This is a genomic window from Microvirga zambiensis WSM3693, assembly GCF_016735695.1.
GTDB lineage: Bacteria > Pseudomonadota > Alphaproteobacteria > Rhizobiales > Beijerinckiaceae > Microvirga > Microvirga zambiensis.
The window spans coordinates 1-54,704 of sequence record NZ_JAERQD010000044.1; the positions used below are offsets into that span (position 1 = coordinate 1).

The 54,704-nt window shown below is 60.7% G+C and carries 54 protein-coding genes and 4 pseudogenes; 29 read left to right on the top strand and 29 right to left on the bottom strand.

Features of this window, described 5'->3' with window-relative positions; all coding sequences use genetic code 11:
* Positions 1 to 27: 27 nt before the first annotated feature.
* The 3 genes from JKL46_RS25170 to JKL46_RS25180 all read left to right on the top strand — a co-directional run bounded on the left by JKL46_RS25170 (position 28) and on the right by JKL46_RS25180 (position 2,923).
* Entirely contained in the window at positions 28 to 1,026 is a 999-nt protein-coding gene (locus JKL46_RS25170; protein WP_201838512.1) for an extracellular solute-binding protein, read from the top strand.
* 95 nt (positions 1,027 to 1,121) lie between these two features.
* Positions 1,122 to 2,054 (top strand): carbohydrate ABC transporter permease, encoded by a 933-nt coding sequence (locus tag JKL46_RS25175; RefSeq protein WP_201838513.1) that lies wholly within the window; start codon positions 1,122 to 1,124, stop codon positions 2,052 to 2,054.
* Positions 2,051 to 2,923 carry a carbohydrate ABC transporter permease gene (locus JKL46_RS25180; RefSeq protein ID WP_201838514.1) on the top strand — a complete coding sequence of 291 codons (873 nt, stop codon included), beginning with the start codon at positions 2,051 to 2,053 and terminating at the stop codon, positions 2,921 to 2,923. The genes JKL46_RS25175 and JKL46_RS25180 overlap by 4 nt, the downstream gene beginning before the upstream one ends.
* A 10-nt stretch (positions 2,924 to 2,933) precedes the next feature.
* Here JKL46_RS25180 and JKL46_RS25185 read toward each other — a convergent pair whose 3' ends face one another.
* The 3 genes from JKL46_RS25185 to JKL46_RS25195 form a co-directional block, all read right to left on the bottom strand.
* Positions 2,934 to 3,953: a LacI family DNA-binding transcriptional regulator gene (locus JKL46_RS25185; protein WP_201838516.1), complete on the bottom strand. Its 1,020-nt coding sequence runs from the start codon at positions 3,951 to 3,953 to the stop codon at positions 2,934 to 2,936.
* A 559-nt stretch (positions 3,954 to 4,512) separates the two neighbouring features.
* Positions 4,513 to 6,408 carry a molecular chaperone HtpG gene (htpG, locus tag JKL46_RS25190; protein WP_201838518.1) on the bottom strand — a complete coding sequence of 632 codons (1,896 nt, stop codon included), beginning with the start codon at positions 6,406 to 6,408 and terminating at the stop codon, positions 4,513 to 4,515.
* Between the two features lie 118 nt (positions 6,409 to 6,526).
* Positions 6,527 to 7,525 (bottom strand): 3'-5' exonuclease, encoded by a 999-nt coding sequence (locus tag JKL46_RS25195; RefSeq protein ID WP_201838520.1) that lies wholly within the window; start codon positions 7,523 to 7,525, stop codon positions 6,527 to 6,529.
* A 273-nt stretch (positions 7,526 to 7,798) separates the two neighbouring features.
* Between JKL46_RS25195 and JKL46_RS25200 the strand changes: the two genes are divergently transcribed.
* Positions 7,799 to 9,277 carry a protein adenylyltransferase SelO gene (locus tag JKL46_RS25200; RefSeq protein ID WP_201838522.1) on the top strand — a complete coding sequence of 493 codons (1,479 nt, stop codon included), beginning with the start codon at positions 7,799 to 7,801 and terminating at the stop codon, positions 9,275 to 9,277.
* A 55-nt stretch (positions 9,278 to 9,332) separates the two neighbouring features.
* Here JKL46_RS25200 and JKL46_RS25205 read toward each other — a convergent pair whose 3' ends face one another.
* The 3 genes from JKL46_RS25205 to JKL46_RS25215 all read right to left on the bottom strand — a co-directional run bounded on the left by JKL46_RS25205 (position 9,333) and on the right by JKL46_RS25215 (position 12,248).
* Entirely contained in the window at positions 9,333 to 10,121 is a 789-nt protein-coding gene (locus JKL46_RS25205; protein ID WP_201838525.1) for a phosphodiester glycosidase family protein, read from the bottom strand.
* Positions 10,122 to 10,138: 17 nt separating this feature from the next.
* Entirely contained in the window at positions 10,139 to 11,632 is a 1,494-nt protein-coding gene (locus JKL46_RS25210; protein WP_201838527.1) for a carboxypeptidase M32, read from the bottom strand.
* 124 nt (positions 11,633 to 11,756) lie between these two features.
* Positions 11,757 to 12,248: a cupin domain-containing protein gene (locus JKL46_RS25215; RefSeq protein WP_201838529.1), complete on the bottom strand. Its 492-nt coding sequence runs from the start codon at positions 12,246 to 12,248 to the stop codon at positions 11,757 to 11,759.
* Positions 12,249 to 12,526: 278 nt separating this feature from the next.
* Here JKL46_RS25215 and JKL46_RS36380 point away from each other — a divergent pair, with 278 nt between their 5' ends.
* From JKL46_RS36380 to JKL46_RS25230, 4 genes are all read left to right on the top strand, one after another.
* Complete coding sequence (locus tag JKL46_RS36380; protein WP_281400054.1) at positions 12,527 to 12,658, top strand: hypothetical protein; 132 nt, start codon at positions 12,527 to 12,529, stop codon at positions 12,656 to 12,658.
* 15 nt (positions 12,659 to 12,673) lie between these two features.
* Positions 12,674 to 13,054 carry a DUF1016 N-terminal domain-containing protein gene (locus tag JKL46_RS35720; protein ID WP_425493298.1) on the top strand — a complete coding sequence of 127 codons (381 nt, stop codon included), beginning with the start codon at positions 12,674 to 12,676 and terminating at the stop codon, positions 13,052 to 13,054.
* A 126-nt stretch (positions 13,055 to 13,180) separates the two neighbouring features.
* On the top strand, positions 13,181 to 14,434 hold the full coding sequence (gene istA, locus JKL46_RS25225; protein WP_201838531.1) for an IS21 family transposase: 1,254 nt from the start codon (positions 13,181 to 13,183) through the stop codon (positions 14,432 to 14,434).
* On the top strand, positions 14,431 to 15,225 hold the full coding sequence (locus JKL46_RS25230) for an ATP-binding protein (RefSeq protein WP_201838533.1): 795 nt from the start codon (positions 14,431 to 14,433) through the stop codon (positions 15,223 to 15,225). Before istA ends, JKL46_RS25230 begins: the two co-directional genes overlap by 4 nt.
* 19 nt (positions 15,226 to 15,244) lie before the next feature.
* Here the strand turns inward: JKL46_RS25230 and JKL46_RS25235 are convergent, their stop codons facing one another.
* Positions 15,245 to 15,817, bottom strand: a complete 573-nt coding sequence (locus JKL46_RS25235) for a transposase (protein WP_201838535.1) — start codon at positions 15,815 to 15,817, stop codon at positions 15,245 to 15,247.
* Positions 15,818 to 15,879: 62 nt separating this feature from the next.
* Here JKL46_RS25235 and JKL46_RS25240 point away from each other — a divergent pair, with 62 nt between their 5' ends.
* From JKL46_RS25240 to istB, 3 genes and pseudogenes are all read left to right on the top strand, one after another.
* Positions 15,880 to 16,158, top strand: a complete 279-nt coding sequence (locus JKL46_RS25240; RefSeq protein ID WP_246529514.1) for a hypothetical protein — start codon at positions 15,880 to 15,882, stop codon at positions 16,156 to 16,158.
* Between the two features lie 116 nt (positions 16,159 to 16,274).
* Positions 16,275 to 17,079 (top strand): IS5 family transposase gene (locus JKL46_RS25245; protein WP_425493297.1). Its coding sequence is split into 2 segments (ribosomal slippage): positions 16,275 to 16,606 and positions 16,605 to 17,079, totalling 807 coding nucleotides; the frame shifts between segments, so codons are not numbered across the junction.
* Between the two features lie 202 nt (positions 17,080 to 17,281).
* Positions 17,282 to 17,899 (top strand): annotated as a pseudogene (gene istB, locus JKL46_RS25250) (IS21-like element helper ATPase IstB); the annotation flags it as partial.
* Between the two features lie 409 nt (positions 17,900 to 18,308).
* On the opposite strand, the pseudogene msrB reads toward istB, so the two are convergent.
* Positions 18,309 to 18,796: pseudogene (gene msrB / locus JKL46_RS25255) on the bottom strand (peptide-methionine (R)-S-oxide reductase MsrB).
* Between the two features lie 404 nt (positions 18,797 to 19,200).
* Between msrB and JKL46_RS25260 the strand changes: the two are divergent.
* Positions 19,201 to 20,004: a glucose 1-dehydrogenase gene (locus JKL46_RS25260; RefSeq protein ID WP_201838537.1), complete on the top strand. Its 804-nt coding sequence runs from the start codon at positions 19,201 to 19,203 to the stop codon at positions 20,002 to 20,004.
* Between the two features lie 524 nt (positions 20,005 to 20,528).
* On the opposite strand, the gene hydA is transcribed toward JKL46_RS25260, so the two are convergent.
* From hydA to JKL46_RS25290, 6 genes are all read right to left on the bottom strand, one after another.
* Positions 20,529 to 21,947 (bottom strand): dihydropyrimidinase, encoded by a 1,419-nt coding sequence (gene hydA / locus JKL46_RS25265; protein ID WP_201838538.1) that lies wholly within the window; start codon positions 21,945 to 21,947, stop codon positions 20,529 to 20,531.
* A gap of 10 nt (positions 21,948 to 21,957) precedes the next feature.
* Positions 21,958 to 23,172, bottom strand: a complete 1,215-nt coding sequence (locus JKL46_RS25270; RefSeq protein ID WP_201838539.1) for a cysteine desulfurase-like protein — start codon at positions 23,170 to 23,172, stop codon at positions 21,958 to 21,960.
* 8 nt (positions 23,173 to 23,180) lie between these two features.
* Entirely contained in the window at positions 23,181 to 23,699 is a 519-nt protein-coding gene (locus JKL46_RS25275; RefSeq protein WP_201838540.1) for an ureidoglycolate lyase, read from the bottom strand.
* A gap of 12 nt (positions 23,700 to 23,711) precedes the next feature.
* Positions 23,712 to 24,446, bottom strand: a complete 735-nt coding sequence (locus tag JKL46_RS25280; protein WP_210381464.1) for an amino acid ABC transporter ATP-binding protein — start codon at positions 24,444 to 24,446, stop codon at positions 23,712 to 23,714.
* Positions 24,443 to 25,114, bottom strand: coding sequence for an amino acid ABC transporter permease (locus tag JKL46_RS25285; protein ID WP_201838578.1), 672 nt, complete (start codon positions 25,112 to 25,114; stop codon positions 24,443 to 24,445). The genes JKL46_RS25280 and JKL46_RS25285 overlap by 4 nt, the downstream gene beginning before the upstream one ends.
* Before the next feature lie 76 nt (positions 25,115 to 25,190).
* Positions 25,191 to 25,994, bottom strand: a complete 804-nt coding sequence (locus JKL46_RS25290) for a transporter substrate-binding domain-containing protein (RefSeq protein WP_201838541.1) — start codon at positions 25,992 to 25,994, stop codon at positions 25,191 to 25,193.
* Positions 25,995 to 26,264: 270 nt separating this feature from the next.
* Between JKL46_RS25290 and JKL46_RS25295 the strand changes: the two genes are divergently transcribed.
* Positions 26,265 to 26,969: a FadR/GntR family transcriptional regulator gene (locus tag JKL46_RS25295; protein ID WP_201838543.1), complete on the top strand. Its 705-nt coding sequence runs from the start codon at positions 26,265 to 26,267 to the stop codon at positions 26,967 to 26,969.
* 193 nt (positions 26,970 to 27,162) lie between these two features.
* Here the strand turns inward: JKL46_RS25295 and JKL46_RS25300 are convergent, their stop codons facing one another.
* Both JKL46_RS25300 and JKL46_RS25305 read right to left on the bottom strand, forming a co-directional pair.
* Complete coding sequence (locus JKL46_RS25300) at positions 27,163 to 27,672, bottom strand: glutelin (RefSeq protein ID WP_201838544.1); 510 nt, start codon at positions 27,670 to 27,672, stop codon at positions 27,163 to 27,165.
* 155 nt (positions 27,673 to 27,827) lie between these two features.
* Entirely contained in the window at positions 27,828 to 28,211 is a 384-nt protein-coding gene (locus JKL46_RS25305; protein WP_343074114.1) for a hypothetical protein, read from the bottom strand.
* 187 nt (positions 28,212 to 28,398) lie between these two features.
* Between JKL46_RS25305 and JKL46_RS35725 the strand changes: the two genes are divergently transcribed.
* The 5 genes from JKL46_RS35725 (at position 28,399) to JKL46_RS25320 (ending at position 31,417) form a co-directional block, all read left to right on the top strand.
* Positions 28,399 to 28,836: an alkaline phosphatase family protein gene (locus JKL46_RS35725; protein ID WP_246529515.1), complete on the top strand. Its 438-nt coding sequence runs from the start codon at positions 28,399 to 28,401 to the stop codon at positions 28,834 to 28,836.
* A 79-nt stretch (positions 28,837 to 28,915) separates the two neighbouring features.
* A complete protein-coding gene (locus tag JKL46_RS35730) occupies positions 28,916 to 29,119 on the top strand; it encodes a hypothetical protein (RefSeq protein WP_246529516.1) in 204 nt (67 codons plus the stop codon).
* A 26-nt stretch (positions 29,120 to 29,145) separates the two neighbouring features.
* Positions 29,146 to 29,286, top strand: a complete 141-nt coding sequence (locus JKL46_RS35735; protein WP_246529517.1) for a hypothetical protein — start codon at positions 29,146 to 29,148, stop codon at positions 29,284 to 29,286.
* 612 nt (positions 29,287 to 29,898) lie between these two features.
* Complete coding sequence (locus JKL46_RS25315) at positions 29,899 to 30,906, top strand: 3'-5' exonuclease (RefSeq protein WP_201838545.1); 1,008 nt, start codon at positions 29,899 to 29,901, stop codon at positions 30,904 to 30,906.
* A 112-nt stretch (positions 30,907 to 31,018) separates the two neighbouring features.
* Complete coding sequence (locus tag JKL46_RS25320) at positions 31,019 to 31,417, top strand: VOC family protein (RefSeq protein WP_201838546.1); 399 nt, start codon at positions 31,019 to 31,021, stop codon at positions 31,415 to 31,417.
* Positions 31,418 to 31,453: 36 nt separating this feature from the next.
* Here the strand turns inward: JKL46_RS25320 and JKL46_RS25325 are convergent, their stop codons facing one another.
* Positions 31,454 to 32,008, bottom strand: a complete 555-nt coding sequence (locus JKL46_RS25325; protein WP_246529518.1) for a S1 family peptidase — start codon at positions 32,006 to 32,008, stop codon at positions 31,454 to 31,456.
* A gap of 367 nt (positions 32,009 to 32,375) precedes the next feature.
* Between JKL46_RS25325 and JKL46_RS25330 the strand changes: the two genes are divergently transcribed.
* The 3 genes and pseudogenes from JKL46_RS25330 (at position 32,376) to JKL46_RS25335 (ending at position 33,341) form a co-directional block, all read left to right on the top strand.
* The gene (locus tag JKL46_RS25330) at positions 32,376 to 32,603 is read left to right on the top strand and encodes a hypothetical protein (protein ID WP_201838548.1); all 228 of its coding nucleotides are present in this window, start codon (positions 32,376 to 32,378) and stop codon (positions 32,601 to 32,603) included.
* Positions 32,604 to 32,709: 106 nt separating this feature from the next.
* Positions 32,710 to 32,850 carry a DUF1194 domain-containing protein gene (locus JKL46_RS36385; RefSeq protein WP_281400057.1) on the top strand — a complete coding sequence of 47 codons (141 nt, stop codon included), beginning with the start codon at positions 32,710 to 32,712 and terminating at the stop codon, positions 32,848 to 32,850.
* Between the two features lie 38 nt (positions 32,851 to 32,888).
* Positions 32,889 to 33,341: pseudogene (locus JKL46_RS25335) on the top strand (DUF1194 domain-containing protein).
* Here JKL46_RS25335 and JKL46_RS25340 read toward each other — a convergent pair.
* The 5 genes from JKL46_RS25340 to JKL46_RS25360 all read right to left on the bottom strand — a co-directional run bounded on the left by JKL46_RS25340 (position 33,338) and on the right by JKL46_RS25360 (position 40,247).
* Positions 33,338 to 34,066, bottom strand: coding sequence for a 5'-methylthioadenosine/S-adenosylhomocysteine nucleosidase (locus JKL46_RS25340; protein ID WP_201838549.1), 729 nt, complete (start codon positions 34,064 to 34,066; stop codon positions 33,338 to 33,340). The pseudogene JKL46_RS25335 and the gene JKL46_RS25340 overlap by 4 nt on opposite strands.
* 24 nt (positions 34,067 to 34,090) lie before the next feature.
* On the bottom strand, positions 34,091 to 35,251 hold the full coding sequence (locus JKL46_RS25345) for an RHE_PE00001 family protein (RefSeq protein WP_343074115.1): 1,161 nt from the start codon (positions 35,249 to 35,251) through the stop codon (positions 34,091 to 34,093).
* A gap of 664 nt (positions 35,252 to 35,915) precedes the next feature.
* Positions 35,916 to 37,076 (bottom strand): plasmid partitioning protein RepB, encoded by a 1,161-nt coding sequence (gene repB / locus JKL46_RS25350; RefSeq protein WP_201838550.1) that lies wholly within the window; start codon positions 37,074 to 37,076, stop codon positions 35,916 to 35,918.
* 2 nt (positions 37,077 to 37,078) lie between these two features.
* Positions 37,079 to 38,263, bottom strand: coding sequence for a plasmid partitioning protein RepA (gene repA / locus JKL46_RS25355; protein ID WP_210381467.1), 1,185 nt, complete (start codon positions 38,261 to 38,263; stop codon positions 37,079 to 37,081).
* Between the two features lie 832 nt (positions 38,264 to 39,095).
* Positions 39,096 to 40,247, bottom strand: a complete 1,152-nt coding sequence (locus JKL46_RS25360; RefSeq protein ID WP_246529519.1) for a site-specific integrase — start codon at positions 40,245 to 40,247, stop codon at positions 39,096 to 39,098.
* A gap of 213 nt (positions 40,248 to 40,460) precedes the next feature.
* On the opposite strand from JKL46_RS25360, the gene JKL46_RS25365 reads away from it, so the two are divergent.
* Positions 40,461 to 40,838, top strand: a complete 378-nt coding sequence (locus tag JKL46_RS25365; protein WP_201838554.1) for a hypothetical protein — start codon at positions 40,461 to 40,463, stop codon at positions 40,836 to 40,838.
* A 6-nt stretch (positions 40,839 to 40,844) separates the two neighbouring features.
* Here the strand turns inward: JKL46_RS25365 and JKL46_RS36390 are convergent, their stop codons facing one another.
* Both JKL46_RS36390 and JKL46_RS36935 read right to left on the bottom strand, forming a co-directional pair.
* Positions 40,845 to 41,441 carry an aminoglycoside phosphotransferase family protein gene (locus tag JKL46_RS36390; protein WP_201838587.1) on the bottom strand — a complete coding sequence of 199 codons (597 nt, stop codon included), beginning with the start codon at positions 41,439 to 41,441 and terminating at the stop codon, positions 40,845 to 40,847.
* Positions 41,442 to 41,547: 106 nt separating this feature from the next.
* A complete protein-coding gene (locus tag JKL46_RS36935) occupies positions 41,548 to 41,682 on the bottom strand; it encodes an aminoglycoside phosphotransferase family protein (RefSeq protein WP_425493299.1) in 135 nt (44 codons plus the stop codon).
* On the opposite strand from JKL46_RS36935, the gene JKL46_RS35740 reads away from it, so the two are divergent.
* On the top strand, positions 41,617 to 41,850 hold the full coding sequence (locus tag JKL46_RS35740; protein ID WP_246529525.1) for a hypothetical protein: 234 nt from the start codon (positions 41,617 to 41,619) through the stop codon (positions 41,848 to 41,850). The genes JKL46_RS36935 and JKL46_RS35740 overlap by 66 nt on opposite strands.
* A gap of 179 nt (positions 41,851 to 42,029) precedes the next feature.
* Here JKL46_RS35740 and JKL46_RS25380 read toward each other — a convergent pair whose 3' ends face one another.
* The 3 genes from JKL46_RS25380 to JKL46_RS25390 all read right to left on the bottom strand — a co-directional run bounded on the left by JKL46_RS25380 (position 42,030) and on the right by JKL46_RS25390 (position 42,940).
* Complete coding sequence (locus tag JKL46_RS25380) at positions 42,030 to 42,302, bottom strand: AbrB/MazE/SpoVT family DNA-binding domain-containing protein (RefSeq protein ID WP_201838558.1); 273 nt, start codon at positions 42,300 to 42,302, stop codon at positions 42,030 to 42,032.
* A 62-nt stretch (positions 42,303 to 42,364) separates the two neighbouring features.
* Positions 42,365 to 42,679, bottom strand: a complete 315-nt coding sequence (locus JKL46_RS25385; RefSeq protein WP_201838560.1) for a type II toxin-antitoxin system RelE/ParE family toxin — start codon at positions 42,677 to 42,679, stop codon at positions 42,365 to 42,367.
* 6 nt (positions 42,680 to 42,685) lie between these two features.
* Complete coding sequence (locus JKL46_RS25390; RefSeq protein WP_246529520.1) at positions 42,686 to 42,940, bottom strand: ribbon-helix-helix domain-containing protein; 255 nt, start codon at positions 42,938 to 42,940, stop codon at positions 42,686 to 42,688.
* 785 nt (positions 42,941 to 43,725) lie between these two features.
* Between JKL46_RS25390 and JKL46_RS25395 the strand changes: the two genes are divergently transcribed.
* From JKL46_RS25395 to JKL46_RS25410, 4 genes and pseudogenes are all read left to right on the top strand, one after another.
* Positions 43,726 to 43,953, top strand: a complete 228-nt coding sequence (locus JKL46_RS25395; RefSeq protein ID WP_201838562.1) for a hypothetical protein — start codon at positions 43,726 to 43,728, stop codon at positions 43,951 to 43,953.
* Positions 43,954 to 44,070: 117 nt separating this feature from the next.
* Positions 44,071 to 46,143, top strand: coding sequence for a response regulator (locus JKL46_RS25400; RefSeq protein WP_343074116.1), 2,073 nt, complete (start codon positions 44,071 to 44,073; stop codon positions 46,141 to 46,143).
* A 160-nt stretch (positions 46,144 to 46,303) separates the two neighbouring features.
* Positions 46,304 to 47,005 (top strand): IS6 family transposase, encoded by a 702-nt coding sequence (locus JKL46_RS25405; RefSeq protein WP_201838566.1) that lies wholly within the window; start codon positions 46,304 to 46,306, stop codon positions 47,003 to 47,005.
* Between the two features lie 62 nt (positions 47,006 to 47,067).
* A pseudogene (locus JKL46_RS25410) lies at positions 47,068 to 47,619 on the top strand (IS6 family transposase); the annotation flags it as partial.
* Positions 47,620 to 48,825: 1,206 nt separating this feature from the next.
* Here JKL46_RS25410 and JKL46_RS25415 read toward each other — a convergent pair.
* Complete coding sequence (locus JKL46_RS25415; RefSeq protein WP_201838568.1) at positions 48,826 to 51,957, bottom strand: efflux RND transporter permease subunit; 3,132 nt, start codon at positions 51,955 to 51,957, stop codon at positions 48,826 to 48,828.
* Positions 51,954 to 53,075: an efflux RND transporter periplasmic adaptor subunit gene (locus JKL46_RS25420; protein ID WP_201838570.1), complete on the bottom strand. Its 1,122-nt coding sequence runs from the start codon at positions 53,073 to 53,075 to the stop codon at positions 51,954 to 51,956. Before JKL46_RS25420 ends, JKL46_RS25415 begins: the two co-directional genes overlap by 4 nt.
* 1,168 nt (positions 53,076 to 54,243) lie before the next feature.
* Between JKL46_RS25420 and JKL46_RS25425 the strand changes: the two genes are divergently transcribed.
* Together JKL46_RS25425 and JKL46_RS36940 are read left to right on the top strand one after the other, a co-directional pair.
* Entirely contained in the window at positions 54,244 to 54,591 is a 348-nt protein-coding gene (locus JKL46_RS25425) for a helix-turn-helix domain-containing protein (protein ID WP_201838572.1), read from the top strand.
* A gap of 12 nt (positions 54,592 to 54,603) precedes the next feature.
* Positions 54,604 to 54,704 (top strand): winged helix-turn-helix domain-containing protein (locus JKL46_RS36940; RefSeq protein WP_201838589.1); only part of this gene is annotated, 101 nt, incomplete at its 3' end.

A 54,704-nucleotide genomic window follows, 5' to 3' on the forward strand; every position in this document is an offset into this window, starting at 1 on the left:
AAGGGTGGACGGGATTAAATCGGAAGCGTGGACGACTTCAAGTCGGTACACATGGACGGATTGCGTCGGTATCCGCACAAGAGCTCCCTTACGGACGGTGACTGGACTGCTTCGACCTTCAAGAATCGCGTTGTGCAGATCCCATTCCAACGCACCATGACGGGTCTCGGGGTGAGGAAGAGCTGGCTTGAGAAAGTCGGCGAACAGCCCCCTAAGACGTGGGACGACGTCATTCGCATTGGCAAGAAGTTCCAGGAGCAAGACCCAGACGGGAACGGCAGGAAAGATACGTTTGGGATTGCCATGCAGGCTGGCGACGCACCTTCCATTACCGGCGGCGGCATCAACCTCCTTGTTTACGGCAACGGCTTGCCACATCCGCTTGTGAATGAGAAAGGCGATATTGTCATCGACCAACCTGACGTTTCCAAGGCGGTCACGGAATACATAAAGCTCTTCACCGAATACAAACTCGTCTCCCCGGAAACTGTGAACCACACTTTCACGGACATGTATCAGCTCATCGAAGGAGGGCGCGTAGGCATGTTCCGGGTGGGAAACTGGAATGTTGGAAAGTGGGACAAACAACCTCCTGCTGGTGATTACGTGGTTGTGCCGTATCCAAGCTTCACAAGCACTCCAGGCGCGTTGGTTGTGGGCTCAGTCCGAGGAATGGCTGTTCCCGAGAATGCCAAGAACAAGGAAGCGGCGAAGCAGTTCGTCAAGTTCATTGTCTCAAAGCAGGCCCAGCAGATTTCCCTCAACAATATGGGCGGGGTTGTCAGAAGCGATTTGGACACAGCGACCGTGACACCCGGCCTAAAGCCGTTCCTTACTGCGGATGTCAAACTGCAGACAGACGACTTCCTGAGCTCAACTTTCCCTTGGTACCTGAAGCTGCAGGAGAATTATTACAAGCACCTCATTGAGGCGATCAACAATCCACCAAAGGACCTGAACGCCTGGGTCAAGGCGACAGCCGACAAACTCCGCGAGGAACAGGCCAGCTTAAAGAGCAAGGGATGAGGGTAGGGCGGCCGTGCCCGCCCTTTACTCGCGATTTTTTGTGCGGTGATCTTGCGGCGAGGCCAATCCTCGTCGCAGTAATTTCAGGGACCCTTATGTCCTCTTCGGCCACAATCAACCGTTCCTCGGCCTTCTCGTCGCCCCGAGTTGGCCAGAGGAACTGGGAATACGCGACGCTCTACATCTTCCTGGCACCGTTCGCCGTGCTTACAGCGCTTTTCGGCATATGGCCGATTGCCGAGAGCATACGCGTCGCTTTTACCGATTCCTATACGGCTTTAAGCGACAGCCCGGTCTACGTCGGGCTCGACAACTTTCGCGCTGTACTCGCCGAACCAGCGTTCCACTCTTCGCTGTGGCGCACTCTGGTTTACACATTTCTGTCTGTAATCCTGAACGTCTCCATGGCGATCGGACTTGCGATCCTGCTGGCGCACCCAAGGCTGTCTCGCGGTCGTACCTTTTTCAAACTGGCGATATTTCTGCCAGTCATCACGCCGGATGTTGCAAGCTTCATTGTCTGGAAGTGGATGTTCAACCAGAACTTTGGTGTGGTAAACCAAGCTCTTCTCGGGTTAGGGCTCCCGCCCTTCGCTGGAGTTACGCAGCCTGGAAGCGCATTTGTCACTCTCGTTCTCGTGGAGGCATGGCACCATGTGGGACTCTATACCCTAATTTTTCTGACCAACCTGCAGCTCCTCGACAAATCGCTTGACGAGAGCGCTCAAATTGACGGCGCAGATCGCTGGCAGCGTTTCATCCATGTGACATTGCCCCAACTCCGGCCCGCCATTACGATTAACACCGTCTACGCACTCATCGAATTTCTGAAGACATTTACAGTCATCTTCGTAATTACGAAGGGCGGCCCCAATTTCTCAACAAATTTCGTTTCCTACTATGCTTACTCTAAATTTAACAGTGCGCAGTATGGTGAAGCGACCGCAATTGCGACAATTCTCTTTGTAATTGTCTTCGCGGTCGTCGCCGCATCTTACTGGTATATGGAAAAGGGTGATCAGAGATGAGCGACGGTGCCGTAACGGATCAAGCCAGACGTTCGGCCGTCCGGGCGACCTTGGAATCCACCGTGCTCTACACAGTCGCGACCGCTATCGCGCTCATGTTTGTTTACCCGTTCTATTGGATGCTTGTTAGCGCTTTCCGAAGTCAGGAGGCGATCCTCTCAGCCCCGCTGCGCCTCATTCCAGAACATCTCGACCTGACCGCATTCCAGACGATCGCATCCATCGGCGGGACGCCCTTATCGAGCTTTGCGTTCAATTCAGTCGTGATTACCGTACTTGCGACGGCCATCGGCGTATGTGCGACAGGGCTAGGAGCTTATGCCCTATACCGGAACCCGCGGCTCCCTCTCTTCACGAGCGTCAGATACAGCTTCCTGCTCACGATCATGTACCCCCACATGCTGCTGGTCATACCGCTGTACTTTGTTAGCTACAAACTAAACCTACTCGGCAGCACCCTCGGGATCATCCTCGTCATGAGCCTCGTGCCGCTCATTTTCTTCATATTTGTGCAGTTCTTCCGTTCAGTGCCGCAGGAGATGATCGAAGCAGCCCGTATCGACGGCGCCTCGGAATGGCAAATCTTGACGCTTATTATTGTGCCGATCGCTAAGCCGGTGATTTTGACCGCAACGCTTGTCGCATTCCTCCTGAATTGGAAGCAATGGTTCCCGGTGATGGTCCTTTCGACCGGACCCGAAACTTACACCCTGCCGGTTGCCTTGATCTCACTCAATACAGAGTACGGGATCAACTTTCAGGCGACCATGGCCTTATCAACCCTTACAGTCGTGCCTGTGGTGATTGTCTTTGTTTTAACGCAACAACGGGTGATGGGGAGTTTCATGGCTGGGGCGGTAAAGGGCTAAACCTTTTCCTTCATTGACTAGCGGAGCGAACCGTCCCGCCTGCCACTGGGACTACCGACACATCGACGTGCAGGGTAGCGAGGCTAGGATTCGCTAAACGTCGGTTCATCAACTCAACACCCTGACGACCGATGGCCTCACGCTCGACTCGCATTGTCGACAGACGCGGGGACATCATAGAAGCAAATGGTAGATCGTCGAAGCCTAGAACTGAGACGTCGTCAGGAACCCTTAGGCCGCGGCCCTGGAGTGCCTGAATGACACCGATCGCGTAGAGATCATTCATGCAGAAGACACCCGTCCAGGCTTGCCGGCCTGTGACAAGGCGATCAACTGCCTTCTCCGCCTCTTCACGTGTTGGTGCTGCCAACTCGCAGACCTCGATCGTTGCACCTGAGGTTTCAGTGACAGCCGCACAGAAGCCACGAAGCCGCTGTTGTGTTGTCCCGCGCAACTTCGAGGTAACGTAGAGCAGGGAGCGATGACCTGCATCCAAGAGGATCTTGGCGGCTTGGTATGCGCCAAAAAAGTTGGACGGGGCGACTGAGTCGAAGCGCATCAACGGATCTACGCCGTTCACGAGTACCGTCGGTATTCGTTCTGAGACTAAGGCATTACGAACATCCTCCGGTGGGTCGAGACCGACAAAGAACATTCCAGCTGCGCTCGGGTCGACCTGGCCGCGGAAAAGCTTCAGAACGAGTGCTCTCTCCTCGATGAGACGTACATCGATATCCATCGAAGAACGCCGTGCCTCGAGGAGCATGCCATCAAGTACGCCGTCGTAGAAGCTCGCAAGACCGCCTGTAACACGATCGAGCGTAACTAACGCCACTGCCTTCCGACTAGCGACTTTCAAACTACGGGCTTTCGATCCACGAGGCTGATAGCCAACCTCATTCGCCAGCTTCTGAATCTGACGCCGAAGATCCTCGCCAATCCCAGGAGAGTCGGACAGCGCGCGCGATACTGTGCTGACGGAAACGCCCAGTTTGCGTGCCAGTTCGAGCTGATTCTTACGTGGTTTCAAAGCGATACCTATGCGCCTCCAGCTGCAAGTGTTATTTCGCAATTTGCGCAAAGATGTCAAAGGGACATTGCGCCGTTCGTGAAGAACATTGTGCACTCAGTCGAATTATGACCTTATAACGTGAAATATTGTAAGCGTGCTTATAGCCATGGCTGAAATCGCTTTAGTCTCCAACGGCACATCTGCTGTTCATGACGGGCTGTGGTTGGGCTTCGCCGTTGGGGCGGGCAACGTGGCCTTCAAGGGACGGATGAGCGTCACTCATGAGAAGGCTTCCAGCCGGCAAAGCCACAGACTGGATTCGGGCGCTAAATGAGCGAGAAGGGAGCCTATCTCAGCCCTGTAGCGACAAGCCTAGGGACTTCTTGTCAAAATCTTTGTTACCGGTCTATTTGCTGTAAGCGCAAAGTTAGAATGTCCCACCGTGGCAAACAAGGAATGTTACACTCCCAGCGTCGCAACGGTGTTGGAGAACACTGCCAAGTGGAACATAAAGGTCGCACCGAGCCCAGAGAGGCGCGGCGATTGCAAACCGCGCGCGCTCTATAGTCGTTCCGGTCTAGTCCTTGGAAACGCTTCGGTGCATGACCCGTGCTAGCCGTTGCGAAAATGCCTTCGCATCAGCCGGCAGTTCGCCGTCCAGGATCCGGGCCTCGTCAAGCAGGAGATGCGCAGCGTCTTCACGCAGTGTCTGTTCGGCATCTCCGAGAGCCGCCAAGGCGACAACGAGGTCATGGCGCGGATTGATCTCTAGGACTGGCTTTGCTGCCGATCCCAGTTGTCCTGCCCGTGCCAGGAGCCGTTCCAGCTGCCGGTCCATGCCGGTCTCAGGCGCCACGAGACAGACGGCGCTTTCCGTCAGACGCTCGGAAACGCGGACATCGGCGACGGCATCACCGAGGGTTGCCTTCACGGCTTGAATGAAGCGCGTGACCGCCTCCGTTGCCGGCGCATCCGCATTGTCCTTGCCATCAACCAACGGGATGAGCGCCAGATCCGCGCCGCCCTGGGTGATGGACTTGAACGGCTTGCCCTCGTAATCGACGCCAGCCGTGACCCAGAAACTGTCGACAGCATCCGGAAGCAGAAGGACTTCAATGCCACGCGCCCGGAAGCCTTCGAGCTGAGGAGAGGCCTCAAGACGCGCAAGATCCGTCCCGGTCGCATAATAGATGGCCGTCTGGTTCTCCTTGAGGGAGCCGACATAGTCCTTGAGCGAGCGCCATCCACTGCCGGAAGCCGTCGTCCTGAACCGCGCCAGTCCCAGCAACATCGAGCGCCGCTCGAAGTCCTCATAGAGCCCTTCCTTCAGCACCGGGCCGAAGGTTTCCCACACCTTGGTGTAAGCCTCCGCATCGTTCTGCGCGAGCTTATCAAGTTCGCTGAGCACGCGGCTGGTCACGCCCTTCTTGATGGCAGCCAGAAGCGGGCTCTCCTGGATCATCTCGCGCGAGACATTGAGCGGCAGATCGGCCGAGTCGATGAGCCCGCGCACGAAGCGCAGGTAACGCGGCAGGATCTCAGCCTCGTCGGTGATGAAGACCCGCTTCACATACAGCTTCATCCGCCCGTGGCGGTCGGGGTCGAACAGGTCGAAGGGCGTGGAGCCCGGCACGAAAGCCAGAGCAGTGTATTCGTGGCGGCCCTCGGCCCGGAAATGCACCGTCAATGCCGGCTCGTCGAACTGACCGGCCACGCTGCGGTAGAAGTCGGTGTAGTCCTCCGGCGTGATCTCGGAGCGCGGCTTGACCCAGAGAGCGGCGCCATCAGCGACCTCCTGCGGCTCCGCCCCGGGCTTCTCGACGAGAAAGATCGGCACCGGAACATGGCCCGACTGTTCCTTGACGATGCGCTCGAGCCGATAGCGCTCGGTGTAGGACGTGGCATCCTCCATCAGGTGGAGGATCACCCGGGTGCCGCGGGTCGGGGCGTCATCGAGGGTTGCGGGCGTGACCGTGTAGGAGCCCTTGCCATCGGACGACCACACCGTGGCCTCCTCGCTGCCTGCTCGGCGTGAGACAACGTCGACCCGATCGGCCACCATGAAGGCCGAGTAGAAGCCGACGCCGAACTGGCCGATGAGCTGAGCCCCCTCGCTACCCTGGGCGGCCTGGATCCGCTCCATGAAGGCCTTGGTGCCCGACCGCGCGATGGTGCCGAGCGCCTCGATCATCTCGTCCCGGCTCAGGCCGATGCCATTGTCCTCGACCGTCAGGCGGCGGTCATCGGTATCGATCAGCAGCGTGATCCGCGCCTTGGGATCATCGCCGAGCAGGGCGGGGTGGGAGATCGCCTCGTAGCGCAGCTTCTCGCAGGCATCGGCCGCATTCGAGATCAGTTCGCGCAAGAAGACGTCCTTGTCGGAATAGACCGAGTGCACCATCAGGTGCAGCAGCTTGGCGACGTCGGCCTCGAAGGTGTGGTTCTCAGCGGCGGTGGTGTCAGAAGTCGTCATGGCGTGAGATGAACCTTGTTGCTCCGGCGGGCGATGAGATGGCCGTAAATGGCTAAGATTTCAAGGCTCGGGTCAGCTCCAGAGGATGTCCTCATCCGGGAGAGAAGGCTGCCGTCGACTAACGTGCCGACCGGAACCGCTCGAAGGCAGTGACCTTCTGGGTGTAGGGCTCGACCTCGCGCCGGTAAATCTCGCGCCGGAGAAAGGCGAGCTCGACTTCGCCGGTCTCCTCGTCAACCTCCACCCACCACGCTTTCGGCCGGCCGTCGGTTCCATCGTTCCAGCGGTATCCTCGCGCCTTCAGCTTATCCTTCATGTCAAACGGGCTGCCCTCGGCCCAGATGCGCACGAGCGCCTTCCGCGCCGCGGCGAGCAGATGTCCGAAGGGAAGCCCGGCTCCGGAGGGCAGGGGCGCTGCGAGCACCTCGAGCAGGGCATGGCAGTCCTCGACGGCCCGGTGGCCCTGGTGGAACCAGCCGCACCGGCTCACAAGGTACCCGAGTTTCGATCCCTCAAACCCAAGCCCGTTCCAGGCGATCTCGGAATGCGAGCAGGCCCAGGCCTTGACCTGAAAGCCCTTCGACAGGCGCTCACAGAAGGGGCGGTCGAAGCGCGCATTGTGCGCGATGACGAGATCTGCCGGTGTGATGAAGCGCTCGACCGCCTCAAGGTCGAGCACCTGGCCGGCAACCATGTCGGGCGAGATTCCCGTTAGGCGAGTGATCTCCGGGCTGATCGGCACGCTCGGCTCGCGCAGACCATTGAACGTGCCGATCACATCACCGATCCGCCCTTCCTCATCGTACAGAAAGGCGACCATGCCAAGTTCGATGACCTCGTCCCGGGTGTGATCGAGGCCCGTGGTTTCAGTGTCCAGGATGACGGCGATCTTCTCGCCGTCACAAGGCGCACGCGAAACCACGACGGGCCGGGGCTGCAATCGGCGGAGAACACGATAGTCGCCGGTGGCCTCCAGCATCCGGGCAGCAGCCTCATGATCAGGAGCTTCGAAGGATTCGCTGCGTGGCTTGGCCTTGACGATGATATCGTCCGTGGGCCTTCGGATCGGGCCAGGCGGTGCGTCGTAGTCCAAGAAAAGATCGGCTTGGCCTCGCATGCCCGTACCTTCAACCTGTGGTAACAGGCTCATGCGTGAGCCTGGCGGGGCAGATTAGAAGGTGCGGGTCGCCAGATCGTTAATGCACAAGGGCATGCAAGGGCATGAAGGAGTTAGTAAAACCTGGAGTGGGAGGTCTGGGCTCCATTCGTGCGGGCCCATCAGGTAGCGGTTGAAATGGGAGCACCTTGAAACTGGTCCGAGATTACGATGACTCTTGTTTTCCCGGAAGCCCAATACGATTTCCCGTGGTCCTGACGATGAATCGGATCCATGACCCTTCATTTCCCCTTCGACAATACCTACGCACGCTTGCCCGACAGCTTCTACGCGCGTGTAGAACCGACATCTGTGACGGCTCCGAGGCTCATCCGACTGAACCGGGATCTCGCCTTACAGCTCCGCCTCGACCCAGATCTCCTCTCCAGTCCTGATGGGGTTGAGCTTCTGTCCGGCAACTGGGTTCCGGATACGGCGGAGCCTATCGCCATGGCCTATGCCGGGCACCAGTTCGGGCAATTCGTACCGCAGCTCGGTGACGGCCGGGCCATTCTTCTCGGCGAAGTCGTTGATCGAGATGGCGTCCGCCGGGACATCCAGCTCAAAGGTTCAGGTCCGACACCGTTCTCGCGCCGCGGTGATGGGCGTGCGGCGTTGGGGCCTGTTCTGCGCGAATACCTCCTCAGTGAAGCGATGGCGGCGCTTGGGCTGCCGACAACGCGGGCGCTCGCCGCAGTGTTGACCGGCGAGACGGTTGTCCGCGAGACGCTGCTTCCCGGGGCAGTTCTCACCCGGGTGGCTTCGGGTCATATACGGGTCGGCACATTCCAGTTCTTCGCAGCCCGGCAGGATGTGAAGGGGCTGCGCCTCCTCGCGGATTACGTCATCGGCCGGCACTACCCACAGGCCGCCGAGAGTGACCGGCCCTATCGCGAACTCCTGGACCAAGTCATTGCGGCCCAGGCAGATCTCATTGCCCGTTGGCTGCACCTCGGCTTCATCCATGGGGTCATGAACACCGACAACATGTCCATTGCAGGCGAGACAATCGACTATGGCCCGTGCGCTTTCATGGACGCCTATGATCCGGCAACGGTCTTCAGCTCCATCGACCAGAACGGCCGCTATGCCTATGGCAACCAACCGCGCATCGGCCTCTGGAACCTGACGCGGTTGGCCGAGGCGCTTCTGCCGCTCCTGTCCCAGGATGAGGAAAAGGCTGTCGCGGAAGCGAACGAAGCGCTCGAAGCCTTCTCAGGTAAGTTTGAGGCAGCCTATCACGAAGGGCTCAGGCGCAAGCTCGGGCTGCTGACGGAACGCGAGGGGGACTCGACGCTCGCCGGGGATCTTCTGAAGGCCATGGCCGAGAACCAGGCGGACTTTACTCTGACTTTCCGGCGGCTGAGCGATGCCGCTGCCGGACCTGAAGCGGACACGGCTGTTCGCAATCTCTTCATCAACCCGCTTGCTTATGACGCCTGGGCCACCCGCTGGCGGGAACGGTTGGGTCATGAGCCGCACGATGGCGCAAGTCGCCAAGCTGCGATGCGAGCCGTCAACCCGGCCTATATCCCGCGCAATCATCGCGTGGAGATAGTGATCCAAGCTGCGGTGGAACGAGACGACTTTGCTCCTTTCGAGGAGCTGCTGATGGTTCTCTCAAAACCCTACGAGGACCAGCCGTCGTTTGCACATTATGCTGCCCCCCCGGAGCCAAGCGAGCGCGTCTATCAGACGTTCTGCGGAACGTGAGGCGGGACAAGTCCCACCCCCCAGGCTTGATCATTGGCAGCGTCGGCAGCGCTTATCATGGGCGTCGGCGCAGCGCTCCAACGAGCGGACCCATAGGCATGAGCGTGTCCATCCGTTCCAGGGAAGGGGCATAGAGGCTGGAGACACTTCCGTCCAGGAACAGAGCATTGGCACAGTCTAGCTCATCCCGGAACAAGCGAGCGAATGTGCTGAACGTGACCGGATCTTCTGAAATCGCGAATACGACCGTGCTTTGGCCTTTCACCCCAACACCGTTGCGGATCTTGCGCGAGGTGCTTTGCTCTGAGAATTGAGGGTGGATTTGCCCGTTGATGACGAGCATCGGGCCCGACTGTGTCGCAAAATCCGGCTTGCTGGTCCGCTTCAGATAGGCTCCCGTCTCAAGCACGCCTGCCTGACGGCCTTTAACAAAGAAGATGCCATTCGGCTTGAGATGAAAGTTTCCGGGACCATTCCTTGTGTTAGCCGCCTTCAACTCCTTGCCATTTTCGACGTAAAGACCCACGGGCGAGCGATCCTCATGGTACATGCCGGCGTTCATCGCGAAAGCGACGCGCGAACCCTCCGGTGTCTGTTTCAAGCGATCGAACGAGCCTAGCACTTCCCCGCCTGGCCCTCGCCAGAACAGCCTCACTTCGTATTTGCGGAGATCCGCCGTGCAGACCACGAAGGTGCTGTCAGCAAACTGGACTGGCCGGCACGGATCACTATCGGGCTGTGCCTCAGCTCGTCTGGTAAGCAGGCCTACGGAAACCAGGATTACGATCAATATGATGGCTGTCCAGGATAGCAAGCGGCCCAGGGCGAGACTGATCAACGTCATTTGCAGCTAAGGCCCCCTCAGCGTCCGAGATACCGTTCCTGCAGATGAACGCGGAAGATCTCCGCCGTCAGCGGTCGCCCGGTTGCAGCAACCAGAAGCTCGTCGGTTGTCAGCAGACTCCCCTTCGAATGGACGTTGGCGCGCAGCCAGATCCGAAGCGGCGCGAAATCACCCTTCGCCAGACTTGGGAGGAGGTCCGCATCCGCCTGGCAGGCGGCTCTGAAGAGTTGGGCCGCCGTCATGGCCCCGAGCGTGTAGGTCGGGAAGTACCCCCATGCACCGCTAGGCCAATGGATGTCCTGCAGGCAACCCAGGCTTTCGTTGGGCACGGTGAGACCGAGGAGGCTTCTGACCTCGTCGTTGAAGACGGAAGGGAGATCCTGAATCTGGAGGTCGCCGGCAATCATTGCCTTCTCGAGCTTGTAGCGGACCAGGATGTGAGCAGGATAGGTGATCTCGTCCGCGTCCACGCGGATAAAGCCCGGCTCCACGCTGGTCAGGATGCGATGGAGGTTCTCCGGACTCCAGGCTGGCCCCTCACCTTGGAAAGCCTCCCGCACGAGGGGTGCTAGATAGGTCACGAACTCCCGGCTCCGACAGGCCTGCATCTCGATGAGCAGGGATTGGCTCTCGTGCAGGCCCATGCCGCGGGCCAGCCCAACTGGCTGACGGCGCCATGTCTCCGGGCGGCCCTGCTCGTAGAGCGCATGTCCGGTCTCATGAAGCACGCCCATGAGCGCGCTCATGAAGTTTGCCTCGCTATAGCGAGTGGTGATCCGGACGTCGCCCGTGGATCCCCCACAGAAGGGATGCAGGCTGACATCGAGCCGCCCCCGGTCGAAATCGAACCCAGCGGCCCTCATCAACTGCTCGCCGATGCGGCGTTGGTCATCAACAGGGAAGGGGCCCTCCAGCGGCTGGATGACAGGAAGGCTCTTCTGCCGCTCATGTGCCTCCTGGATCAGGGCTGGCAACTCGGCACCGATTTGGGCAAAGAGAGGGTCAATGGCAGCCTGGCGAAGGCCAGGGTCGTAGGTGTCGAGGAGGGCGTCATAAGGCGACAGCCCCAACGCCTCGCCCTTGGCTTGGCCGATCTGCTGCTGGAAAGCGAGCACTTGTGACAGGTGCGGCAGGAGCTGGGCGAAATCGCCCTTCTGCCGAGCCTCGCGCCACACCAGCTCCGCCCGGGAAACGGCTCTAGAGCTGGCCTCGACGAGGTCGGCCGGAACCGCGGCGGCATGGAGGTAGATCCGGCGCATCTCACGCAAGTTGGCGCGCTGCCAATCGCCGAGAAGGCTGCTGTCCTGATCCGCTCGGTCCAGGAGATCGCCCGTGTCGCGTGCGGTGAGAAGCCCATGGGCGAGACCCTTGAGTGTGGCGAGTTGATCGAAGCGGCCATCAGCAGCTCCGTCCGGCATCATGGTTTCTGCATCCCATTGCAGGATGCCGATCGCGTCCTCGATCGAGCTGATGCGGGCAAAGCGTGCTTCCAGCGTCTTGTAGGCTTGCATGCGGGTGTGAATTCCGTCTTCGGGATTGATTTTGCGGGTGAGGGCTGGGCAAAGTGAAATCGCAGCTAGCCTGATAGGGCATCGGGGCTAAACTTGAGCCTGTCTCTGAGCCGCTGTCCTGGCTCTATTTCGGGTGCTTGTGGATTGGGTCGACCCAGTAAACCTCCTCCGGCTTTTCGACTGGGTCCACATCGGTGATGTTCACCACGACGGCTTCGTTGTCACTGCGCACCAGGACGCATTCGAGAGGCTCGTCGGGGCTGGCATTGATCTCCTGATGGGGCACGAACGGCGGCACATAGATGAAATCCCCAGGACCGGCCTCCGCCACGAACTCCAGCCGCTCGCCCCAGCGCATGCGCGCCTTGCCCCGCACCACATAGATGACGCTCTCCAGCTCGCCGTGGTGGTGCACGCCGGTCTTGGCGTTCGGCTGGATCGAAACCGTGCCCGCCCAGATCTTCTGAGCCCCCACCCGAGCATGATTGATCGCGGCCTGGCGAAACATGCCTGGAGTCTGGGCCGTGTTCGGATCGAGGCGGTCGCCTTTGATCACCTGAACGCCGTGGTGCTTCCAGTGCTCGTGCGGATCGTCGGAGTGGCTGTGATCTGTCATGGTACTCTCCGCCACGGTTTGGCGCGTGTCCTTACCGAAAAAAAGGTAAGCAAGAAGACTAGGAGTGAAGAAGCCAGGCGCAAGCCTCCCGTGTGCCTCTGTCCTGCTCGCCGGTCAAATGCTCTACCAGGCGACGGGGGATCCGTTTCGCCACAGACTTATTGTCAAAATGTTCTTTATATGAAATGCTATCTCGTTAAGAAACGACTTATGTCAGGAGCTAAAAAGTAACAACTTTCGGCTAAAGCGATTTACCTTGTCCCTGCTAGAGTTGAACCATGGTGAGCTTGCCTCCCACACCGGAACTCAACGGTTATACGGCGCTCCTAAGCGAGCTGAAGGAGCGGATCCGCGCCGCTCGTCTCCGGGCTGCCGTCGCGGTGAACCAAGAGCTGATCCTGCTCTACTAGAGCATCGGCCAGGACATCCTTGTCCGACAGGCATCGGAAGGCTGGGGAGCTCGCGTCATCGACCGGCTCGGCGACGATCTTAGACGGGCGTTTCCGGACATGACCGGCCTCTCAGGCCGAAACCTCAAATACATGCGGGCGTTTGCCGAGGCCTATCCTGACCGGGAGATGGTGCAACAGGTTGTTGCACGATTGCCGTGGGGCCACAACGTTCGCTTGGTCGAGGCCGTAAAGGATCCGGCAGAGCGTCTCTGGTACGCCCGTCAAGCCATCGAGCATGGCTGGAGCCGCAACATTCTGGTCCACCAGATCGAAAGCGGCCTGTACCATCGCCAGGGCAAAGCCATCACCAACTTCGAACGGGCCCTGCCGTCACCCCTGTTGATGCCGGAGTAAAACTCCCCAGACCTGCCGATTGAATTTTCCCCAGGTGAGTGCGGTGGCCAATCGTTTTGGCCGTCCCGGGGAAGACCGGCAGCCCCTCTTTGCCGATGCTGCTCCTGATAATCAGGAGGGCATGCGGTGATCCAGCTTGGGGAGTTAGTCATGATCCTGGATTGGCACCGGCAGGGCATGTCGGTCTCGGCCATTGCCCGACAGAGCGGCCTTGATCGCAAGACTGTGCGCAAGTACATCCAACGCGGCCTCGAGGCGCCGGCCTATGGCCCACGCAAGCCGCGTCAGACCGTTATTGACCCCTTCACCGTCTACTTGCGCGAGCGCGTGAGCGCCTTCCCGGGCCTGACCGGCAGCCGTCTGTTCCGCGAGATCAAGGAGCACGGCTATGCCGGGGGCTACACCGCCGTCACCGACTTTCTGCGCGAGATCCGCCCCGCCGCGTCATCTCCCTTCGAGCTCCGCTTCGAGACCGCGCCCGGTGTGCAGGCCCAGGTCGACTTCGCCCAGTTCCAGGTCGTGTTCACCGACGAGCCCACGACCCCGCGCGTCGTCTGGCTGTTCTCGCTGGTGCTCGGCTACAGCCGCCTGATCTGGGCCCGCTTCGTGCTGCATCAGGACCTGGCCACCGTGCTGCGCTGTCACGTGGCGGCGTTCGAGGCTTTGGGCGGCGTGCCGCACGAGGTGCTCTACGACCGCATGAAGACCGTGGTCACCGGCGAGACCTCTCCTGGCGGCATTATCTACAACCGCGCGCTCATCGATCTGGCCCGTCACTTCGGCTTCCATCCCAAAGCCTGCCGCCCGTACCGGGCCAAGACCAAAGGCAAGGTCGAGCGTCCCTTCCGCTACATCCGCGAGGACTTCTTCCTGGCGCGATCCTTCAGCAATCTCGAGGACCTGAACCGGCAGCTGCAGCACTGGCTTTCCACCGTCGCCAACCCGCGCGTACATGCCACCACGTGCCGCGTTGTCATGGAGGCCTTTGCTGAGGAGCATGCCTTCTTCCGGCCACTGCCGCTGGCCCCATTCCGTTCCGTCTTGCGGCTGGAGCGGCGGATCTCGCGCGACGGCATGGTCAGTGTCGGCGGCAACTTCTACAGCGTGCCCGATGCTACCCGCCGGCGCGTGGTCGAGGTGCACACCCTGGCCGACGAGATCCGTATCTTCGAGGATGGGGCGCTGATTGGTGCCCATCCCGTTCTGGAGGGCCGCCACCAGCGCCGGGTCGCGCCCGGCCACCGCAAGAGCCCTCCCGCGCCGCAAAGGCGTGGAGCCGAGGTCGCCCTGGTCTGCCGCACCGGCGACGTGGTCGCCCAGCGTTCGCTCGAATTCTATGACGCGGTCGCCCGTCACCTGGCTCGGGAGACACGCGCATGAGTGCTCCCCTGGACCTCATTCCCACGACCCTGGAGCGGATCCGCCAGGATCTGGTCGGCCTGAAAATGCCGCGCGCCCTGGAGGCGCTCGACGCCATCGTGCGTCGCCTCGAGCAGGGCGAGATCGGTGCCCTGGAGGCCATCGACACGTTGTTGTCCGAGGAATTGAGCCTGCGCGAGAACAGCCGCATCAAGACCGGCTTGCGCATGGCGCGGCTGTCGACGATCAAGACGCTGTCGGGCTTCGACTTCACCTTCCAGCCCTCGCTCGACCGGGACCGGATCCTGACCCTGGCGCAGTTGGGCTTTGTCGCCCGCTGCGAAGTCGTGCACTTTCTCGGCCCGCCCGGCACCGGCAAGAGCCATCTTGCCACCGCGCTCGGGGTCGAGGCGGTCAAGGCCGGCAAGAGCGTGTACTTCTGCACGCTGGCCGATCTGATCGTGGACGAGATCGGGTACCTGCCCGTGGTATCCGGCGGGGGTAACCTGATCTTCCAGTTGGTCAATGCCCGCTATGAAAAAGGCGCCATGATCCTGACATCCAATCGCGGCTTTGCGGAATGGGGCGAGGTTTTTGGAGACGCTGTTGTCGCCACGGCCCTTTTGGATCGCCTTCTTCACCATGCTGTGGTGGTGCAGATCGAGGGCTCAAGCTACCGGCTGCGGCAGCACGCCGAATTGATGCCCGAGCATGTGCGTTCCAAGGCGCTCATCACGCCACCCAATCCGGCGCACGTCTCCCGCCCACGGGGACGGCCGCCGAAAAACGGTCCCGAGCCCCTGAGGACGTAGGCGGCAGAAGTGGGGAATTTTACTTCGGCGCTTCTGAGGACGATTCAATCGGCATTGACATCAGCAGCTTGTGCCGATGCCCTCTCTCATGGGCATAGCGCTCCGAGGGCGCCAGGACGGTGAGGAACGGCAGGGCCCAGACCCGACCGGCCCAGGGGATCGGCGTAACGAGCATGAGGCTGATCCAGCGCAGGCCCGAGGTCTTGACGAAGTGGCCATGGCTGGAGCGAACCGGATCGCGATAGATGCCGCGGGCCCTGATCCGGGAGCCCCAGCGCCGCTCGATGGTCTCGTCTATGGCCATCACCACCGGTCCTTCAGGCACGAAGGTCTCCACGAGCTGATGCAGCAGCCGACCCGCGAGATCACGCGGCGCCCAGCGGTTGCGGTTGAGCACGCGATGGAAGGTGGTGAAGCTGGCGAGCTCGCGCAGGCCCAGGATGCTCAGGGCGGCCGTGACGGTGCGTCGGCCCGGAGTCAGGATGGTGCCGGCGATCAGCACGAGCACGCCCCGCAAGGTTGGCGCGGTGAAGGCGCTCGCAAAGGGCGCGAACCATCGGAGGAGGACAGGGGCCGGTGCGAAAGATATCATGGCGCGCTCTGACGGACGTGATGACCGACAGATCAACGCCTTCCCGCGGAGATGGCCTGCCCATGCCCGAACACGATCTCATCCTGGAGGGGCTCGAAGCCTTCTGCCACGCGCATGATGTGGTGGTGGAGAAGCGGGGCGGCGGCTACTCGCTGCTGAGCCGGCGCACCGGAGCACCTGTCGCACGCCTGCGTCCGACCGACGATCCCGAGAAGGTTCAGGTGCTGTGGTGGAATGGCGAGCGGTGGAAAGCTCCCGGTCCGTTCGGCACGCCCACCATGACCCTGGAGCGGGCCTTGGACTACATCGCTTCAGAGCGTGCGTTTTGGATCCACATCTGACCCTCCGGCGCCCTCAAAAAAGGCCAAAGTCCAGCTTAGAAGTTGACTGAAAAAGGTTGAGTGGCCTCAAGGCCCTGTGATTCCGTCGGATTTGCGAAGATTCGATGGAGGTCACGATGGTTTGGACCGAGGCCACTCGCCGACAGTATCGGCGGGATGGACTGCGTTATGCAAGCAATCTCACAGATGCCGAATGGGCGCTGGTCAAGCCGTTCATGCCCGCCGCCCGGCGGATCGGGCGTCCGCGTATGACATGCCTGCGCGCCGTGGCCGATGCCATTCTCTATCTCGCCTCGACCGGGTGCCAATGGCGCCAGCTGCCAAAGGAGTTTCCACCCTATTCGACCGTGAAGGGTTACTTCTATGCCTGGTCACGCGACGGCACCTTTCAGCGGATCAACCATGCTCTTGTGGCTATCTCCCACTTGACTGAATCCTCCGCGACAGAGAAGCCAGTCCGTGAAGACCACCGAAGCCGGCGGACCGCGCGGCTTTGATGCCGGCAAGAAGATCAAGGGCCGCAAGCGCTACATCATCACCGACACGCAAGGCCATCTCGTCGGGCTGCGCGTCCATGCCGCCGACATCCAGGACCGGGATGGTGCCGTGGAGGTGCTCACCTCGATCCGCGCCCTCTATCCCTGGCTGCGCCATGTGTTTGCCGATGGCGGCTATGCGGGCGATAAGTTGCGCGACGCGATCGCCACTCTCGGGCACTGGACCATCGAGATCATCAAGCGCTCGGATGCGGCCAAAGGCTTTGCGGTCCTCATGCGCCGCTGGGTCGTGGAGCGAACCTTCGGTTGGCTTGGACGCTGCCGCCGTCTGGCCAAGGACTTCGAAGCCTCCATTGAAAGTGCGGTGGCTTGGGTCTTCATCGCCCACATCCGGATGCTGACCAGGCGGCTCGCAAGGACCTGAACGATCACAAGTCTTTTTGAGTCAGCCTCTTAGGTCCTTGTGAGGCAGCCGATGCCCATCAAGGGATTGGAGAACCTAGAGTTCCATCCGACTTAGTGAATGGCTCCCCGACCTAAAGGACGGGGCTTCTTACGGCTCACGTCTCAATGCTTTCTGCTTGATCGGCCGCTGCGGTCACGTGGACCTTCTGACACAGGCCTCGCGCGGCGCCAGCCGGCGCGCGACCTGTTTGCGCACCGCACGCTTCCCAGCGATCAAAACCCTCGACGGCTACGACTTCAGCTTTGTCAGCGGTGCGCCTCGCCAGCAGATCCTGGAATTGGCAGGCCTCGCCTTTGTCGAGCGGACCAAGAGCGTGGTGTTGCTGGGCCCCTCCGGAGTGGGCAAGACCCATCTGGCGATTGTGCTCGGCTACTTGGCGACCCAGCGAGGCTGGAAGGTGCGCTTTATCTCCGCGGCTGATCTGGTTCTGCTGTCGGAGAGTGCTCAGCGCCAGGGGCGTTGGAACGAGGTCCTGCACCGGGCCGTCAACATCTACCGGCTGCTGATCATCAATGAAATCGGATATCTGCCAATGAGCCGCGAGCAGGCGAACCTGTTCTTCCAGGTGGTGGCCAAACGCTACGAGAAGGGCGCGATGATCCTTCCTTCGAATCCGACCTTTGGCAGTTCGGACCAGATTTTAGCCGAGGAGACCGTGCTGACGGCGGCCATGCTCGATCAGCTGCTGCACCACTCGACGGTGGTGCAGATCAGTGGCAAGGGCTACCAGCTCAAGGACAAGCGTCGCGCTGGCATGGTGGCGAAGCCAAAAGAATGATTGGAATGAGATCTGGGTGGGCCAGATTTGAATCGGCACCTGGAGTGCGCCCCTCAGGTTGGGCAGTGATCATGCCGCAGGATTGACCGTCTGCCTGAAGCCAGTGTGAGTATAACCACCCAATTGAACGGCTTGGCAACGAAGCGAGGCACGATCCGCTCATCCTTCCCTGATGACGAACGGATTCCAGACCGCTTCCGTTCCAGCAACGACCTCAAACAGTTTGATGCCTCCGGCCCAGGGAGCACGGAAGCCGAGAGTGCGATCACGGGCGCTGGCCGGCAGGTCGGGCTGCAAGGATTTCAACGGTCGTCAGGACAACCGAGAGGAAGAGGACGGTCGTCGAATATCTCGCGTGACGCTCGGCGGTGGCAGATCCGGCTGGTCTCATCGGTGGGCTCCCTGTGGATCAGGCTGCGGGAAGGAAGTTCATTGCGACACCGTTCATGCAATAGCGCTGCCCGGTCGGGGTGGCCCGTCATCGAAGACATGGCCGAGATGGCCGCCGCACCGCTGGCAGTGCACCGCCGTCCGGACCATGCCATAGGATGTGTCTTCCTCAATGCCCACCGCCTGCTCCAACGGCGCCCAGAAGCTGGGCCAACCGGTACCGCTCTCGAACTTGGTCGTTGAGGAGAACAGCTCGAGCCCGCAGCCGGCACAGGTGAAGGTCCCCTTGCGATGTTCGTTGAGCAACGGGCTGCTGAAAGGTGCCTCGGTGCCGCTCCGTCTGAGCACGGCATATTGGCTGGGATTGAGAAGCTTGCGCCACTCGGCATCGGTATGTGTCACGGCGAAACGCTCGCCGGCGAAGGCTCGGGGCATCCGCCTGAATATCCCAGCCGCAACGGCAATGCTCGCGATACCGGCGTTCACCAGGGTCCGGCGTGTCATCATCGCAGTGACCTCCATGAATCGACATGGGAACGAGCCTTCTCGTGTCAACGTCAAGGCGGATGTGTTCATACGCCGGATCTGCATCACGTGCAGGTGATGGCGATTGAATATGCAAGGCGGTCATCCGCAGGATCTCTTGAAGCCGGCGCCCTGCCGCCCCCTACCCCTCGGCCGATGTCCTGCGTGCCTTCACGGACGCTTGAGAACAGGAACCTGTGTGTCGGTGGCCCAGAACGGGGTTTTCGATCTCGTCAACGCCATTGCCACGCCTAGGTGATGGATGGGGGATCAGTATCGCCGCCGATGCCCGGATACCCCTGCCCCAGGCTTGAGGCTTTGGCAGGTCACGCCGGACAATCACGGCAACGTTCGCAAAAACCCGAGCATTCCGGAGGACCGACATCATGACGACTGGCCGTCTCGAAGGGCGGTATGCCCTGATCACGGGAGCCTCACGTGGAATCGGTCGGGCCATCGCCGTCCGTTTTGCCAAGGAAGGCGCCACCGTCGCTATCAACTTCAGCGGATCGCACGCCGCCGCGGAGGAGACGCTGCGCCAGGCGCAGGAGACGACCGGCGGCTCCGGCAAGCCGCATATGATCGTCCAGGCCGACGTCGGTGACGAGCACGCGATCTCGCGCATGTTCGACGAGGTGCTTTCGGCCTGGGGACATCTCGACATCCTGGTGAACAACGCCGGCATCCAGTCACAGGCGGAGAGCCACGTCTATCCCGTCGACGAATACCGGCGCATTCTGGATATCGACCTGACCGGTCCCCTGATCTGCTCGCAGGTTGCGATCAGACATTATCTCTCGCGGCCCGGCGGAGGGACGATCCTGAACTGCTCGAGCGCCCACGAGATCATTCCGAAACCGGGCTTCATCGCCTACTCGATCAGCAAGGGCGGCCTCAGGAACCTGACGCGGACGCTGGCCCTGGAATACGCCGATCGCGGCATCCGGGTGAATGCGGTCGCCCCGGGAGCGATCGTCACCGACATCAATGCGGGCTGGAAGGATGACCAGGAGGCGCGGGCGAACGTCGAAAGCCACATTCCGATGGGCCGTGCAGGCACGCCGGAGGAGATGGCGGCCGTGTTCGCATTCCTGGCCTCCGACGATGCCTCATACGTGACCGGCCAGACGCTCTACGCCTGTGGCGGACTGACGTTGTTCGGCGAGTTCAGGGAGAACTGGTCATCCTGAGCGGCAGGGACCGTCGGCTTTGGGTCACCAGCCTGTGTGAAAACGCGAACCAGACCGATCAGGGCAAAATATTTGTACAAGTTCTGGCGTCTGCACCGAGGATTCCCCGGCCTAGCAAACCTTACGAGACATAAAGTTTCTTCATGGAGTGGCTCATCAGCGTTTTCACACAGCCTCGGTCACGCAAGGAAATTGCCGATGCCTCATGAATGTCTGTTGTGCCCGCATGATGCGGACGTTCGGTCTCCTTCGCGGATGTGCAAACGGAGACCTTGGTGATCTTCAAATCCATTGGTTTCGTTTGCCAGAGGCGACGGCAATGCTGTTCGGCATGTCCCAGAGTTTCGGTTATCTGAGGGCATCCCTATAACTTCGCTTTAAGCGTGCGCAGCAGCGAAGTTTCCTTCCGAGTGCGCGCGACAATGGCAATCTCGATCATCGTCGGCTGTACCAAATTGGACTTCCGGGGGCGGCATCGGCATCTGTGCTGCCCATTTTAGGGAGAGCGGACGGAAACGCCGGCTTCAGGTGTCGCTGCCCGCGGCATAGGCCGATACGTCCCGGGCCAGGATGCGACCAGCTCCCTTCGCACCGACGATACGTCCTTCTTCGGCCACGATTTGGCCACGCAGCAACGTCGTCACCGGCCAGCCGATGACCTCGAACCCCTCCCAGGGCGTGTAGTCGGCACCGTGATGCAGGATCTCCTGGCGGATGACCTCGCGCCGGTTCGGGTCCCAGAGCACGATGTCCGCGTCGAAACCGACGCCGATGGAACCCTTGCGTGGATAGAGCCCGTAGATCTTCGCGTGGTTGGTGGCGGTCAGTTCCACGAAACGGTTGAGGGAGATCCGTCCCTTGGAAACGCCCTCCGAGAACAGGATGGGCAGGCGGGTCTCAACACCGGGGATGCCGTTCGGCACCCAGCGGAAGGAGGACTTGCCGTTCGGGTGAAGCTTGCCGGACGGACTGTCATAGCGGAATGGGCAATGGTCTGACGAAAAGGTCTGGAACACGCCGCTGCGCAGCCCCTCCCAAATGGCCGCCTGGCTCTCAACGTCTCGCGGCGGAGGCGAGCAGACGTATTTCGCACCGCTCATGTCCATGTCCGGACCTTTCAGATCCTCGGCGGTGAGCGTGATGTATTGCGGACAGGTCTCGGCATAGACCTTGAGGCCGCGGGACTGTGCCCAACGGATCTGCTCCATCGCCTCACGACCCGACACATGCACGATCATGATCGGCACATCGACGAGCTCCGCATGGCTGATCGCCCGGTGCGTGGCTTCCCGTTCCACGATCTCGGGGCGGGAAACCGCATGGTAGTACGGAGCGGTCCGGCCCTCGCGCTCGAGGCGCTCAGTCATGTAGCGGATTGCGTCGTATCCTTCCGCGTGCACCATCACGAGGGCGCGCTCGCGGCGCGCCACCTCGAATACTTCGAGCAGCTCGCGGTCCTTCAGCACGAGATCGTCGTAGGTCATGAATACCTTGAACGACGTGTAGCCGTCCCTGAGCAGTGCGGGAAGCTCCTGCCCCAGGACCTCAGGCGTCGGATCGGAGACGATCAGGTGGAAGGCCGTGTCGACGTAGCACTCGCCCTCGGCCTTCCGCCTGTAGTCCTCGACGCAGGCGCGAAGCGACGTGCCCCGTTGCTGGAGTGCGAAGGGAAGAACCGTCGTGTTGCCACCGGCCGCGGCCGAAGCCGTGGCAGACGCGAAGTCGTCCGCCATCACTACGCCGGGCCCGGAGGGTTGGGCGATGTGAACATGGCTGTCGATGCCCCCGGGGAGCACGAGGAGCCCGGGAGCATCGATCTCCCGCTGGGCGCGAAGATTCTCGCCCAGCGCAAGGATGCGCTCACCCCTGATGCCCACGTCGCAGCGGATCGTGTCGGATGCGGTGACGACGGTGCCGCCGCGGATCGCGAGATCGAGCTCCATGGCGTCCTCCTCAGGCGAGCGCGCGGTCGAGGCTTTCGATCAGCCGATCGACCTCCTCCGGCGTATTGTAATGCACCATGGAGACGCGCACCACGCCATTGCCCTCGGCAAGGTCCAGATGCTCGATCAGGCGGCGAGAGTGGAAGTCCCCGAAGCGTATGCTGATCCTGTCGGCTTCGGTGGAACGCACGATCTCGGCCGAGTCGCGTCCGTTCACCTTGAATGCGATGGTCGGCACGCGGCGATCCGTTGCGCTGTCCCGGCGCCCGACGATGCGCACGTCGTTGCGGTCCCTCAGATAGGCGAGAAGCTTTTCTCCCAGAAGGGTCTCGTGTGCCGCGATCTTGCCGAAGGCGACGTCGATGGCGACCCGGTCGCCGGTGCCGCCGCCGAGGGCGTCAATGTAGTCGACAATCCCGGCCGAACCCCAGGCGAGCTCGTAGTTGGTGTTGCCAGGTTCGAGCTTCATCGGCACCTTTTCGCGCCCATAGAAGTAATGATAGAGCCCATCGAGGTCGAGCAGCTTCTCGTACTTGCCGTACATCACGGCGAAATGGGGACCGTAGGTCTTGTAGAAGCTGAAGATGTAGTAGTCGACGTCGAGATCGCTCACGTTCACCGCCCGGTGAGGAGCATAGGCAACAGCGTCGACGACGATTTCGGCGCCGCGCTCGTGCACACGGCGGGCGATCTCCTTGACCGGGTTGATTGTGCCCAGAATATTCGAGGCATGGGTCACCGCCACGAGCCGGGTCCGTTCGGTCATCAGGCGATCGAGCTCATCCAGGTCGATCTCGTAGCTGTTGCGATCGATGGACCATTCCTTGATGACGATGCCGCGCTTCTCCAGGGAGCGCCATGGGCCGACATTGGACTCGTGGTCGAAATTCGTGACGATGATCTCGTCACCCGGCTTGAGGCGGCCTTCCATGGCTCGGGACAGGAACTGGGCCAGGACGGTGGTCGAGGGTCCCAGCACGATCTCTTCCGGTCGTTGCGCGCCGAGCAGCCGCGCGATCTTGGCGCGAGCCTCCATGAGCCGGCTCGTGGCCCGCTGCGAATGCTCGTAGCCAGCGCCCGTCTGCACGCTCGTGGTCAGGAGATACTCCGAGATGCGCTCGGCGACATTGCGCAGGACGAGGGAGCCGCCGGCGTTGTCGAAATAGGCGAAGCCGTCCGCCAGGGCGGGAAACTGGGAGCGGACGAAGGCGAGATCAAGGGACATGGAAGCACCTATTCTGCGAATGGTTGGATCGAGCCGACGACAAGCGGCTCGTGGAGGTGATGGAAAACGCAGTCTTCGGGGGAGCCGCTTTCCCACATGAACATGAGAAAGTCGCCGTCGGCGCCGATTGCGGCGATCGGAGCGTGCCAGAGGTTGCGGGCGTAGTTCACTCCCTCGCTCCGATGGCCGACGAACGCTTCCGCACGCGCGAGATCGGGCAGTCCGGCTCGATTTTCTGGAGCGACGACAATCAGGAAGCGCTCGGCGGAGAGAGCTATGAACGTCTGCGACGACAGAGGATGCCGTTCGAAGGTCACGAGCCGCATCGGCAGCGGCCCGCCAATGGCCCGGTAGACGGCAAGCACGGGCTCGCCATCGGGAGATGCGTGGTCGAAGCGAGTGTCGGTATCGAAGCGCAGTGCCCTTCCGTCATTGACCAGGCGGCTGCGTTCAGGGTCGAAGGACAGCACTTCGCCGAAAGGGCTGAAGGCTGACGGCGTCAAGCGTTTTGGGAACAGGGTCTGCACGGGTGTGAAAGCCTAGTGGGACAGGACGGCCTGAAGGAAGCTTCTGAGGCGCGGATCGCGCGGCGCATTGAAGATCTCGTCAGGACGCCCCTCCTCGACGATCCGTCCTCCGTCCATGAACACCACCCGGTCGGCGACCTTGCGGGCAAATCCCATCTCGTGAGTCACGACGACCATGGTGACCCCGGTCTTGGCAAGTTGCTGCATCACATCCAGGACCTCGCCCACCATCTCCGGATCCAATGCGGAGGTCGGCTCGTCGAAGAGCAGGACCTTCGGCTCCATGGCCAGCGCCCTGGCGATTCCGACGCGCTGCTGTTGCCCTCCGGAGAGTTGCGCCGGATATTTCACCACGTGGTCCTCGAGCCCGACGCGCGCCAGAAGGCGCTGGGCGCGCTCCTCCGCTGCCGCCCATGACAGGCCGCGCACCCGGACGGGTCCGAGCGCGACATTGCGGAGCACGGTCATGTGCGGAAAGAGGTTGAAGCTCTGGAACACCATTCCCACCTCGGTGAGCACGGTGCTCTTGCGGCCGCGGCCGACCTCCGCCCCGTCGACGATGATCTCACCGCCGTTGTGCTCCTCGAGCTGGTTGATGCAGCGGATCAGGGTGGACTTACCCGAGCCGGACGGACCGATGATGACGACGATCTCGCCCTCTTTCACCCTGAGGTCGATGCCTTGCAGCGCCTTGAAAAGGCCGAACGACTTGACGACGTTCCTCATCTCGATAATCGGGCGCGTCATCGTCCCCTCACCGCAAGTCGCTTTTCGAAAACCCCGACGAGGCGCACGAGCGGCATCAGGATAAGGATGTAGATGATGGCCGCGCTGATGAGGGGCGTCGGGTTCGCCGCCAGCGCCTGCGCCTGCGTTGCCTGCTTGAGCAGGTCCGGCATCGCCACCACGGATGCGAGGGCCGTGTCCTTCATCACGTTGATGGAATTGGACGTGATCGGCGGGATCACGATCCGGAGCGCCTGCGGCAGCACCACGTCGCTCATACGCCGCCAGGGACTCAATCCTATGGCGCGGGCGGCCTCGAACTGGCCCCTCGGCACTGCCTCGATGCCCGCCCGGAAGATCTCCGCGGAATAAGCGGCGGAAACGAGGCTCAGGGCCGAGGCGGCAGCGCCGAAGGAGGAGAGCCGCAGCCCGACGAAAGGCAGCGCGTAGTAGATGACGACGAGCAGAACCAGGATCGGAATGGAGCGGAAGACGTCGATGTAGGCGACGGCGATCTGTCTCAGGGGTGAACTGGCATAGAGCCGGAGCAGCGCGAGAACCAGGCCGCCGATGAAGCCCAGGACGATGGCGGTCACTCCCAGGGTCAGCGTGGTGGTCAGGCCCGACAGCAGGAGCGGAAGGGTTTGGATGAAAACCTTCCAGTTCAGGAAGGTGTCGAAGATGGACATGACGGGCAGCGCCTTAAGATTCGTGGCCATGCCGAGCGTCCGGCGCGGAGGTCGGACGCTCGGGGAGTGTTGCTCGTCAGAGCTTGGGCATCTCCATGACCTTGATGGTCGTCGAGTTCGGCTCAGCCTTGGCGCCGAACCACTGCTCGTGGATCTTCGCCAGCGTGCCGTCCTGCTTCATCTTCGTGATCTCGGCGTTGACCTTTTCCGCCAGCGGGCTGTTCTTCGCGAACATCATCGAATACTGCTCGCCTGTCGGGATGCGCTCCACCACCTGGTAGATCGGCTTGTCCTTGATGTAGTACTGGACGGCCGGGATGTCGCTGACATAGCCGTCGATGCGGCCCGCGGCGAGGTCGAGCATCGCGGGGGCAAGGCCCTCGTAGCGACGAATGTCGGAGAACTTGTACTTCTGCTGGTTCTGCGTCGACCACATGTCGCCGGTCGAACCCGTATCGACCGCAGCCACCTTGCTCGCCATGCCTTCCAGGTTCTTGATGCCCGAGTTCGCCCGCACCGCCAGAGACTGGTCGCTATCGTAGTAAGGCTGGGCGAAGGAAACCGACTCGAGGCGCTTCTTGGTAATGGTGATCGAGGATACGGCGGCATCGACCTGACCCGACTGTACCGCAGCGAACAGCCCGTTGAACGGAATGTTCACGAAGGACACGTTCATGTTCAGGCGTTTGCCGACTTCCTTGGCGAGGTCGACCTCAAAGCCGACGATCTCGCCCTTCTCGTTCTGGAACTCCCACGGAACGTTGCCCACGTTCGCGCCGACCTTCATTTCGGCAGCATAGGCCGTCGTCCCTGCCGACATCGCCAATACGGCGGTCAAGGTTGCGGCGAATGTGCCGCGCCGGGTGAATTTCACTGACATCTGGTCCTCCATCTTGCACACCGGATCCATCGCCGGCGATCGTCTCTCTGCTGCCGTCTGGTGGCCGGCTCCTTGGGAACTTGCAAAGGCCGGTAATATTGGCCAAACTGGTCTTACCAATCTGACCAGTTGAACGTGCAGCTATCCTGTCGCATCGTCAAGACAAATCGTGCAGCTTGGAGCCGGTCTTGGAGCCAGTCAGGATGGTGCTACAGAGGCGCGACCTTGTGCTCCATGGGCTTCCGACGTGAGAATGGGTGGGGACAGATGATGAGCGATGCAGTGAACCTGCCGGAGTTGGAACTCGCGGACCGCACGCCCGTGCCACGCAGCATCGTCGAATACATCCAGCGCCTGATCCTGAAGGGCGGTCTCAAGGCTGGCCAGCGCCTGCCCTCCCAACGGGAACTGGCGGAGCAGCTAGGTGTGAGCCGGCCGTCGGTGCGGGAGGCACTGACCGTGCTTGAGACCATGGGCCTTGTGAGGGTACGGGTGGGCAGCGGAGTGTTCGTCGCAAAAGCCGATGCACGCCGGCCGCTGTGGCGCTACTCGGATCGCTGCACGCCAGCCGATGTTTATGAAGCCCGCCTAGGTTTGGAGGGTTATGCTGCCAGGCTCGCGGCTGCTCGCATCGACAAACCGGCCGAGGAACGCCTGAGACGGTGCACCGACGCCATGCGAAACGCCCTCGAGACAGGCGACGTGATCAACCTCGCTGTCAACGACACGGAGTTTCACGACATGATCTTTGAGCTCTCCGGAAACCCGGTTCTCGCCGCCATGTACCGGCCAGTCCGTGAAATGCTTGTCGAAAGTCAACGACTTCCCATGGCGCAACTCGATCGTCTGAGTGAAACCGTGCGTGAGCATGAGGCCATTCTGGAGGGATTAACCAGCCAAGATCCCGACACGGCGGAAGCGGCAATGCAAAGCCATATTCGCTCGGCTGCGGGCCGGTTTGGCATCTCGCTCTGAGGAATGCGCCGCCCAGGACAGAAGTGACTTTGCCGGATGCCCGAGCGGCGGTGCCCGCGCGGACGCCCAACGAGTTCCCAGGTGATCACAAAGCGACTTTTATTCCAATAGCTAGTACAGCACTCCACGCCTTGGCTGGCACCTCCAATCCAATTGATAGCGCCGGTGCGAGGCCGAGATCGACGCTGCTGGATCACGGGACCGCCAACTGTTGCTTGATCGCACGCTCGATCCATGCGTCCCGCGACATCCCGGCCGAAGCCGCCATTTGCTCGACTTGGCGAAGAACCGTTGGCGTCAAGGGCACGTCGACGAGAACGTCCAATTCCTCCTGGTTAGGCTGCCCGTAGGCCAATCCCGTCACCTGCCTCGCGAACCGCCGAACCCGATCGGCCTTCTGCTTGTCCGAGAGGTTGGCGTCAGTTGCGACGAGTGGGCAATAGGCAGCAACCAGATGGTCAACGATGAGAGCTGGTTTCAATCCATTCGTCCGCAGACTGGCCACGAGTTCACCGATGCGATCACCCGCTGTGAGGCTGGGTGACCCTGAGTGCAGATCGCCCAGGGAGGGAATGATTTTCGGCGCATCCGGCGTCACCGTCTCCGGGCAGGTAAAGGTCGCGGCCTTCGCCGATCGAACGAGCGAGCCCGTGAGCCCGGCCCCGCAGGCCAGGACCAGAAGCAAGACAGATCTGACGGTCATCACATCCTCCTTCAGCACATCATAGCGACAGGTCTCAGCAAGCAACCTCGCTCAGGAACCGGATGATCCAAGTCGCGGTCGGAGATGGTCGCTAGCCCGTCCCTGCAGTTCCCACAGGCATCGGACTGACCGTGCATCTCGACGCAAGCAACGACCTACCAGAAGCCGGGACCCCACGGGCCAAAGTCGAATGCATCCTGGTTCATCATCGCCGTCATCTGCTGCTCATCTGCCAGTTGCTTGGCAAAGACGGCGGCACGATAATTCGACCACGCCGTCTGGTTGCCGAAATAGACGCACTGGCACCCGGCGGGATCGGCATAGACATAGACCACGGTCCCACCCGAGGTCTGGCGCACGAACCTATTCGGCGGGAGCTTTCTCATGGCGGCAATCCGTGCCGGCGAATTGGCTGGCTGAAGCGTGAAACCGGCTGCCGCGAGCAGGTCTTCCTTGACCTGAACCGCCTCCTGCGGGGTCTGGCACGCGGCCAGCATCAAGCTGATCGTGCCAAGCGTCAATATCGATGGGAATCGCACTGTTTCTCTCCGGGGGGCTTGGGATGGCGGTCGAAGGGCGCCCTTAATGCCAGCATCGTCCCACAAAAGTCAGTGCTCAGCTTGACAGAACAAGACACCAACTTGACCAAACGGGGCTTATCCGACCTTGCACTTCTGCCGGTTCCAGAAAGCCCAGAATGTGTGTTCCTGAGGCGCCGAGGGTGGCGTGGTTCAACGGCCTGAACGAATTGCCAGTCGAGGTCCAGATGAAGTTTACAACGTCTGGGGCACCGGGCAGACCTACAACCATATGTCGGCCGGCTGGTCCTGGGCCTTCGATACGGTGTTCTCATGGTTCATGCAGAACGCCTCGCAACTCGGCGGCGTCAACCAGAACATGGCGGTGTCATGGCCGGCGCGCATCAAGGACAAGGGCGCCCTGCGCGGACAATTCGTGCATGTGGTCGACGTCGTGCCGACGATCCTTGAGGCTGCCGGGATTGCGGCGCCAGAGACCGTCGACGGTATAAAGAAAGCCCCGATCGAGGGCACGAGCTTCGCCTACACCTTCGATGCGGCGAATGCCAAGTCACCGTCGCGACATACGACGCAGTGCTTCGAGATGATGGGCAGTGGGCATTGTACAACGACGGCTGGTCCCTGAGCGCCAAGGTCAACCACGCGCCCTGGGAGGCGTTCGGCCCGGCCAATCCCGATCCGCTCAACAGCCAGGTGCGCCAGTTGTGCGACCGGGCAGTGACTTCAACCAGACCACCGACCTGGCGGAGAAGAACCCGCAGAAGGTAGCGGAGCTAAAGCAGATGTTCATTGCCGAGGCAACGAAGCATCAGGTGTTCCCGTTGGATGCTTCCGTTGCCGCACGCATCGTCGCGCCGCGACCGAACCTGACGGCGGGGCGTTCCGAATTCGTCTACCCCCTCCGATGACGGGGCTGCCGCAGGGCGACTCGCCGGTGTTGCTGAACACCTCCTATACGATCACGGCCGATCTCGACGTGCCGTCGGGAGGCGCCGAGGGAATGATCCTGACCTCTGGCGGGCGCTTCGCCGGTTACGGCTTCTATCTGCTCAAGGGCAAGCCGGTGTTCCTGTGAACCCTTGTCGACCTGAAGCGGGTCAAGTGGGAAGGGCCTGACGCCCGGCAAGTAGAAAGTGGAATTCGACTTTAAATACGAGGGGCTCAGCGCCCTAAGCCTTGCGTTCAACAACATGAGCAGTGTCGGCCGGCCCGGAACCGGCACGCTCAAGGTCGACGAAGGAGGTGCAGACGATCACGCTACCGCAGATGCTCCATTGCGCAGGGCTATCGACGCGAGAAGCGCCCTGTCGAGGAACTGCGGGTGACTGCGCGCGCAAGCTATTCGGGCCTTGAGATTGTCCGATATTAGAGCGGTGCCATTCCCATTCTTCGCGACGGCATCGTTCAACCCATCGTAGTCAAGGATGCTCTTCTACCCATTACCGCTGATGTCGGTGTCAACATCCTAAACTCAAGGAGCGAGACGAAGAACACTCAGGCACTCGGCGCCGACGTCATCCGCGCCATCAGCCTGCATGGCAACCAACCCGAGATGTAAGAGCAACAGTTCACCTTTCGAGAGTGCCCCTAGTCACTCACTATTAACCTAATAGCGACCAGTTCCATCCTACTCTCTCGCATATTCGTGAATGTCGACGGCTAATCGACCGTCGTGGGGAGAGACTGGATGCCGGGGCAGGCCGATCTGTTTCTGAGATTGGATGACGCGGCAGCACCGGTTCAAAAGCCTGCCACTTCTGAGATCCAAATAAAGCCGCAGATACAGAAGCGTGCGCTCCGGCTTGATCCGTCCGACTTCGAGATAGCCGCTCATGCCCTTGAGGCGAGCGGCCAGTATCGCATCCTACGCCGCCTCTACCCACGACCTGTTGTCACGCCCCGCGCAGCAATCCCCGGCCAGAAGCTCGCCATTATCGTGGACACCGAAACCACCGGTCTCGACCATACCCGGGACGAGGTCATCGAAATCGGCATGGTGGCGTTCTCGTATGAAGAGGACGGCAGCATCGGTGATGTCGTCGGCACCTTCAATGCCCTGCGGGAGCCCTCCGTCCCCGTCACGCCGGAGATTACACGCCTGACGGGAATCACATCGGACATGGTGAAAGGCCACATGATTGATCTTGATGCCGTCGAGGCGTTCATCCAGCCCGCCCATCTTGTGATCGCCCACAATGCCCGTTTCGACCGCCCTTTCTGCGAGCGCCTTGCTCACGGTTTCTCCCTGAAGGCCTGGGCCTGCTCACATTCCGAGGTATCCTGGTCCGAGTTCGGGTTCGAAGGCTCAAAGCTGGGATACCTTCTGTCCCAATGCGGCTGGTTTCACCAAGGGCATCGGGCTGTCGAGGACTGCCATGCCCTTCTGGAGGTACTGGCATCTCCCCTCCCCGGGGATGCTGGATACGCGATGTCCTGCCTTCTCAGGTCGGCTCGTAAAGCCCTGCTGCGGGTCTGGGCGGAAGGCTCGCCCTTCGACAGGAAGGACAACCTCAAGAAGCGGGGTTACCGCTGGAACGATGGCACGGACGGCCGTCCCAAATCATGGTTCATCGAGCTTGCCGAGGATGCCTATGAGGCGGAATTGAAGTTCCTTCGGCAGGAAATCTACCGTCGAGACGTGGAGCCCTTCACCGAGCGGATCACGGCATTCGAGCGGTTTCGTGCTGCTTCGTGACCCTTCGAAGATCACGAAAGTATTCGTGTCGCGATATCGGGCGCCTATAAAACGATTTGCATGATGCAGGGATGAGCGCACAGTGGGCTCGTATCGGCAAGGATGCCAGGCCATGTCTGATTTCTTCACTCTGCATCATGTCTCGCTCTACGTGCGTGATGTCGATGCCAGCGCTGACTTCTATGCCAATGTCCTTGGCCTTCAGGAAATCCCTAACAGGGTCGGCAAGACCCATATCCGATGGTTCATCATCGACGGCTTCCGGACCTTCCATTTGATCGGCGGCGACCCTGAACAGGAGCGATCCCGCCCGTTCTCCACCCATGTGGCGCTTGCCACCACAGACTTAGAGGCAGCGCTGGCCCGTCTGGAGCAGCACGGGGTAACCTATGTCAGCCTCGCCCGGCAACCAAAGGACATCACTGTCCGACCAGACGGTATCCGGCAAGTCTACTTCCAGGACCCTGACGGAAACTGGATCGAGATCAACGATGCCAATGCTGACCCGTGAGATCCTTGTCGCGTCGCTGCACGGCCCGGCGCTCGGTCACTCGCATCGGACGAACAAGCTAATGGCGTTGGCCATGTCGGCGCGATCGGGCGGCGCGAGGCGGGTCGCGGTCACTGGCGTCTGGAACTCGACCCGGGTGCTCTCCAGAAAGGTCGCGAGCGCTCCCGCCTTGATCGCGAAGTTCACGTTCTGCGGCAGGTCCCCGATAGCCGCGACCGTCTTGAGCGCATTGAGCTTCGAGGTCACCACGCCGACGACATTGCTGTTCTCGTCTAGCAGCGGCCCGCCGCTGATACCCGGCTGAACCGGGGTCGAGATCCGGAGGAAGCAGGTGTCGTCCCTGATCCCCGCCAGCGCGGTCACGTCGCGGTGGGTGAAGTTGCCGGAACTCGCCAGGACGCTGTTGAGGGGAAATCCGAAGGCCGCCACAGCCTCGCCCAGACGAACGCCGGGGCGGATCGTGGCCACCTTGGCGGCCGCATGGTCGGCCTTCAGGAGGGCAAGATCGTTGGCGGTGTCGCGGGCTAGGGTCCTTACCGTGACGGTCTCGATCCAAGTAGACCATAAGGCGCTAACGCCACCGTTGCTCATGTAACAATCGGCCATGTCTGTAGAGCGCTCTAAGAAAGCCGCCCAGTATCGGCGGAAGGCACAGGCAATCATACGCAGCGAGTGGAGAGATGTGCCCTCCGCGTTCCTGGCTGGAAGATGAACAATCGTCTATGGAAGGGTTCAATCGCAGTTCATCACTCGCGCGATATTGATAGCGAGTCTCTCAAAGGGAACACCTTGAGAGACATAGGTCTTGTTCTCCGTAGCTATCCCTTTGCGGAGGGTTATCATGCTTACCACTCGTATCTTAAAGACAGGATTAGCCATCGTCGCAATCTTCGGAGCCGTCGCAGCTTGGTCAGCACCGGCGCAAGCAGGAGAAAGCACGGGAACATGGCGCAATGGTATGGTAGCTGGACCCTATGGCCCCGGCTACTATGGTCCAGACGGACGCTACTACGGCGATGGTGGCCAGCACCGGCGCAGGAGCTACAGCCATGAGTACTATCGTCCATCCCGTAACTACGGCACCTACTACGAATACCGTGATCCGTATGCTCGTCCGAGCGGGTATGGGTGGCGTGGCGGTTACGGCTATCGATCCGACCCATATTGGGATGATGGCGGCTGGTAAACTCGAATTGGGCTCTACTGAGGTAGTCACTCTGCCCTATCATTGCTTCAAGTGGAGGGGCTGGCTCTAACTCTTGTCCCTCCGGCTGATCGCCAGGAGGGTTGCCATGCTCCGCTCTGCGCGCGTGTTGCCGCTTGTTGCCCTCGTCCTTGCGGTCGATATCTCCTACTCGATGGACAGGGACGAGCAGGAGTTGCAGCGGGAGAGCTTTGCCGAAGCCTTCCGTTCGCCGCTGATCAACGCGTGATCCGCCGCGGCATGCTGGGCCGCATCTGCGTCACCTACATGGAATGGGCTGGTGTCGACGAGCAGAAGGTGATCATCCCCTGGACGGTCCTCGACAACTCCGAGAGCCTGATGCCCTTTGCCGACAGGATTGCCTCGACGCCCTAGCGGCAGGCACAACGCACGTCGGTCTCGGCCGCCATCGATGCAGCAGCGAACCTGTTTGATCGAAGTGGACTGGATGTCGGGCGCAAGATGATTGATGTGTCGGGCGATGGCGCCAACAATCAGGGCCGCCCAGTTAGGCACGCCCGCGACGAGGCCGTCGCCAAAGGGATTGCGATCAACGGTCTGCCGATCATGCTGAAGAATTCGGGCCCGGTGGACGATCCGGACCTCGACCTCTTACTTCCGCGACTGCGTCATCGGCGGTCAAGGCGCCTTCATGGTGCCGGCACGCCCGCGAAGGAGCAAGTTCAGCAAGCCATCAAGACCAAGATCATCCTAGACTAGTGCATGATCTTGAGCAGATCCTCGACGCAGATCGCTGAGTTATGGGCGACGATGGATACCATCTCCGAATAGGAGAGATGGCTGTCGTCCCCTGCCCCATCCGAGACCGTGCGGACAATGTAGGCTTCCTTGCCGAAGCGGCGGGCGACGTCCAGCACAGCCGTGGACTCCATATCTACGATGTCCCCGCCAAGGTCTCGCAGGCGGGTTCGGGCGTCCTGGCAGTTGATGAAGACATCCCCCGATAGCACCGCCCCGAGGTGAATGGTGAGTTTGTCGGCCATGCGTTCCCGGAGACGCACAAAGGTTTGCTCAACCTGGGCTGGGACGCGGGGAAGATCTTGCAACGGCTGGACAATTCCCGGCAGCGGAAGGTCTCCAACCGGCACACACGTGAAGACACCATTGCTTAACAGCCCATAGTCATGGGTCGCTCCTCTGGTGACCAGAACGACCGAGCCGACCTCAAGGTCGGTAAGGGCTCCCGCGACGCCCGCGAAAATCAGGTCTTCGCATCCGAAGGTCGTAAAACGATGGATTGAGTCCGCTCTGGCACGTGCCCTCGCCAGAACTGGAACCCGGCCAGTGTGGTCGACTCCGGGGCAAACTCGAACCGGTGGTGGAGAGCGTCGAACTCCTCGGGTGTGGCGCAGAGAATGCCTATGGTCATCGAAGCAATCCCTGTCATCAGGGCCAGAAAGCCGAAGCTTCTCACACTCCAACATCTTTTGCCTACTACGCAATCCGACCTAAACGATGCCCCAGGCGCGGTAGCGGGTGCGGCCAGTGAGTTCGCGCGGCAGCGCGCCGCCGAGTTGCGCCAGCATCAGATCTACAGCCTTGGGCGTGACCTTGAGCAGCTTGGCGCCGAGCGGCACCGTCACCAGCGGCCGCGACAGGAACAGGTTGACCAACTCCGGCAGCCTCGAGTTGCTGCGAGTCTTGGCGGCAACGCGATTCATTAACTCTCGTGCCAGGATCAGCCGGTCGAGGTCCTTGTTGGCGATGGTCAGCGCCTCGTCGATGACGCTGCAGAAGCCATCGAGCTTCTCCTTCGCCCCTTCCCTGCCCTGCGGCCGGAACTTCGACTGCTTGAATCCCGCCGCAAGTGGAAGCAGGTGGTTCGTCAGGCCGCGGGCCCGCAGGATCGACGCGGCCATCGTGAGCCCGAGCCATGGCTGGCGGGCATAGAGGTTGAGATCGAGCCAGGCATTCCACGCCACAGCCGCCGCTGCGACCGCCGGCCAGTGGCTGGTGCGCTTGACCACATCGAGCCACGCATCCTCGCTCTCAGACTCGTCCTGATCCGGATCGTAGACCAAATGCGACCGGCGATTGGGCAGCGGGATTTCGCCGGCGAGCACCTTACCGGTGCGTTCGAGCAGCGCATCGATCTCAGCAAAGTGCGCCTTCCACGGGTCGGAGTCGTTCGCATAGAGCGGATACGCCTCCTCGTCATCCGGATCACGTTTCGCCTTCTTCCGAAAGCGTTCGCTGTCGCCCTTGACGGGGCCGATGCCACGGAGGGCTGCCAATCCATCGATCGAAACCGGCCAAGGGGCCTGCCTGGCCATCGCTGTCCGACGCGCACGAAGAGCCGCTGCGGCTCGTGTGAGCTCGTGGGTCGGGTGGCGCACATCCATGCTGGCATCGTGCAAGACCAGATCACCAACATCGACCAAGTGGCCGTCGAGGATTAGGGCCCGTACGGCCTCAGTCATGTCACAGCGCGACTGCCAGCCAGCGGCAAGGCCTGAAGCCTCTAGGCGGGCATCGAAGCGCAGCGTTGCGATGGTAATCGACTCCAGCCGGCCGGCGATATTTTCCCACGGCAGCTCAGGCAGGTCATACGTTCGGGGAGCCAGCGGTCCCTCGTCATCAAAATCCGCACCGAAGATCCTGAAAGTCACGCTAATCCTTGTCAGCTAAATCATTGACGGTTAAGGCTATAGTCCGCACAGCCGAAGCGAAACAAGCCGTAGCTATGCTGGAGGATCGGAAGCTATTCGCTTTGAAGGCTGTACCCGTTTGCGTGGTGGCCACTGGAACGCTTGGCCCTCTCCAACCGGCTACTCAAAAGCGTTCTATACATTGCCAAACGGTCGATTGAACGCACCATCTGACTATGTACAGAATGTTGCCTGCGGGTAGCAGTTCCTACACGCTCGTACCCTCCCCTTTGCCATTGCTGGCATTTAGCGGCCATGGACCGCCGCGCGTTAAACGAGGACTGGTCCTGTTGAGGCTGTACGCCCGCTCTAATTATTTCTAATCTCGGAGTCGAACGGTGTGGATGGGCCCATTCGTCCCAAAATGTTGCGTGTGAGCCTGCCAACGTCTGAAAGCCTGGCATCTCTCACCATACGCCGACTGAAGAGGCCCTGAGACTACAAATCGAAAGGTTGCTTAAGGTCGTTGCTGAGGGACAGAAATCCGATATGTCCGAAGTCCTGGCTGATGAGATCCGAACCGCGCACACGATACTCGATGTTACAGCTGTAAAGAACAATTCGAGTTTGAGTGTTTTCGTCCTGGTGAGAGAAAGGCAGGAGCCTTGGCTCCTGCCCCCTTTGATTACTCCGAGGCGGGCTTTCGAGCTTCATAATCGCGGTAGATATCTCCGAGCTTCGAATAAAGGTATTCCGCAAAGTCGGGATCGTCGCGCCTATCAATCTGCACAGTACATTTAGTATCTGTATAGGTGAAGCTAGCCAGTTTCCGCCCCTTGGGATCCGCCCAGACGGCCTGCAGTGCCGGTTCGGATTTCTTTTCAGTCAGTTCTTTTGCCAAGTGGCTGAAACGATCATCCGAAGACTGAGTTAGAAAGTCTTCTGTGAGAATGATGGCTCGTGCCTTTTTGATGTTCCCGGGCTTGGCAATGACTTCCGCGAACTGCAACCACCGAGGACGGCCTATCTTTGGGGCACGGCCGATTGAGACTAGTATCTCGTCAGGAACGGCATCTGTGACTTGTTTGAACCAGACAACCTGCGAGTGGTTTACGGTTAGCGCCTGTTCGACTGCCTTTCGACTGAAGCTCATCCTAAGCAACGTCGAAGCAAACCTAGCCTTCTCGATGTAGGTTAGGTCGAGGCGTGCGTTGTTCTCCTGACCTTGTGCAATGATCAGTTCCTCGTCGGTCATCTTACGGATGACAGCACGAACCCTTCTGCCCAGTAGACGCACAGCCTTGAGCCGCCGGTGGCCGAAGGCAACTTGGTACCGATCAGCGTGTTCAGGGTGGGGCCGAACGAGAATTGGTACAAGCTGGCCCTGATCTTGGATGAGGCTTTTGAGTTCCTCAGTCGCTTCATCGGAACTGTCCATCCGGTCGGCGATAAAGGAACTATCGATCTTGTCGGTATCCAACTCGACAATGGGCTGGCCTTCCGCGAGTTGTCGCTTAAGCTCAGCGATTTCAGCATTGTTGTGATCTCGGAGATCGCCTAGAGCGGTCGCGACGGATCCGACTGCCCGAGAACCTTTCATTCGATCCGCCCAACCACCCGCCCGAAACTTGGCACTTGTGGATGCTGCCGATATGCTTGAGGCTGAGGCGGGCTCAGGCAGCAGTGGAGCATTACTCGAACTCTGCTCAGATAGCGCGGCAGAGACCTCGGCGAGGACGACATCTGGGAAGCCGACGTTATCTGAACGTGGAACAACGGCCAGTTCAGGCATTGGGGAAGTCTCGTTGCTCTTTTCGACTTTGAGCATTGCCAAGTGTTTTTTCATGATCAGGCCCTCCCCCAAGCCTTGTTGATGAGATGCTCAATCTCGGAGTTCACGTTGTTCATGGCTTCGATCGCGCGATCGAAGGTGGATTTTGAGAACCGCTCGCGGCTTGCCTCGTAGATCGTCTGCTTAGTTATTCCTGCATCGGAAATCGCGGTGCTCTTGACCATGCCATGTTCACAGACGAATTCGCCGAACATTTCGCGCATGAATGTCACCATTTGGCTCTGAGGCGCGTCACCTGGTTCGAACCTCGTCACGAGATACCTGAACCAGTCATATTCAGCCGAGCCCCCTGCCCCCCTGACGACGTCCAGAAGATCGGAAGCCATCTTAAGGAACTGGCTCATCGACATCACGTCCAGCATCTGCGGATGAACTGTTACTAGGATAGAAGTTGATGCGCTGAGGGCAGAGAGAGTTAGGTAGCCAAGCTGCGGCGGGCAGTCGATCACGACGACGTCGTAATCATTCTCAATCTCATTGAGAGTGATACCGATACGTTCGAAGAACATCGGATCGTCTGGAGAGCGATTTGCTAGAGCCGTCGGGGTGTCGTGCTCAAACTCCATGACCTCTAGGTTAGCCGGGATAATGTCGAGCCCAGCAACGTAGGTGTGACGAATGATTTCTCGGGGATCTCTCGCGTGTTCGTCATATCGGATTGACGCATATATGCTTTCGTTCTCGTGAACATCGAACTCCGGTTGAAACCCGTGCAGCGCTGTGAAGCTGGCCTGAGGATCCAAGTCGACTGCAAGGACGCGATATCCGTTCAACGCTAGATACTGTGCGAGGTGGGCAGCCGTCGTTGTCTTGGCAGATCCGCCCTTGAAGTTGACACATGAAATCACCTGAAGGTGTTCTCCAGCCGAGCGGTGCTTGACGTAACGCCGGCTAGCCTTTCCAGTGTCGTCAAGATAGGCACGCAGGTCGTGGATGTCTTGGAGGGAGTACATGCGCCGGCCATTGCTGAGCACTTCGGTCTGCGGCCCCTTCCCTTCCAGCGCAAGCTGACGAAGATATGCATCGGCAACGCCAATAAGTTTGGCGGCCTCCCCAGAGGTAAATTTCCGGAGTGTCTTCTGAGCTACCGGAGGAAACATCTTCCTTCGCTGAAGGTTCAACTGCTCGGAAAGTTCGTTTGCATGAGAGCGGATGATTTCGAGGCTGACCTTGGGACTCAGTCCCTTGGTCTCTTCCTGAGGAAGATGGTCTGGTTTCAGTTGCGGGACAGCCACATCGTCTCTCCTAATTACGGATTATCGCCGAGGGAACGGTTTCTTCCGTAGATTGGGGGGCTAAGAGATTAAATTAACGTTAACGACTCAAGTCGTGACGTGCTGAATCTGCCTTCTGGCACCAGTTTTCACGCTGTTTGTTGCGATGAGGGCCGCAACTCTGGGATTCTCGGTAATAGGATGCTGCCTGTGATGCGAGGGCATGTTACAGCTGTAACAACCTTAGGACTTGCCTAGTCCTAGATGTCGTTGTTGCTGAGCTATCTAGGATTGCGTGTCCTTGGAACGGGACATCACCATTGTTACAGCTGTAACAATGGTGATTTTGCTCCGCCATCAAGAAAGGATGCCCGAATCGAACCGCTCGTGGAATTCAAGGCACAGATTGGACTCGTCGAGGATCCCCTCGCCCACTGCCTGGCTCGACAGTCGACACTGTTCGTCCAAACTGTGTGTCGCTGACCAGAACCGGGGAGGCTTTATCATCGCCGCCACAATGAGGGGAGCGTGACCTCTTCGGTTAAGGGCTGGGCTGCTTTGGCTGTTTCGACAGCTGTAACAACAGGGATCGTCGTCCAGGATTACGAGGCTACTGATGGCGTTTGCGGTTAGATCAGTTGACTAGGCAGGTTCTGGGCCACTGTAATTGCAGAGCAGGAAGGACTTAGATCCAGAGAGCATGAGGGGCCTAGACGGTCTGTTACAGCTGTAACAAATCGAGAATGAGGGACTTGTCGGGCATCACGTCTTGGCTGGATGGGGGCACAACGGGCGACTGCTATACGTCAATTCTGACAGATCGGCTCTGCGCATGTTCCTGCTCATCATAGTAGCCAGCGGCTTGCTGAACCGACTTGTGCGTGGACTGCCGCATGGCATCTACAAGAGGGATCCCATCTCGTCCAGCCTGGGTCATGAAGCCCGAGCGTAGCCCGTGGGCGCTGAACTCAGCCGGGTCCAGTCCCGCCATTCGACAGCGCTTCTTCAAGATGAGGTTGACTGATTGCGGGCTGAGTGGGCCTGCCCCGATAAAGCCATCCTTCCGGACTTCGCGAAAGATCGGCCCGGACGTGATTTCGGCAAGCTGCATCCATTCCTGCAGGGCCACAGCCGCCCTCCCCGCTGCGAACACAAATGCGCCCTGCCCCGCCGTGGTGGTCTTCGTGCGTCCAAGAGCGATCCGGACACAGGGCACCGTCGGTGACGCCGGATCCCTGGGCTGCAGCTTGATCGGGTCGGCCACGGTGATCTGGGAGTGCTTCAGACCTGCGACCTCGCTGCGCCGCCGTCCGCCGGCAGCGAAGGCCACCAGAAGCATCGCCCGATCGCGAAGATCGATCGCTTTCGAACCGCTGCAGGTGACCAGGAGGCGGTCGAGGACATCGCGGGTGACGGGTTTGCGGCTCTTGCGCTGAGGGGTGCGCCCCGAGGCTTTCATCGCCAGACGGACGGCCTTCCTGACAGCTGTATCATCTAACCGGCCTACAACGCCTTTCCACTGGTGCAGGGTCGACCAGTTGGCCAGGCGCCGGGATACGGTCTTGGGAGCGTGCGGTCCTCTGACCTTGAGGATCCTGCGATCCCAAAGCTCCTCGATCACCGCGTCGGGCATGCCGTGGGCCGGATCGACGGCCTTCTGGTTCGGATCCCACAGATGATGGGCAATGAACTTCAGGAGGAGTTCAGGGTCCGCCGGCCAGGGCAGCGCACGTCCGGTAGCGGCGAGAGACCAGGCCTCAAGGTAAGCGAGGTCGGAGGCGAGGGCGCGCAGCGTGTTGGCGCCCATCCCGGTATCGGCGAGGTGCTTGAGTGTGGCAACATCGGCGTCGGTCAAGACCTCGGCATAACGATCGGCGGCCGCCATCGGCAGAACAGCCGCGAGAGCGTCAAGTTGTTTGGCGCGCTTGATCTGAGATGCCGAACAGGCCAACGGTCACTGCTCCTACGCCTCGAATTGTCGTCTGACGGGACTATGCTGAACACGGAATGATTTGGAAACAGGACTGTGAGCCGCTGTCCATGGAAGCACCTCAAGGAGGGCAGATTTAGCTGCTGGACCGCGGAGAGAGCCTAGCCGGCGCGATTGATCGGCCGAGCCGCACGACCCAGTATGGTTAACGGAACCAGAAACGCTGGAGGCGGCATGGCACGAAGCCCGGTTCGCGATGCGCGACAGGGAGACCTGTTCGGGGCACCTCCGCCGCCGGCCAAACCGGTTCGTCGAGCCGTCCCTCCAAAGCCTGCTGAGCAGGAAGCGCTCCCGCCCGAGCCGGTGTCATTGGGCCGCCTGGGTACAAGCGCGACGAGGCCCGAGATTGATGCGTTCCTGGCTGAGCTGCCGGATCAGGAGCTGGGCTATCTGGCCGTCGAGGCTACGCGGCTCGTGAAGCGACGGCTCGCCCGCGGGCAGGGAAGGGGACTTCGATCCAAAGGAGCCGGCCAAGGGTCCCCCCTTGATGAGGCCTTGCGTCGGATCGGCCGTGAGCTGATGGAGGCTGCGGATTCCAGCGAAACCTGGTGAGCAAGATCAGGCCTTCAGGGCGGCCAGGGCCATCGCCGCTACCTGCAGTTCGATGCCGGGATCCAGATTGTCGCTGATCTGCCAGACGGCCGACAATCCGGCCCAGGCGAGGATCCAGAGGAGCAGGCGCCGGACCTCGAGGTTCGCCGCCTCGCTCACGACCGCGAGCCGCCGGGCGAAAATCTCGGGCCGTCGGGCGATGGTCAGATGGGGCAGGCCCAGATCCGGGTCGCAGAACAGGATCGTGTACTCGAAGGCCCGATCGCCGATCACCCACTTCGGATCGATCGCAAGCCAGCCCCGCTCTCCGAAATCCAAGACATTCTCGTGATGCAGGTCGGCATGAAGTGGCACGATCTCCTGCTGCGACGCCAGCAGGTCGGCGGCCGCGTTGGCGGCGTGGACCAGCATGCCGCCCTGCGCCCGCGCCGCCGGGGCGAGGGCCTCAAACCAGGTGATCAGCGGCACCAGACCGGGGGGAGGGGCTTTTCGCGGGGCGTGCAACTGACGGGCCACATCGCAGATGATCCGGGTGGCCGCCTCGTCCTGACCGTCGTCGGCGAGCCGGACCAGGGATCGAGAGCCAGTCGCGCGCTCGAGCAGGACCGCGCCGTCATCGTGGGCTAGAGCAACGGGCCCCGCTTCGAATAATGATTCGTGACGGGAAGTGCTTCTGGAACAAAGAGATAGCCATGGTGCGCTGGCTCTGTCAGAACCGCCATTGCTCTAGTACCCGGGCGGCGCCGTTCCCTGCCCACCAGCGCATGAGCAGGTGGCCATGCCTTTCATCGGCGGCGTCCGTGACTTTGAGCATCGCCGGCTGCCCTTGGAAGAGGACCGGCACAAGCTGGCCGGTGCGCGTGACGATGAGGTCTCCGGTGGCGACCAGGCCCCATTGGCGCAGGTAAGGCTCGAGCATGGTCGGGACATAGCACGCCACAAGGCCAGGGGCGACCGCACCATCGGGGCTCTTGGGATTGTGGCGGGAGGCTGCCCGCGTGGCCTCGTCTGAGACAGCGGCCAGGGTCCTTATGGCGCTCTGACCTTCTCGCTGACCCGGTTGGCGGCTTTGGCAAAGCACCGGTCGAAGCCGACGAAGGCGGTACATCCCACCGCCTTCACCAAGTGGCTCTTGCCTGCGGCGATTGCTCAGGATGATCGCTCGTCTGGTAGCGAGCGATCAGATTGGTATCAATCGCCGGCATGGCGCCGCTTGGCCTCGGCCACGATGCTGGCGTCCATGCCCTCGAGGGTCTTGGGCGCCTGAGAGGGCAGGGAGCCGTATACGTCCTCTGGCCGGGTCGCGGCAAACACAGGGGCGGCTTTCAGCAGGACACCTTCCGGCGTCTCCTCGACGACCAGCCGGGTTCCGGCCGCCCAGTGCCGGTGCTGCCGAATCGATTTGGGCAAGACCATCTGGCCTTTCGTGGACACAACCGTCATGAGGCGCTCGGCTTTTGTCATCGAGACCTGCCAGGGAAGGTCAGACACTGGTAAGCTCAACATGCCGCGCTGGCGCGAAGGGTTTACAATCCAAAGTCGTCCCGAAATCGATCAATCTGATGCATGCGTTCATGCAAGATTGTCACGATGCCGATGTCGCCATTGCTGAGCTTGCGCCAGTAAACGAAGTGACGCTCATATCGGAAGAAGTAACCGTCGATCCCAAACTCGGCCGGAATCGGGCGAGAGAGCACCTCGTGCGTGTCAATCTTAGCAAAGGCGGCAAACAGTCCGGTGATATACCGCTCAGCCTGTTCTGCCCCCCATTGGTCGCGTGTGTAGCGGTAGATTTCGTCGAGGCGATGCGAGGCCGCCTCCTGGACCCGGACCGAGGCCATGTCGCACTACGCCTTGTTGCGTGCGATGACGTCGGCAGCCGTGAGCGCTTGGTAGGAGGCTTCGGGAGCGGCAAAGGCCCGTGCCAGCTCCGCTTTCAGCCGCTCGAAGGCTTCTTGCTCGACCCGCTCCTTGTCGCGGCGGATCAAATCGCGGACGTACTCACTGACATTCTCGTAGGACCCGGTCTCGCTGACATTGGCCGCGACGAACTCGCTCAACGCTCCGCTGAGTCTGACTGTCATTGTCGTGGTGCGGGACATTAAGAGCCTCTTTGGACTGCGATGTCTTCAATATAAACAAAAATGAATACAGAGCAAGGCCTGGAGATGATCTGCCTCACGTTCTGGACAGGCCGGACAGCGCAAGGTGTTCCCGATGGAGCATTGAGACAGGATGGATCGGCAATCGGTCACGCGAGATCGAAAGCGGAGGGGGAGGGCGCTCTGGCTGCCCCGGATCCTGGCGTGGTCAGCGCTCGCCAGCCGGCAGAGGCTGCCCTAAGGTCTCCTCCTGACGGCGATGGTCCCTTTGCGCCCCGATCCCTGCCGCGGTTCAGGGGCGGCTCTGGGATCGACACTGATGACGGATCTTGCTCGGGCACGGCCTTGAGCGCGGAGAAAAGCCGTCGCATGGCGCAGATCCAAGCCGGAAGTAACCCAAACTGCGGTCAAATCGCCCCGAAAGCCTCAGCATCACCCTGGTAGCGATAAGCGCCAGTTATCGATACTGATCGACTTAACGAACCGGTCTCATACCATGGCGTAGTGATGCCTTCACTCGATACCATTACTCTAAGTTTTATATTTTCCCACAGTTACTTAGATGGCGACTCTTACGACATTCGGTCGGGTCATCGGGGCAGTTTAGGGGGCTGTGGGCCTCAGGCTGACCGGATGTCACTTTGCCCCTAAAGGCGAGATAAGGAACTCAACAAAATCAAGGGCAATCCTTTGCCGCTAAATGCGAGATTTTGCCTATAAAATCGAGATTTTCCCTCTAAAAGTGAGACAGCGTTTACAGGGGCGTGCGGCTGGCTGCGATGGAGATGGAACGGGACCTGACAGAGTTCGCCAAGGCCGCCCTGCTCCGGACCTATCACAAGGAAGCCCGTTTGCTCGCCACCGTCGATCGTATCGCGCCAGATCCAGCACCGCGTTCCCACGCAGGGATCAAAGAGCAGCGAACAAACCTGATCGGCATCTCGCCTTTAAGGGCAAAGAATATCGCCTTTCGTCACCCAACGCGACGAATCTCAGAGTTAAAGGCAAAGTGACATGCACACAAGCTAGGGCCACTATGTTCGAATGAAGATGTTTGATAACAAGCCAGCCCTTTGTGCGTGGACCAAGCTGAATTCATGATGGAAGATCATAGGCAGGTGGGGTCACACGTGGGCGCACTCCGCCTCGGCTCAGTTTCCCCCCGGTCCGAACCGGTCCTTGCCAAGATCCTGGTGGTCGATGACGATCCCAGGAATCTCCTGGCCATGGAAGAAGTGCTGCGCTCGCCCGGCATCGCGATCATCACGGCCGATTCCGGCGAGGCCGCCCTGCGGCACCTCCTGCAACATGATTTCGCCGTTATCCTGCTCGACGTGCAGATGCCGCGGCTCGACGGCTATGAGGTCGCCGGCCTGATCCGCAACCGGCCGCGCTCGGCGCGGGTGCCGATCCTGTTCCTCACGGCTTTCAACAAGGACGACCTGCACGTCTTTCGTGGCTATTCGGCCGGCGCGGTCGACTACGTGTTCAAGCCGATCGAGCCGCTGATCCTGAAGTCGAAGGTCAACATCTTCGTTGATCTCTATCGCAAGACCGAGGAGATCCGCCGGCAGGGCGAGGAGGAGCGTCGCCTCCTGATTGAGAACCTGCGGGTTCGCAGCGAGAAGCTGCAAACCGAGCAGGCTCTGCGTCGCCGCGAGGAGCATCAGTCCCTTGTGCTCCAGTCGCTGCCGATTGCGCTGTACACCGCCTCTGTCGATGAGGATCACCGGCAGCTTCATTTCACCAACGACAGCATTGACCGCATCACCGGTTTCAGGCCGGAGGCTTTCTTGGAACGTCCGGATTTCTGGTCGTCGCGGCTCAAGCCGGAGGATCGGGATCGAGTCTTGAGTCAGCTCCAGCAGTTGCGTGATGAAGGCGCCGTCACTCTCGAATATCGCTGGTGCTGTGCCGACGGAACGGAGCGCCATTTCCTTGATCAGACATTGCTCATGCACGATGACGAGGGCCGCCCACGCGAGTGCTTTGGCATGTGGTTCGATATTACCGAGCGCACGCAGATGGAGCAGAACCTGCTCCACGCGAGCAAGCTCGAAGCGGTGGGCCGCCTTACGGGCGGCATCGCCCACGACTTCAACAACATGCTGAGCGTCGTCATCGGCAATCTCGATCTGCTTCGGAAATCCATTCAAGGCAACGAGACAGCCGAGAGGCGCGTGCGGATGGCAATGGAGAGCGCGCAGCACTGTGCCGACCTCACCTATCGGCTTCTCACCTTCTCGCGGCGCCAGCCACTGCAGGTCTCGACCATCGACCTAAAGACTCTTATGCCCGGGTTGCTCGACCTGATGCGGCGGACTTTGGGCGAGCGCATCAACGCCAGCCTTCAGCTGGAGCAGGAGATCTGGCCCACTCAGGTTGACCGGGCGCAACTCGAGGCCGCGCTTCTCAATCTTGCGGTCAATGCTCGTGACGCCATGCCAGAGGGCGGCGACCTGACGATTGCCGTCGAAAACCGGGTGATGGAAGAAGGCACGGCTGTCTCGGCTGGCGAGTACGTCATGATTACGGTCAGCGACACCGGAACCGGCATGCCTCCCGAGGTGCTGCAGCGCGTGTTCGAGCCGTTCTTCACCACCAAGGAGAGTGGCAAGGGCACGGGCCTTGGGCTCAGCATGGTGTATGGCTTCGTCCAGCAGTCCCATGGCCATGTGGAGATAGACAGCGTACCGAACGAGGGCACGAGCATCCGGATGATCCTGCCTCGGACGCAAGGCGTCGTCGAGCGTCGGCAGGAAACCCCACCCGCCGTTGTAGAGCCCTTCGGGGCTGGGCAGACCGTGCTCGTCGTCGAGGACGATCCGGCAGTTCGCCAAGTGGCGCTCTCGACAATCCGCTCGCTGGGTTTCGAGGCAATCGAGGCTGCATCCGCCGACGAGGCGCTTCGGCTGCTGAAAGCGGACGGACACGTGCGCCTCGTGTTCTCCGACGTACGGATGCCAGGTGAACTCAACGGCATCGATCTTGCACACCTGATCAAGCAAGAAACGCCGGACATCCGGGTGCTCCTGACCACCGGCTATGTGGACGGCGACGAAACAATCGACGACGTCGACCTTCTCTATAAGCCTTACCAGACCAGCGATCTCGCAGCAAAGATCCAATCCGTCATGGCAGCTCCCCAGCCTCCTGATGTCAAATCACTTCCGGCTCCCGCACCGGGATCCGCCGCGGAGTAATGAATTGTTGCGGAAGTATCAGACGGTCACATCCTAGTGTTGTGACTCTAACGCTTGTTTCGCACGGGCGACTTTCTCCAGGATCGCCGAGGCCGGGGCTGTCCAGACGGTGATGTCACGTTAACCCAGCTATGAGAGCGAGCCGTGTAGACGGGCTGCCATGACCAAGCTCGTCAGCTACAGGCGCCACCGCTTTCCACCCGAGATCATTGCCCACGCGGTCTGGCTCTATTTCAGGTGTCCATTGAGCCTGCGGCTCGTCGAGGAACTGCTGCTTGAGCGTGGTATTGTTGTTTCTTACGAGACCGTCCGGCGCTGGGCTCTGAAGTTCGGGCCCGAATACGCCCGCCGCCTCAAACGCAAGAGGCCGAGGCGGCGCGACATTTGGCATCTCGACGAGGTCGTGATCACCATTGCAGGCCAAAGGCACTGGCTCTGGCGGGCCGTCGATCAGGATGGCTATGTCCTTGATGAAATCGTCCAGACGCGGCACGATACCAAAGCGGCCAAGCGCTTGCTGAAACGTCTGTTGAAGAAGCAGGGCTGCGCTCCCAAGCGGCTGATCACCGACAAGCTGGGCTCCTATGCTGCCGCCCGGCGCCAGATCATGCCAAGGGTCGAGCATCGCTCGCATAAGGGTCTGAATAACCGGGCGGAGAACTCGCATCTCCCATTGCGGAAACGTGAGCGGGCGATGCAGGGGTTCCGATCACCGGGAGGCCTGCAGCGGTTCACCTCGGTTTTCTCAGCCGTCAGAAACCTGTTCGTCCCGCCCCGCTCCCGCCGCTCTGCCCTCGCTACCCACCTCCACCGCCTCCAGGCCGTAGCGGCGTGGAAGTCTGCCGCCGGAGTTGCCGCGTGAGCCGGTCCGCCGACCGAGTTTGCCCCAGTGCGCCTGATGCAAGTTTATGTGACAGCACCGTTATTCGCTATTCACCCGAACTGCTGGAACGCTTCAACCAGCGCAAGCGGGCCGCCACTGGCAGATGGCACATTGACGAGACCTACGTGAAAGTTCGAGGCCAGTGGTGCTATCTCTATCGTGCCATCGACAGCAATGGCGATACGATTGAGTTTTGGTTCAGTGAGCGGCGAAACCTCACCGCTGCCAAACGGTTTCTGCGCAAGGCTCTGGAGCGGCATGGCCGACCCGAGCGGATTGTGATCGACGGCAGTCAGACGAACCGTGAGGCAATCCTGTCTTGCGACACGACGGACCGACTACAAGACCGATCACGACGTCAGCTGAAACCGATCCGGATCCGGCAGAGCCAATATCTCAATAACCGCATTGAACAGGATCATCGCGCTATCAAGCGGCGGATCCGCCCCATGCTTGGATTCAAGTCGGTGAACAGCGCTCGCGTAATCCTGGGCGGCATCGAGATGATCCACATGATGCGGAAAGGACAGGCGAAGTATGCCTACAATCCGCAGCCTTCACTGGCAGAGCAGTTCGATCTGCTCGCTGCCTGAACGCACTATCGAGCGTCTGTCCTTTCCTTGTCTCTTTTCCAAATTTGCGACGCAACCGGGTAGGGTCCCGCCCCCGCGCCAGTAAATGTCCAAGAGTGCCCAAGACGAAATCTCTTCGAGCTTCCTGATCACGTCAATCGCTGTGATTGGTTTACGTGATGTGAGGGTAGCCTATCATTGCGGCATTCTTGATTGCCCGAGATCTGAAGACGTCAGGCGATGCTGAAGGTTATAGAGGATCGTCCCATATTAGGTCTTTGGAGGTCTTAAGCTATTCCCAAAGGATGCGTCAGAGAAACGAAGGCGAAACATTCCAGACATAAGCGGGCCACATGGCGTCGCTAGACCAGAGGCGGACCGCAGATCTTGCCGAGTCTCAGCGGCTCCCGTTGTCTCACGGCCAGCGCCGACAACAGAGCCCCGCTCCACCACGGCGGGGCTCGTCACCAAGGCCGGGCTTCTATTGGTGGAGCACAGAATGGATTGGTGTGATCAGCCCGTTGAGCATATCGCCCAGCAGTTCTATGCGACGCTCGAGGCCGCAGAGCCATGGAGCTCGGCACCCGAGCCGCTGCGGGAAGAACTCCGTTCGTTAGCGCGTACGGCCCTGACGATGATGGCAGAGTGGCAAACTGAGGGCTCGACAGAATTGGAACCACCCACTGCTGCAACTTCTTCCCTGAATTGAATTCCTGATAACGATGCACCGTCGATGACACTGGGCATTCTGAAAGCACCAGATCTCCACGCAAGCTGCGCGGCCACTGTTTGTTGCGACAGTCTCTCTCACAAGTCGGAAGCATTCATCGACCTGTTGGGAACCCCAGCGGCCTGGCGCTTGAGTTCCCGGGTCTGACAGGGCGATGGGCCGTCCGCTTTTTGTCCTGCTGGGCAACAGCATGAGGGGGAACACCAGTCTGTTGGCCTTTCTCATGCAGGCCATCACCCCCCGCTAAGACGTTGCATCGAGCACGACGCAATGGCTCTGACGGGCGATTCAATGCAAAAACCTTTCTCGAAATATCGTCCGCAGGTTGAAAAGCAGGTGAATACCGATTGATGGATCCGTTGCACGAGCTCTGAATCCACACACATCCGCCCGATAAGGCGGCAGCACGTCATCGAGGCGATCACGACGAAAGCTGTAGCCCGCCGCTTTGTGGGACAGGAAACATCTGGTGACGGCCAGGTCAGGAGCAGATCAACTCACTCGGACATAGCAGATTGTGACAAGACAGCTTCTCCAGTTGGCGGGCTTGGCCGACCCTTCTCGACGAGAAGCCGGCCGAGCCATCTGCCGAGAAAACGCTGGAGGTCGTCCATGAATGTAAAGACAACGGGCACGTAGATCAGGCTGAGAAGCGTCGACGAGACAAGGCCGCCGATCACCGCGATCGCCATCGGCGCGCGCGTCTCGGCGTCAGCGCCGATGCCGAGAGCGATCGGCAGCATGCCCGCGCCCATGGCGATCGAGGTCATGACGATGGGACGGGCGCGCTTGCTGGCGCCATCAAGCAGGGCTGAGAACCGGTCAGAACCCTGTTCCAGCGCGACAAGAGCGTATTCCACGAGAAGGATCGAATTCTTGGCCGCAATTCCCATCAGCATCAGGATGCCGATCAGAGTCGAGATGCCCAAGCTACTGCCCGCAAGCAGGAGGAAACCAAGTGCACCACCGACCGATAAGGGGAGAGCGACCAGAATGGTGATCGGCTGAACAAAGCTTTTGAACAGCAGCACAAGGGTGAAGTACATCAGGAGGATTCCTGAGACGATTGCGACCGCGAAGCCGGAGAACATTTCCTGCATGCGCTCGACATCCCCTCGCTGCATTTCCGCAACGCCCTCCGGTAGATTTTGCATGATCGGAAGGACGCGGATCCGCTGGGTGACCTCGCCCAGAGTGAGGCCGGCCAGATCCGCTTCGATGGTGGCGCTCTGGGTGCGGTTGATACGCTCGATGGTGTTCGGGCCCGCACCGAAGCTGATCCTGGCCACTGAGCCCAGTGGCACCGTAGCCCTGGTGCCGGTCACGGGCAGGTTGGCGAGTTGCTCAGGATCGTTGACCACGCCGTCCGCCAACGACACCTGGATTGAGATCTGACGGTCACCTAGATTGAACTTGGCGAGATTGGTCGAGGTGTCACCGAGCGTCGCTACATTGACCGTCTTGGCGATCGTTGCAGGCGTCACTCCGATCTCTGCCGCGCGATCGAGGTCCGGCGTGACAATCAGTTCAGGTTTTGCCGTTGCGGCCGAAGATGTTGGGTTCAGCAGCCCAGGGATGGTGGCCATCTCGTTCAGCAGCTGGTTGCTGGCTGAATTGAGCGCCATGGTATTGTCGCTGACTAGTGTCACCGACACTGTCGAGCCGGAGAAGCCGCCTGCGCCGAAGCTGATGCGGGCACCAGGGATGGTCGCCAGCTTCGCGGCGTTCGCTGCCTCGAACTCCTGCTGCGAGCGTGAGCGATCACGCCTGTCCACCAGGCTGACGGTGACGGTTGCTGACCGAACTTCGCTGGCGCTGCTGCCGCTCGCGGGGCCCATGTCCGATGAGCTCGGGGTCCCGATCGAGGCGAAGATGCTCTTGACCTCAGGTTCCCCCTTCAAGAGTTCGGTCACCCGAAGGACGGCGGCATCGGTTTCGGCCAGGGTCGCGCCGGGCGGGAGCTCGACGGAGATCATCGACCGGCCGCGGTCGGTTGACGGCATGAACTCGGTCGGCAGCTGCGTGGCAAGCGCTATGGACACGGCGAAGAAGACGATGCCGAGGATCAGCGTGAGCCAACGGAAGCGTAGCGCCTTCCGGAGAAACCACGGGTAGGTGGGTACCCAGAAAGAGGTCCCCTTGTCATGCCCACCCGCTCGGACCAGGTACGCGCCCATCAGCGGGGTGAGCATGCGGGCGACGAGCAGCGAGAACAGGACGGACACGGCAACGGCGATGCCGAAGCTCATGAATATTTGTCCGGGCATGCCCGGCATGAAGGCAACAGGCAGGAACACGGCAACCAGCGTCGCGGTCGTGGCCACCACCGCAAGGCCGATCTCGTCCGCCGCCTCGAGAGCGGCCTGGTAGGCGCTCTTGCCGCTCTGACGCATGTGCCGGACGATGTTCTCGATCTCGACGATGGCGTCGTCCACCAGGATGCCGACCACCAGCGACAGTGCGAGCAGGCTGATGGTGTTGAGTGACAGATCGAACCACGCCATGACGGCGAAGGTCGGGATCAGCGACAGCGGCATCGCGACTGCGGACACGAGGGTCGCGCGAATGTCACGCAGGAACACGTAAACGACACCGATCGCTAGCAGGGCGCCGAGCCACAATGCCTCGACGGCCGCATCGTAGCTCTCTTCGACGAAATCTGCCGAAGAGGTGACTTCCGTGATGGCGACATCGCTGCGGCCGGCGGAGATCGCCGCCACCTTCCGGCGCACGGCCGCCGTGGCATGGATCTCGCTCGAGCCGACGCTGCGATAGACGCTGAAGGCCACCACTTCCTTGCCATCGAAACGCGCCCGCTGGCGTGGGGTGGACCAGGTATCCTCGACAGTGCCGAGATCCGCGAGGCGGACCTGGCGTCCTCCATTCAGCGTTATGGTTGTCTCGGCGAGGGCCTGAACCGTCGGGGCGCTGCCGAGCGTGCGGACGGACTGCTCCTGACCGCCGAGGGTCACGCGTCCACCGGGCTGGTTGACGTTCACGTTGGCGAGCGTCTGGCTTATTTCGGTGGCGCTGATCCCCAACGATGCGAGCCGGTCCGGATCGAGCTTGACCCAAATAATCCGGTCGACGCCTCCCGAGCCTTTGATCGATGAAACGCCGGTGACTCCGAGAAGCTGCTTGACGAGGTCGTTGTCGACATACCAGCTCAGCTCGTCGGGGCTCATCCCCGGAGCTTCGATGACATAGGTCAGGATGGCGTTACCAGTAGCCTCGACGCGCGTGACAGTGGGTGCTTCAACGGCTGCCGGAAGGTTTGCCCGGATGCTGGAGACAGCGCTCTGGACGTCGCTCGTTGCCCGATCGAGGTCGGTTCCCAACTCGAATTCGATTGTTGTGACGGAGCTTCCCTCGGTGACCGTCGAAGAGACATCCTCCACGTCCCGGAGGGCGGACACCGCATTCTCGATCACCTGTGTGACCTGTGCCTGGAGCTCGGTGGGGGAGGCTCCCGTCTGACGGGCTGTTACCGTCACGGTCGGCATGTCCGTGTCGGGCATGTTGTTGATGCGCAGCTGCCCATAGCCGTAGAGGCCTGCGAGCGTCAGCACCAGGAAGAGAACGATGGTCGGGATCGGATTGTAGATCGACCAGGAGGAGATCCTGTTCATAGCTGGCTCTCGCGCGTACTGGCCTGTCGCGTCGCGATTTGCACGCGGTTGCCGTCATTGAGGAAGCCGACACCATTGACCACGACGGTCTCGCCTTCATTGACGCCATCGAGGATGGTGATGCGGCCATTGCGACGATCACCTGTGGAAACTTTCCTCAGCGAGACGGTGCTATCCTCATTCAGCACGAAGACATGGGGCTGGCCGTCGCGCCACGTCAGGGACGCTTCCGCCACCGTCATTGCGGAGCGCTCCGGCAACTCGATCCTGACCCGGGCGAACATGCCTGCTTGCAGGCCGGAATTCTCTCCAAGAGTGACATAGACGGTGCCAAGGCGTGTGGCGGGGTCCACCTTCTGCGCGATGGCGCGCACTCGACCACTCGTGACGCGACCGGCGGCGTCGGTCACCTCGGCGGCCTGGTCCTTGCGGATACTCGGCAGATGCTGCTCCGGAACCTTCGCCTCAACCTCCAGGCGCCCATCCCGGATAATGTTCAAGAGTTCAGTGCCGACCTGAACGACAGAGCCGATTACGGCAGGCTTATCGGCAATCAGGCCTGCCACGGGTGCCGTGACGGTGGTTTGCGATAGCTGGACCTGGAGTTGCGTGAGGAAGGCCTGAGCCTGGGCCAACTGCGCCCGATTGGTTGTAACGGTGGTTGCGCGCTCCTCAGTGACTTCCTTGCTGACCGCATTTGTTGCGATGAGTTGTTGCGCCCGTTTGTAACCCGACTCCGCTTTCGCCAGGTTCGCCTCAGCCTGCTGGATGACTGCTTCCTGCTGGGTGATCTGAGCCTTGAGCTGACGGGCATCGAGGCGGGCGATTGGCTGACCCTGCTGAACGCGGTCACCCTCCTGAACCAGGACCTCATCAAGAGAAAGGCCTCCCAGGGCAGAGCTGACAGTGATCTCCTGCCATGCCGAAACCGTTCCGGTCACCGGCAATGTGGCGATGATTGGGGTCTTTTGGACGGGTTCCGCCTGGACCGCTAGTGATGTCGCAGCAGCCTGTGCAGATACGGGCGCGGCCGTTTCCTTGGCCGCCTCACCGGGTGTGCAGGCGGCCACTGTAAGCGCCAGCGTCGCAAGGTTGGGCAGGGTGCGAAGGGGCCTCAACGAAACCAATACTACTTCCTCTCACTAACGAAACATGGGCGTCGCAAGCCGCCATGCCGCTGTGACAGGTAAGTGCCGTGTGTTGCCGATAATGTACTGGAACCCTCGATCTGCGAGGGAATTTGTTAGCAAGTGTTGCTCCGGCGAGCTCAGAAACGTTCAGTTACAAAATTATGTGCTTTGCTGTCCGGTGTGGAGCTGAGCTCCTCGGAAACTCGGATTGTTTTGAAATAGCCAAAGGCTATTGAGGCGGCGCTTGGATCGGTTGATCAGAAGCTGGTTGTAGGCATCCTCTTCAACAGGTTCGAACTCGCGACGGACCACATAGTCACAGATGCGGGTAGATTTGCATCGGAGGTCTGGCGAACCAGATACCATTCTCAATCAGGCAGCAACACCCCGGAAACACGCTCGGCTGGGCAGCGCTTTATATAGAACGCACGGGAGGCAGACCGCCCTATACCTTAAGGCATGGATCATCTATGATTTTTCATCTCGGAACACGCCAGACGTTCAGGTTGGCTAGCTTGTCAGCGGTCTCATTGGCCGTCAGCCTATGCGCGCTGACGGCAAGCACTGAGCCGAAGCGCTTAACGGACGAGCAACATCTCGCTGACCGTGTGTTGCCACCAACGCTGAGCCCATCGGGGAAGATCGTCGATCGCTTAGCAACTGCGGCGGAACTTCCGGAGATGGCTTCCCCTGCTCGATCTGCTCCGACACTCGTGAGTCGGTTCGAGTTCTTCGCACCGCCACAGGATGTAAGCCTTGGATTGCAGGCCACTGCCGATCCTGCGTCCAGGACGCCGCGACCGCAGATACGCTCAGGATCAGGCCAGCCGAAGATTATTTCGGGGCAGGACAAGTTGGTGGTGACCGTGATTCCACCTGCCCGACCGAAGGATCTCGACGCCGTCCAAACGCCTGCCGCTCCGATAACGGAGACAAGGGCGGCGCCGGCCACTGTACTTGGGCTGAAGCTGCCGCGGGTTGTCTCAACTGCACATACGGTGATCGTGCGACAAGTCGTAGCCTGGGGTGGCACGATCTCACACATGGCCCAAGGCCTTTGAGGAGTAATACCCGCCCAGAGAATTGCTGACTCGGATTTGCATTGATGTGCCTGGCGTGATCCCCTGACGGCGGGGCACAGTTGCAGGGGATCACCATGGCCGGGCTCCCCATCCGTCAGGACTACGCGCCATCCGATCTGCGGTTGCTGGCGATCGCCAACGCGCTCGAGGGCATGACCCGGGCCGAGACGGCGCGGCTGGCCGGCATGGAGCGTCAGCCCCTGCACGATGCGATCCAACGCTTCGATGCCGCGGGACCGGACGGCTTGCATGAGCGTCATCGGTCCGGCCGCCCGGAGCAGCTCAGCCCTGGTCAGCAGGCCGCGCTCAAGGCCCATATCCTGCGCGGGCCTGAGCCCGAGCGCGATGGGATGAGCGCCTGGCGTCTGGTTGACCTGTGCGAGTATGTCGAACGAAGCTATGGGGTTCGCTATAGCGAATAGGGACTCTCGTGCCTGCTCAGGCGGCTGAACCTGTCGCGCCAGAAGACCCGGCCCTCGCATCCGAAGGGCGATCCGGCCGCACAGGCGGCGTTCAAAAAAGGAGCTGCCGTTAA

Bases quoted from the DNA above. Each gene is read 5' to 3' on its own strand.
- JKL46_RS25175 (WP_201838513.1), top strand. From the start codon at position 1,122: ATGTCCTCTTCGGCCACAATCAACCGTTCCTCGGCCTTCTCGTCGCCC.
- JKL46_RS25180 (WP_201838514.1), top strand. From the start codon at position 2,051: ATGAGCGACGGTGCCGTAACGGATCAAGCCAGACGTTCGGCCGTCCGG.
- htpG (WP_201838518.1), bottom strand. From the start codon at position 6,408: ATGACGACTTCTGACACCACCGCCGCTGAGAACCACACCTTCGAGGCC.
- JKL46_RS25195 (WP_201838520.1), bottom strand. From the start codon at position 7,525: ATGCGAGGCCAAGCCGATCTTTTCTTGGACTACGACGCACCGCCTGGC.
- JKL46_RS25200 (WP_201838522.1), top strand. From the start codon at position 7,799: ATGACCCTTCATTTCCCCTTCGACAATACCTACGCACGCTTGCCCGAC.
- JKL46_RS25205 (WP_201838525.1), bottom strand. From the start codon at position 10,121: ATGACGTTGATCAGTCTCGCCCTGGGCCGCTTGCTATCCTGGACAGCC.
- JKL46_RS25210 (WP_201838527.1), bottom strand. From the start codon at position 11,632: ATGCAAGCCTACAAGACGCTGGAAGCACGCTTTGCCCGCATCAGCTCG.
- JKL46_RS25215 (WP_201838529.1), bottom strand. From the start codon at position 12,248: ATGACAGATCACAGCCACTCCGACGATCCGCACGAGCACTGGAAGCAC.
- JKL46_RS36380 (WP_281400054.1), top strand. From the start codon at position 12,527: ATGGTGAGCTTGCCTCCCACACCGGAACTCAACGGTTATACGGCGCTC.
- JKL46_RS25230 (WP_201838533.1), top strand. From the start codon at position 14,431: ATGAGTGCTCCCCTGGACCTCATTCCCACGACCCTGGAGCGGATCCGC.
- JKL46_RS25235 (WP_201838535.1), bottom strand. From the start codon at position 15,817: ATGATATCTTTCGCACCGGCCCCTGTCCTCCTCCGATGGTTCGCGCCC.
- JKL46_RS25240 (WP_246529514.1), top strand. From the start codon at position 15,880: ATGCCCGAACACGATCTCATCCTGGAGGGGCTCGAAGCCTTCTGCCAC.
- JKL46_RS25260 (WP_201838537.1), top strand. From the start codon at position 19,201: ATGACGACTGGCCGTCTCGAAGGGCGGTATGCCCTGATCACGGGAGCC.
- hydA (WP_201838538.1), bottom strand. From the start codon at position 21,947: ATGGAGCTCGATCTCGCGATCCGCGGCGGCACCGTCGTCACCGCATCC.
- JKL46_RS25270 (WP_201838539.1), bottom strand. From the start codon at position 23,172: ATGTCCCTTGATCTCGCCTTCGTCCGCTCCCAGTTTCCCGCCCTGGCG.
- JKL46_RS25280 (WP_210381464.1), bottom strand. From the start codon at position 24,446: ATGACGCGCCCGATTATCGAGATGAGGAACGTCGTCAAGTCGTTCGGC.
- JKL46_RS25285 (WP_201838578.1), bottom strand. From the start codon at position 25,114: ATGTCCATCTTCGACACCTTCCTGAACTGGAAGGTTTTCATCCAAACC.
- JKL46_RS25290 (WP_201838541.1), bottom strand. From the start codon at position 25,994: ATGTCAGTGAAATTCACCCGGCGCGGCACATTCGCCGCAACCTTGACC.
- JKL46_RS25295 (WP_201838543.1), top strand. From the start codon at position 26,265: ATGAGCGATGCAGTGAACCTGCCGGAGTTGGAACTCGCGGACCGCACG.
- JKL46_RS25300 (WP_201838544.1), bottom strand. From the start codon at position 27,672: ATGACCGTCAGATCTGTCTTGCTTCTGGTCCTGGCCTGCGGGGCCGGG.
- JKL46_RS25315 (WP_201838545.1), top strand. From the start codon at position 29,899: ATGCCGGGGCAGGCCGATCTGTTTCTGAGATTGGATGACGCGGCAGCA.
- JKL46_RS25320 (WP_201838546.1), top strand. From the start codon at position 31,019: ATGTCTGATTTCTTCACTCTGCATCATGTCTCGCTCTACGTGCGTGAT.
- JKL46_RS25325 (WP_246529518.1), bottom strand. From the start codon at position 32,008: ATGAGCAACGGTGGCGTTAGCGCCTTATGGTCTACTTGGATCGAGACC.
- JKL46_RS25330 (WP_201838548.1), top strand. From the start codon at position 32,376: ATGGTAGCTGGACCCTATGGCCCCGGCTACTATGGTCCAGACGGACGC.
- JKL46_RS36385 (WP_281400057.1), top strand. From the start codon at position 32,710: ATGCTCCGCTCTGCGCGCGTGTTGCCGCTTGTTGCCCTCGTCCTTGCG.
- JKL46_RS25340 (WP_201838549.1), bottom strand. From the start codon at position 34,066: ATGTTGGAGTGTGAGAAGCTTCGGCTTTCTGGCCCTGATGACAGGGAT.
- repB (WP_201838550.1), bottom strand. From the start codon at position 37,076: ATGAAAAAACACTTGGCAATGCTCAAAGTCGAAAAGAGCAACGAGACT.
- JKL46_RS25365 (WP_201838554.1), top strand. From the start codon at position 40,461: ATGGCACGAAGCCCGGTTCGCGATGCGCGACAGGGAGACCTGTTCGGG.
- JKL46_RS35740 (WP_246529525.1), top strand. From the start codon at position 41,617: ATGCCTTTCATCGGCGGCGTCCGTGACTTTGAGCATCGCCGGCTGCCC.
- JKL46_RS25380 (WP_201838558.1), bottom strand. From the start codon at position 42,302: ATGACAAAAGCCGAGCGCCTCATGACGGTTGTGTCCACGAAAGGCCAG.
- JKL46_RS25385 (WP_201838560.1), bottom strand. From the start codon at position 42,679: ATGGCCTCGGTCCGGGTCCAGGAGGCGGCCTCGCATCGCCTCGACGAA.
- JKL46_RS25390 (WP_246529520.1), bottom strand. From the start codon at position 42,940: ATGTCCCGCACCACGACAATGACAGTCAGACTCAGCGGAGCGTTGAGC.
- JKL46_RS25395 (WP_201838562.1), top strand. From the start codon at position 43,726: ATGGAACGGGACCTGACAGAGTTCGCCAAGGCCGCCCTGCTCCGGACC.
- JKL46_RS25405 (WP_201838566.1), top strand. From the start codon at position 46,304: ATGACCAAGCTCGTCAGCTACAGGCGCCACCGCTTTCCACCCGAGATC.
- JKL46_RS25415 (WP_201838568.1), bottom strand. From the start codon at position 51,957: ATGAACAGGATCTCCTCCTGGTCGATCTACAATCCGATCCCGACCATC.
- JKL46_RS25425 (WP_201838572.1), top strand. From the start codon at position 54,244: ATGGCCGGGCTCCCCATCCGTCAGGACTACGCGCCATCCGATCTGCGG.